At 62.4% G+C, this 56,678-nt stretch carries 55 protein-coding genes (1 of these 55 running past the window's edge); 20 read left to right on the forward strand and 35 right to left on the reverse strand.

Translation table 11 applies throughout. From position 1 onward, the window contains the following. The 4 genes from RT697_RS05570 to RT697_RS05585 all read right to left on the reverse strand — a co-directional run. The coding region (locus tag RT697_RS05570; protein WP_313697353.1) for a filamentous hemagglutinin N-terminal domain-containing protein at nucleotides 1-1,076 on the reverse strand (1,076 nt) is incomplete at its 3' end. 120 nt (nucleotides 1,077-1,196) lie between these two features. Beyond that, a complete protein-coding gene (locus tag RT697_RS05575) occupies nucleotides 1,197-2,141 on the reverse strand; it encodes a DUF4880 domain-containing protein (protein ID WP_313697354.1) in 945 nt (314 codons plus the stop codon). 8 nt (nucleotides 2,142-2,149) lie between these two features. After that, nucleotides 2,150-2,728 carry an RNA polymerase sigma factor gene (locus RT697_RS05580; protein WP_313697355.1) on the reverse strand — a complete coding sequence of 193 codons (579 nt, stop codon included), beginning with the start codon at nucleotides 2,726-2,728 and terminating at the stop codon, nucleotides 2,150-2,152. After that, a complete protein-coding gene (locus RT697_RS05585; protein ID WP_313697356.1) occupies nucleotides 2,718-3,398 on the reverse strand; it encodes an STN domain-containing protein in 681 nt (226 codons plus the stop codon). Before RT697_RS05585 ends, RT697_RS05580 begins: the two co-directional genes overlap by 11 nt. A gap of 237 nt (nucleotides 3,399-3,635) precedes the next feature. Here RT697_RS05585 and RT697_RS05590 point away from each other — a divergent pair, with 237 nt between their 5' ends. Next, a complete protein-coding gene (locus tag RT697_RS05590; protein ID WP_313697357.1) occupies nucleotides 3,636-4,028 on the forward strand; it encodes a hypothetical protein in 393 nt (130 codons plus the stop codon). Nucleotides 4,029-4,035: 7 nt separating this feature from the next. On the opposite strand, the gene RT697_RS05595 is transcribed toward RT697_RS05590, so the two are convergent. From RT697_RS05595 to RT697_RS05615, 5 genes are all read right to left on the reverse strand, one after another. After that, nucleotides 4,036-4,401: a cupin domain-containing protein gene (locus RT697_RS05595; RefSeq protein ID WP_175139299.1), complete on the reverse strand. Its 366-nt coding sequence runs from the start codon at nucleotides 4,399-4,401 to the stop codon at nucleotides 4,036-4,038. Nucleotides 4,402-4,449: 48 nt separating this feature from the next. Beyond that, the gene (locus tag RT697_RS05600) at nucleotides 4,450-5,004 is read right to left on the reverse strand and encodes a helix-turn-helix domain-containing protein (protein WP_056563890.1); all 555 of its coding nucleotides are present in this window, start codon (nucleotides 5,002-5,004) and stop codon (nucleotides 4,450-4,452) included. 78 nt (nucleotides 5,005-5,082) lie between these two features. Beyond that, complete coding sequence (locus tag RT697_RS05605; protein ID WP_105239914.1) at nucleotides 5,083-5,865, reverse strand: aldolase; 783 nt, start codon at nucleotides 5,863-5,865, stop codon at nucleotides 5,083-5,085. A gap of 10 nt (nucleotides 5,866-5,875) precedes the next feature. Further along, nucleotides 5,876-6,520, reverse strand: coding sequence for a glutathione S-transferase family protein (locus RT697_RS05610; RefSeq protein ID WP_313697358.1), 645 nt, complete (start codon nucleotides 6,518-6,520; stop codon nucleotides 5,876-5,878). 28 nt (nucleotides 6,521-6,548) lie between these two features. Then, entirely contained in the window at nucleotides 6,549-7,511 is a 963-nt protein-coding gene (locus RT697_RS05615) for a tripartite tricarboxylate transporter substrate binding protein (RefSeq protein ID WP_313697359.1), read from the reverse strand. Between the two features lie 242 nt (nucleotides 7,512-7,753). Between RT697_RS05615 and RT697_RS05620 the strand changes: the two genes are divergently transcribed. Further along, entirely contained in the window at nucleotides 7,754-8,587 is an 834-nt protein-coding gene (locus RT697_RS05620; protein WP_313697360.1) for a PhzF family phenazine biosynthesis protein, read from the forward strand. 58 nt (nucleotides 8,588-8,645) lie between these two features. Here the strand turns inward: RT697_RS05620 and RT697_RS05625 are convergent, their stop codons facing one another. After that, nucleotides 8,646-9,875, reverse strand: a complete 1,230-nt coding sequence (locus RT697_RS05625; protein WP_313697361.1) for an MFS transporter — start codon at nucleotides 9,873-9,875, stop codon at nucleotides 8,646-8,648. Nucleotides 9,876-10,180: 305 nt separating this feature from the next. On the opposite strand from RT697_RS05625, the gene RT697_RS05630 reads away from it, so the two are divergent. The 6 genes from RT697_RS05630 to RT697_RS05655 all read left to right on the forward strand — a co-directional run bounded on the left by RT697_RS05630 (nucleotide 10,181) and on the right by RT697_RS05655 (nucleotide 16,559). Then, nucleotides 10,181-10,942, forward strand: a complete 762-nt coding sequence (locus tag RT697_RS05630; protein WP_313697362.1) for a peptidoglycan-binding domain-containing protein — start codon at nucleotides 10,181-10,183, stop codon at nucleotides 10,940-10,942. Between the two features lie 55 nt (nucleotides 10,943-10,997). Further along, entirely contained in the window at nucleotides 10,998-11,870 is an 873-nt protein-coding gene (locus RT697_RS05635) for a lipase family protein (protein ID WP_313697363.1), read from the forward strand. 9 nt (nucleotides 11,871-11,879) lie between these two features. Next, the gene (locus RT697_RS05640; RefSeq protein WP_313697364.1) at nucleotides 11,880-13,361 is read left to right on the forward strand and encodes an alkaline phosphatase D family protein; all 1,482 of its coding nucleotides are present in this window, start codon (nucleotides 11,880-11,882) and stop codon (nucleotides 13,359-13,361) included. A 25-nt stretch (nucleotides 13,362-13,386) separates the two neighbouring features. Beyond that, the gene (locus RT697_RS05645; RefSeq protein ID WP_313697365.1) at nucleotides 13,387-14,148 is read left to right on the forward strand and encodes a hypothetical protein; all 762 of its coding nucleotides are present in this window, start codon (nucleotides 13,387-13,389) and stop codon (nucleotides 14,146-14,148) included. A 186-nt stretch (nucleotides 14,149-14,334) separates the two neighbouring features. Beyond that, entirely contained in the window at nucleotides 14,335-14,811 is a 477-nt protein-coding gene (locus RT697_RS05650; RefSeq protein WP_313697366.1) for a hypothetical protein, read from the forward strand. Nucleotides 14,812-15,146: 335 nt separating this feature from the next. Next, the gene (locus RT697_RS05655) at nucleotides 15,147-16,559 is read left to right on the forward strand and encodes a DUF2252 domain-containing protein (protein ID WP_313697367.1); all 1,413 of its coding nucleotides are present in this window, start codon (nucleotides 15,147-15,149) and stop codon (nucleotides 16,557-16,559) included. Nucleotides 16,560-16,638: 79 nt separating this feature from the next. On the opposite strand, the gene RT697_RS05660 is transcribed toward RT697_RS05655, so the two are convergent. The 3 genes from RT697_RS05660 to RT697_RS05670 form a co-directional block, all read right to left on the reverse strand. Further along, nucleotides 16,639-17,328 carry a lysozyme inhibitor LprI family protein gene (locus tag RT697_RS05660; RefSeq protein ID WP_313697368.1) on the reverse strand — a complete coding sequence of 230 codons (690 nt, stop codon included), beginning with the start codon at nucleotides 17,326-17,328 and terminating at the stop codon, nucleotides 16,639-16,641. Between the two features lie 432 nt (nucleotides 17,329-17,760). Then, nucleotides 17,761-17,958 (reverse strand): hypothetical protein, encoded by a 198-nt coding sequence (locus RT697_RS05665; protein WP_313697369.1) that lies wholly within the window; start codon nucleotides 17,956-17,958, stop codon nucleotides 17,761-17,763. Between the two features lie 86 nt (nucleotides 17,959-18,044). Beyond that, complete coding sequence (locus RT697_RS05670) at nucleotides 18,045-18,488, reverse strand: rhodanese-like domain-containing protein (RefSeq protein WP_313697370.1); 444 nt, start codon at nucleotides 18,486-18,488, stop codon at nucleotides 18,045-18,047. 128 nt (nucleotides 18,489-18,616) lie between these two features. Between RT697_RS05670 and ftrA the strand changes: the two genes are divergently transcribed. Continuing rightward, on the forward strand, nucleotides 18,617-19,576 hold the full coding sequence (ftrA, locus tag RT697_RS05675) for a transcriptional regulator FtrA (protein WP_313697371.1): 960 nt from the start codon (nucleotides 18,617-18,619) through the stop codon (nucleotides 19,574-19,576). A 42-nt stretch (nucleotides 19,577-19,618) separates the two neighbouring features. Here the strand turns inward: ftrA and RT697_RS05680 are convergent, their stop codons facing one another. The 11 genes from RT697_RS05680 to RT697_RS05730 form a co-directional block, all read right to left on the reverse strand. Then, nucleotides 19,619-20,356 carry a hypothetical protein gene (locus RT697_RS05680; RefSeq protein WP_313697372.1) on the reverse strand — a complete coding sequence of 246 codons (738 nt, stop codon included), beginning with the start codon at nucleotides 20,354-20,356 and terminating at the stop codon, nucleotides 19,619-19,621. 174 nt (nucleotides 20,357-20,530) lie between these two features. Then, nucleotides 20,531-21,130 (reverse strand): YSC84-related protein, encoded by a 600-nt coding sequence (locus RT697_RS05685; protein WP_313697373.1) that lies wholly within the window; start codon nucleotides 21,128-21,130, stop codon nucleotides 20,531-20,533. A gap of 68 nt (nucleotides 21,131-21,198) precedes the next feature. Then, complete coding sequence (locus RT697_RS05690) at nucleotides 21,199-21,669, reverse strand: YMGG-like glycine zipper-containing protein (protein WP_313697374.1); 471 nt, start codon at nucleotides 21,667-21,669, stop codon at nucleotides 21,199-21,201. Between the two features lie 137 nt (nucleotides 21,670-21,806). Continuing rightward, nucleotides 21,807-24,548: a decarboxylase gene (locus RT697_RS05695; RefSeq protein WP_313697375.1), complete on the reverse strand. Its 2,742-nt coding sequence runs from the start codon at nucleotides 24,546-24,548 to the stop codon at nucleotides 21,807-21,809. Between the two features lie 60 nt (nucleotides 24,549-24,608). Continuing rightward, nucleotides 24,609-26,297 (reverse strand): aspartate-alanine antiporter, encoded by a 1,689-nt coding sequence (gene aspT, locus RT697_RS05700; RefSeq protein WP_313697376.1) that lies wholly within the window; start codon nucleotides 26,295-26,297, stop codon nucleotides 24,609-24,611. A 493-nt stretch (nucleotides 26,298-26,790) separates the two neighbouring features. Beyond that, nucleotides 26,791-27,516 (reverse strand): amino acid ABC transporter ATP-binding protein, encoded by a 726-nt coding sequence (locus RT697_RS05705; RefSeq protein WP_313697377.1) that lies wholly within the window; start codon nucleotides 27,514-27,516, stop codon nucleotides 26,791-26,793. Then, nucleotides 27,513-28,229 (reverse strand): amino acid ABC transporter permease, encoded by a 717-nt coding sequence (locus tag RT697_RS05710; protein ID WP_313697378.1) that lies wholly within the window; start codon nucleotides 28,227-28,229, stop codon nucleotides 27,513-27,515. The genes RT697_RS05705 and RT697_RS05710 overlap by 4 nt, the downstream gene beginning before the upstream one ends. A 2-nt stretch (nucleotides 28,230-28,231) precedes the next feature. Then, nucleotides 28,232-28,933: an amino acid ABC transporter permease gene (locus tag RT697_RS05715; protein ID WP_313697379.1), complete on the reverse strand. Its 702-nt coding sequence runs from the start codon at nucleotides 28,931-28,933 to the stop codon at nucleotides 28,232-28,234. Between the two features lie 28 nt (nucleotides 28,934-28,961). Further along, on the reverse strand, nucleotides 28,962-29,789 hold the full coding sequence (locus RT697_RS05720) for an ABC transporter substrate-binding protein (protein WP_312430110.1): 828 nt from the start codon (nucleotides 29,787-29,789) through the stop codon (nucleotides 28,962-28,964). Nucleotides 29,790-29,833: 44 nt separating this feature from the next. Next, nucleotides 29,834-31,051, reverse strand: a complete 1,218-nt coding sequence (locus tag RT697_RS05725) for an aminotransferase class I/II-fold pyridoxal phosphate-dependent enzyme (RefSeq protein ID WP_313697380.1) — start codon at nucleotides 31,049-31,051, stop codon at nucleotides 29,834-29,836. After that, nucleotides 31,048-31,722, reverse strand: coding sequence for an RraA family protein (locus tag RT697_RS05730; protein WP_313697381.1), 675 nt, complete (start codon nucleotides 31,720-31,722; stop codon nucleotides 31,048-31,050). The genes RT697_RS05725 and RT697_RS05730 overlap by 4 nt, the downstream gene beginning before the upstream one ends. A 214-nt stretch (nucleotides 31,723-31,936) precedes the next feature. Between RT697_RS05730 and RT697_RS05735 the strand changes: the two genes are divergently transcribed. Next, nucleotides 31,937-32,836 carry a LysR family transcriptional regulator gene (locus RT697_RS05735; protein ID WP_313697382.1) on the forward strand — a complete coding sequence of 300 codons (900 nt, stop codon included), beginning with the start codon at nucleotides 31,937-31,939 and terminating at the stop codon, nucleotides 32,834-32,836. Between the two features lie 173 nt (nucleotides 32,837-33,009). Here the strand turns inward: RT697_RS05735 and RT697_RS05740 are convergent, their stop codons facing one another. Beyond that, the gene (locus RT697_RS05740) at nucleotides 33,010-33,363 is read right to left on the reverse strand and encodes a LysR substrate-binding domain-containing protein (RefSeq protein ID WP_313697383.1); all 354 of its coding nucleotides are present in this window, start codon (nucleotides 33,361-33,363) and stop codon (nucleotides 33,010-33,012) included. Between the two features lie 406 nt (nucleotides 33,364-33,769). On the opposite strand from RT697_RS05740, the gene RT697_RS05745 reads away from it, so the two are divergent. The 8 genes from RT697_RS05745 (at nucleotide 33,770) to RT697_RS05780 (ending at nucleotide 45,954) form a co-directional block, all read left to right on the forward strand. Beyond that, complete coding sequence (locus RT697_RS05745; protein ID WP_313697384.1) at nucleotides 33,770-34,648, forward strand: GTPase; 879 nt, start codon at nucleotides 33,770-33,772, stop codon at nucleotides 34,646-34,648. Between the two features lie 56 nt (nucleotides 34,649-34,704). Further along, the gene (locus tag RT697_RS05750; protein ID WP_313697385.1) at nucleotides 34,705-35,247 is read left to right on the forward strand and encodes a hypothetical protein; all 543 of its coding nucleotides are present in this window, start codon (nucleotides 34,705-34,707) and stop codon (nucleotides 35,245-35,247) included. Next, nucleotides 35,244-37,124: a dynamin family protein gene (locus RT697_RS05755; protein WP_313697386.1), complete on the forward strand. Its 1,881-nt coding sequence runs from the start codon at nucleotides 35,244-35,246 to the stop codon at nucleotides 37,122-37,124. The genes RT697_RS05750 and RT697_RS05755 overlap by 4 nt, the downstream gene beginning before the upstream one ends. A 60-nt stretch (nucleotides 37,125-37,184) precedes the next feature. Continuing rightward, the gene (locus RT697_RS05760; RefSeq protein ID WP_313697387.1) at nucleotides 37,185-38,834 is read left to right on the forward strand and encodes a dynamin family protein; all 1,650 of its coding nucleotides are present in this window, start codon (nucleotides 37,185-37,187) and stop codon (nucleotides 38,832-38,834) included. Between the two features lie 244 nt (nucleotides 38,835-39,078). Continuing rightward, nucleotides 39,079-40,332, forward strand: a complete 1,254-nt coding sequence (locus tag RT697_RS05765; protein WP_313697388.1) for a hypothetical protein — start codon at nucleotides 39,079-39,081, stop codon at nucleotides 40,330-40,332. Next, nucleotides 40,329-42,320 carry a hypothetical protein gene (locus RT697_RS05770; protein WP_313697389.1) on the forward strand — a complete coding sequence of 664 codons (1,992 nt, stop codon included), beginning with the start codon at nucleotides 40,329-40,331 and terminating at the stop codon, nucleotides 42,318-42,320. Before RT697_RS05765 ends, RT697_RS05770 begins: the two co-directional genes overlap by 4 nt. Beyond that, complete coding sequence (locus RT697_RS05775; protein WP_313697390.1) at nucleotides 42,320-44,911, forward strand: helicase-related protein; 2,592 nt, start codon at nucleotides 42,320-42,322, stop codon at nucleotides 44,909-44,911. Before RT697_RS05770 ends, RT697_RS05775 begins: the two co-directional genes overlap by 1 nt. A 74-nt stretch (nucleotides 44,912-44,985) precedes the next feature. Beyond that, nucleotides 44,986-45,954, forward strand: coding sequence for a type I restriction enzyme HsdR N-terminal domain-containing protein (locus tag RT697_RS05780; protein ID WP_313697391.1), 969 nt, complete (start codon nucleotides 44,986-44,988; stop codon nucleotides 45,952-45,954). Nucleotides 45,955-46,010: 56 nt separating this feature from the next. Here the strand turns inward: RT697_RS05780 and RT697_RS05785 are convergent, their stop codons facing one another. Next, nucleotides 46,011-47,696: a tetratricopeptide repeat protein gene (locus RT697_RS05785; RefSeq protein ID WP_313697392.1), complete on the reverse strand. Its 1,686-nt coding sequence runs from the start codon at nucleotides 47,694-47,696 to the stop codon at nucleotides 46,011-46,013. On the opposite strand from RT697_RS05785, the gene RT697_RS05790 reads away from it, so the two are divergent. Beyond that, on the forward strand, nucleotides 47,696-48,139 hold the full coding sequence (locus RT697_RS05790; protein WP_313697393.1) for a DUF695 domain-containing protein: 444 nt from the start codon (nucleotides 47,696-47,698) through the stop codon (nucleotides 48,137-48,139). The two genes, RT697_RS05785 and RT697_RS05790, sit on opposite strands and share 1 nt — an antisense overlap. A 226-nt stretch (nucleotides 48,140-48,365) precedes the next feature. Here RT697_RS05790 and RT697_RS05795 read toward each other — a convergent pair whose 3' ends face one another. The 4 genes from RT697_RS05795 to RT697_RS05810 form a co-directional block, all read right to left on the reverse strand. Then, nucleotides 48,366-49,757: an FAD-binding oxidoreductase gene (locus tag RT697_RS05795; protein WP_313697394.1), complete on the reverse strand. Its 1,392-nt coding sequence runs from the start codon at nucleotides 49,755-49,757 to the stop codon at nucleotides 48,366-48,368. Nucleotides 49,758-49,983: 226 nt separating this feature from the next. Further along, nucleotides 49,984-50,223 carry a hypothetical protein gene (locus RT697_RS05800; protein ID WP_409517403.1) on the reverse strand — a complete coding sequence of 80 codons (240 nt, stop codon included), beginning with the start codon at nucleotides 50,221-50,223 and terminating at the stop codon, nucleotides 49,984-49,986. 34 nt (nucleotides 50,224-50,257) lie between these two features. Further along, a complete protein-coding gene (locus RT697_RS05805) occupies nucleotides 50,258-50,455 on the reverse strand; it encodes a hypothetical protein (RefSeq protein WP_313697395.1) in 198 nt (65 codons plus the stop codon). Nucleotides 50,456-50,502: 47 nt separating this feature from the next. After that, the gene (locus RT697_RS05810; RefSeq protein WP_313697396.1) at nucleotides 50,503-51,246 is read right to left on the reverse strand and encodes a BON domain-containing protein; all 744 of its coding nucleotides are present in this window, start codon (nucleotides 51,244-51,246) and stop codon (nucleotides 50,503-50,505) included. Nucleotides 51,247-51,805: 559 nt separating this feature from the next. On the opposite strand from RT697_RS05810, the gene RT697_RS05815 reads away from it, so the two are divergent. Further along, entirely contained in the window at nucleotides 51,806-52,330 is a 525-nt protein-coding gene (locus RT697_RS05815; RefSeq protein ID WP_313697397.1) for a CinA family protein, read from the forward strand. On the opposite strand, the gene RT697_RS05820 is transcribed toward RT697_RS05815, so the two are convergent. The 5 genes from RT697_RS05820 to RT697_RS05840 form a co-directional block, all read right to left on the reverse strand. Then, entirely contained in the window at nucleotides 52,279-53,010 is a 732-nt protein-coding gene (locus RT697_RS05820; protein WP_313697398.1) for a glycosyltransferase family A protein, read from the reverse strand. The two genes, RT697_RS05815 and RT697_RS05820, sit on opposite strands and share 52 nt — an antisense overlap. Then, nucleotides 53,007-53,612 carry a class I SAM-dependent methyltransferase gene (locus RT697_RS05825; RefSeq protein WP_313697399.1) on the reverse strand — a complete coding sequence of 202 codons (606 nt, stop codon included), beginning with the start codon at nucleotides 53,610-53,612 and terminating at the stop codon, nucleotides 53,007-53,009. Before RT697_RS05825 ends, RT697_RS05820 begins: the two co-directional genes overlap by 4 nt. Beyond that, a complete protein-coding gene (locus RT697_RS05830; protein WP_409517404.1) occupies nucleotides 53,600-54,451 on the reverse strand; it encodes an acyl-CoA dehydrogenase in 852 nt (283 codons plus the stop codon). The genes RT697_RS05825 and RT697_RS05830 overlap by 13 nt, the downstream gene beginning before the upstream one ends. Before the next feature lie 246 nt (nucleotides 54,452-54,697). Continuing rightward, entirely contained in the window at nucleotides 54,698-55,369 is a 672-nt protein-coding gene (pdeM, locus tag RT697_RS05835) for a ligase-associated DNA damage response endonuclease PdeM (RefSeq protein ID WP_313697401.1), read from the reverse strand. Then, nucleotides 55,353-56,678, reverse strand: the 3' portion of a protein-coding gene (locus tag RT697_RS05840) for a ligase-associated DNA damage response DEXH box helicase (protein ID WP_313697402.1). Its footprint extends 1,149 nt past the window's final position; 1,326 of the gene's 2,475 nt are visible here — the last part of the coding sequence; its start codon lies off the right edge, out of view; it ends in the stop codon at nucleotides 55,353-55,355. Before RT697_RS05840 ends, pdeM begins: the two co-directional genes overlap by 17 nt.

Below are 56,678 nucleotides of genomic sequence, written 5' to 3' on the forward strand. Positions count from 1 at the left end.
GTACCCGCGGGCGTTACCTCGTTGCCCTTGGTCGTGGACGCCAGATTGCCGGACGTGCCTTGCCCGCGCTTGATCACGAAGCTGTCGCCGGCTGCCAGCAGCGCTTGCCCGCCCGGCGTGTCGATCGTGCCCGCGTTGGTGGTTTCCTTGCCCAGCAGCAGCACATACCCGCCGCCCGCCGTGGACGTCTTTGTCGGCGCGGTCTGGATCACGGCGCCCGGCTGCACGTCGATGCGGCCCAGCGCGTCCTTGAACGTGGGCGCCTCGCCGTTGTCCGCATACAGCCCCTTGTCGAGGAACTGCTGGTCGCCGATGTCGGCCGCCGCCGCCACCAGGTTGCGCACATTGACCTGGCTGGTGCCGGTGAAGACCACGCCGTTCTGGTTCACCACCAGCACGGTCCCATCCGCCTTGATCGCGCCGTGGATCTGGCTGGGCTTGGCCGACGCACCCACCACGCGGTTCAGCACGGCGTCGTCCGCGCCCTGCTTGAACTGCACCGTGGTGTTGCGGCCGACGTTGAACGTATCCCAGTTCAGGATTGCACGCGATTGCGTCTGTTCGATGGAGACGACCTGACGGCCATCCTGAACCGCCTGCGTGGCGGCTTTCGCGCCTTCCCATTTCGCCAGGTCGCCGTTTGCCGCCCAGAGGCCGCCTTCGACTAGCCCCTCCGGCACGCCGCCGCCATTGCCCGCAGCGGCCGCCGCGCGCGCCGCCGCCTGCGCGGCCTGCTGCGCCGCCACTGCCGCCGCGCTGCGGTTCAGGTTATCCAGGGATTTCTGCAACGCCTGGCGTGCCTGCTGCTGCTGGCGCGCGATGGCGCCGATGCCAGCCGCGTTGCCGTCCGGCAGGCGTCCGGTGCGCTGGGCGGTGGACTGCACCGCGTTCTTGTCCGAGAACCAGCCCGGACTGAAGGCCCGCGTCTGCGCCTGCGCGGCGCTCGCCGCACTGCCGGCGATCAGCAGGGCGGTCACGGCCTGCGACAGCGGCGTCGGCCGCCAGTTCATGCGCCCGCGCCGCGCCTTGCGCGCCATGTTCCCATTTCCGCCCGTCTCCGACATCCGTGCCTGCATGATCGCCTTTCCTTGTTCCAATCTCGGGTGCTCGTCACCTGGAACAAGACAGACGGTTGGAAAAATGCCGACCAGAACGCTGTCACAAATAATTCATGAAAACAGCTGGAGGTTTTTCGTTCACGACAGCAGCACGACACCCGCGGGCAGATGGGTGACGCGCGCCCCGTAGGCATCGCCGATCAGGCGCTCGGCATCGGCCACCTGCGCCAGGGAAAAGCGCGCCTGCACCAGCCGCTTGCCGAGCTGTTCATTCATCAGCACCAGCCGTCCGCGCCGGTAGCGGTTCAGTTCGTCGACCACCTGCGCCAGCGGCTGCTGATCAAAGACCAGCCACCCTTGGCGCCAGGCCGTCACGAGGTTCGGGTCCACCTTGACCGGCGGCTGCACCCGCACGTCGTCATAGCGCAGTTCACGGTCAGGCCCGACATCGAAGACGCCTTGCGCATGCACCAGCCGCGCCGTGCCCGACAGGCAGCACAGCCGCGCCTCGCCTCCGATGTAGCGCAGGTTGAACACGGCGTCGCGCCCAGTGATCCGGCCCTTGCCCGCCACCACTTCGGCATCCTTGGGTCCCAGGCGGATCTCGGCCTCGCCGTCGGCCAGTTCAACGACGGGCATTCCGTCCGCCGTGGCCGCGACATTGATGCGTGTCTGCGTGTTCATCTCCACTTCCAGCGCATCGCCCAGGGCCAGCCGCCGCTGTTCCCCAGCCGCCGTCCGGTAGTCAGCACCCAGGTCGTCCAGCGCCGGCCACAGGCCCAGCGGCGGACGAAACGCCAGATAGGCCGCCGACGCCGCCAGCGCCCCGCCCAGGAATGCGCGCCGGCCATGGCGCGCGGCCTTCGCGCGGCGCGCCTGCGCGCCCGCCGCCAGCTCCTCTTGCACCGCGGCGCCCACGCCTTGCCACACGCGCTTCTGGTCGGCGAACGCCGCCTCATGCTCGGGGCTGGCGCGCAGCCAGGCGCGAAAGGCATCGGCGTCGGCCTCGGTTGCCCTGCCCGAGGTCAGCGTCAGCAACCACGCGCGCGCCTCTGCGGCTTTGTCATTGTGTTTTGCGGGCATGATCATCGTCAGCGCCATGGTCCTTCGTCCTGATTCGGTGCATGCCGGCGGGACCGGTCTTGGGAGAGCTTGGCGCTATCCGGGGATTCCAGCACCCGTGCGCAATGTTCCAGCGCCCGCTTGAGTTCCTTGGACACGATGCGTTCGGACACCCCATAGCGCCGCGCGATCTCCGCATGCGGCAATTCCTGCACACGCGCCGCCAGCAGCATTTGCTGCGTGCGTTCGGGCAAGCCGCGCAAGGCGCGCCGGAACGCATCGATCTGGCTGCGCCCCTGCGCGATGCGCGCGGGGTCGGCCGCCTCGTCCGTCATATTGATGAGTTCGCTGATTTCCACCCCCGTCAGCAGACGGGAATCCCGGCGCCGCTGGTCTTCGGCAATGTTCAGGGCCACGCGGAACAGATAGGCCGCCGGCTGCTGGATCGAGCCGCTTGCGGGCAGATCGCTTACCTTCAGATAGGCTTCCTGCATGGCGTCGTGCGCCAGGTCATCCGATCCCAGCCGGCGTCTGAGCTGGCTGCGAAAGTCGTTGTAGCGCTCAAGAAAGAGAGACAGCAGCGACCCGTCCGGCTTGCTATCGTGCACGGCTGGCTCCCGGCAGGCCTGCACAGTCGCCGACGCCTTTGGGCTCGAGCAGCACCGTGACCGGCTGCGGCATGCCTGCCGGCAGCGGTCCGACGGCCACACCGCGCAGCGCCGCCTCCAGTTGTCCATCCAAGCGCGGGGATCCTGTCGACGCCACCCAGCTCACGCGGCTGACCCGCCACGCCTTGTCGAACCATAGCTGCATCAGCGCACGGTAATGCCCCGGGGCCGTCGCATCTGCGGCGCACAGCGCCCGCTTGACCGCGCCTTGAAGCACCGCCGCGTATTGCGTGTCCCGCAGACGACGCCCCTGTTGCGCATGCCGGGCGCCGGATGCAACCGGCTCGGCTACCAACGTGAACGACTGCGCGCTCGCATAGCGGATGGCAAGCGACGATCCTTCCAGCAGCTTGCGCAACGCGACGTCCGGCGCGTAGTTTCCCACCACCGCGGGCGCCTGCCGCCCCTCCGTCAGCACGCTATCGACCAGCACGGTCATGCCGCTGGCAAGGCTGTACTCGGCCAGCGCCTGCGCCAGCGGTTGCGCGGCAATCGCGAAGGCAACAGGCCGCGGCGGCGGTTCGGTTCTGCCGGGCGCCGCCAGGGCGCACAGCCCTAGCGCCAGACAGGCGCGCACCGCTACGCCAAGGCGCTGGAAGGCGGCAGTCATGAACGCGCACGCATGTGGAAAGCGCCTGGCATGGCAGTGGTAATGGGCGGCAGCCCCGACAAAAGCCGCAATGCTAGAGCCGCCGAATGACGCATTCGTGACACGCCGGACGAACGCCGTTCGCCGTCGCCACGCAATCGTCACCTGCGCGATTTCGGGCGTCCCTATACTGGCGGGATCGCGCCGCTGCACGAATCACCCGGTAGCGCTGCGGCGGAAAAACCTCAAGGAATGCGTATGCGCAAGATGTGTTTCTACGCGGGGCGTGCGGGCCTGCTGTGCCTGGCGGCGATGGCGTGGATGCCGCAGGCGGCGGCGCAGGCGAAGGCCGAAGGCGGCAATGGAACCGATGCTTCTTCGGCGGCTTCGGCGGCTTCGGCCGGCAAACCCGCTGCGCCGAGCGGCGCGTGCATCGAGACCGAAGTGAATGGCTACCGGGCCTTGTCCTATGACTGCCTGAACCAGAAGATGGCGCCCACAACCGCGCCCAAGCCGCCCGCCGTGCTGGGGTCCGAAGCGATCACGCAGGGACCGCCAAATCAGATGGGCCTGTCCACGCCGGCCACCATCGGCAACCGCATGGGCAATACGTTCGGCACATCGGCCTATCCGCAGCGCCCGGCCCCCTGATCTGGCTTCAGGCCATGCGGGTGATGAAGTAGATCTTCTTGACGAACTGGTCCACTTCCCAGCGGCCCGTATAGCCTTCGGGCATGACGAAGGCCTCGCCAACCGTCAGCTCATGCACCGTGCCGTCCGGGTCCACGAGGCGCGCCGCGCCTTCGACGATGTAGCCAAATTCGATGTAGCCGGTGGTGTTGGACTGGAAGGATCCCGCCGTGCTTTCCCACACGCCGGCTTCGGCCTTGCCCGCATTGCCTTCAAAGGCGGTCACGGTGCGAAAGGCCGCATCGCCGGAAATCGGGCGGCGCGGCTTGCCAGGCACCGGATTCTTCATCGGGCCGGCATCGATGCGGACGAGCCGCGATTGATCGTTCTTCATGGTGGTTCCTGTGTCTTTCTTTAGCGTATCGATGCGCCGGCCGCGCACTCAGTGCGCCGCCACCACCAGCACTTCGGCCATCGCCCGGCTGACAGTGCGCATGCGGTGCGGCAATTCGGAGTCGAAATAAACGGAGTCGCCGGTTTCCAGGCGGAACTGGCGTTCGCCCACGTGGACCTCGATGGCGCCCTTGAGCACCAGCAGGAATTCCTCGCCCGGGTGGGGGAACACGGCCGCGGCGTCCGGAAACTCGCGCGGGGGATGGACCACGAAAGGTTCCATCGCCTTGACCTTGCGCCGCCCGGCCAGCGACTCGTAATGATATTCGCTGCCCAGCCCGCGGCGCTGCAGGGCCTCGCGGTCGGCAACCCGGACCACGCTGACCACTTCATCCTGCGCCGCGTCGTCCGCGCCGACCAATTGCGACACGCCCACGCCATAGGCTTCGGCCAGGCGCAGCACCGTCGAGATCGAGGGCTCGCTCAAGCCCCGCTCCAGCTTCGAGAGGTAGCTCTTGGTCAATCCCGTGCGCTGCGCAAGCTGTTCCAGGGACAAGCTTTGCTGGCGGCGCAAGGTGCGAAGGCGGTGCGGCAGGTCGATCATGGGGCGGAAAGGCGCAAATACAACCGGCAAGAATGCCCCAAAAGGGCGTCGCCGTCGAGCGTCCCCGCCCCGCCCGCGTCAGCTCAGGACATCGGCGTGCGTCCGCAACGCCCGGCGCGCGTAGTACGAAAACCCCACCTGCGACCGCTTCGGCGTCAGGATCCAGTCGTGGGCCTCGTGCCCCAGTTCGGGCGGAATCGGCTGGATCTTGCCGGCGGCCATGGCCAGCAACTGCATGCGCGCCGCGCGCTCGAACTGCAGCGCCAGCACGCAGGCCTCTTCCACCGTTCCGGCCGCGATCAGCATGCCGTGATGCGACAGCAGGATGGCGCGCTTGTCGCCCAGCGCCTTGGAAATGATCACGCCTTCCTCGTTGCCCACCGGCACGCCGGGCCAGTCCTTCAGGAACGCCACGTCGCCGTAAAGCGGACAGTTGTCCATGTGCGAGACCTCCAGCGGAACCTCCAGCATCGACAGCGACGCCACGTGCAGCGGGTGCGTGTGGATGATGCAATTCACGTCCGGCCGCGCGCGGTAGATCCAGGAATGGAAGCGGTTCGCCGGATTGGGCATGCCGCCGCCTTCCTGCACCACCAGGTCCTCGTCGACCAGCAGCAGATTGCTTGCCGTGATCTCGTCAAAGCCCAGGCCCAGCCGCTGCGTGAAGTATCGGTTGGGTTCGGGCGCGCGCGCGGTGATCTGGCCCGCCAGGCCCGAATCATGCCCGCCGTCGAACAGGATGCGGCAGGTCAACGCCAGCCGCTCGCGCAACGTCCATTGCGGGGTCTCGAACTGGCGCTGCATTTCCGCCTGCGCGCGCGCGATCAGTTCGTCTTTTCCCAAGTGCATCGTATCGGCCATCATGTCTCCGTCATGCCGTTTCGATCAACGGCGTAAATCCCGGCAGGCCGCGCATGCGCGCCAGCCAGGCAGTGATGTGCGCAAAGCCGGACAGGTCATAACCGCCCTCGTCCGCCATGCTCGTGTAAGGGTACAGCGCGATATCCGCGATGGTCGGAACCGCGCCCACCAGGTAGTCGCGGCCCGCCAGGTGAGCGTCCATCAGCGCGGCGGCCTTCATGCCAGTGGCGCGCCACGCCACCATCTCCGGATCGTCTGCTTTTGCCGTCTGGCGCAGGTGGATCAAGAGGCGCGGCTGCGCGAAGGCGTGCATGTGCTGGGTCTGCTCGAAGCTCAGCCAGCTCGACACCTGCGCCTGCGCCAGCCGGTCTTCGGGAAGCCAGGACGTCCCCTTGCCCAGATACCAGAGAATGGCCTGCGACTCCGCCAGCCATTGCCCCTCCGGCGTCAACAACGCGGGCACCTGCCGCCAAGGATTGATGCTCGCGAAGGCATCGGTCTCCAGGTCACCCTGGACGATGTCGAACGTGCGCCGCTTGACCGGCAGGCCCATCAGCCCGCAGGCCAGCCGGATCTTCCAGGCGTTGCCCGATCGCAGCGTATCCGCCAGTTCCAGCGGCTTGCCCGCCAGCGGGTGAGTCACCTGAGTGTTCATGCGTGGCTCCTTGTCATGTGCGCGTTTGCTAATCCATTTTGATGTTGGCGCGCTTCACGATCTCGGCCCACTTGGCCTTTTCACCGCCGATGAAGCGCTGGTACTCGTCGGGCGTGCCCGTGTAGAGCTGCGTGCCCTGCGCGGCCAGCTTTTCCTTCAGCTCGGGCGACGCGAGGGTCTTTTGCAGCGCCGCATTCAACGCGGCCATGACCTCGGGCGGCGTGCCCGCCGGCGCAAAGAAGGCATTCCACGAACTGATCTGCAGGCCCGCATCGCCCGCCTCGGTGCTGGCCGGCACGGCCGGCGCGGACGGCAATCGCTTGTCGGACGCGACCGCCAGCGCGCGCAATTTGCCCGACGTCACATGCGGCATGATGACCGGACTGGCGTCCATCACCACATCCACCTGCTCGCCGATCGCCGCATTCACGGCCTCGCTGCCGCTCTTGAACGGCACGTGCACGATGTCAACGCCAGCAGTCAGCTTCAGCAGTTCCAACCCCAGATGCGGCGAACTGGCGTTGCCCGCCGAACCGAAGTTCAGCTTGGCCGGATTGGCCTTGGCATATTTGACGAACTCGGCGAATGACGCCGCGGGCACGCCCGCCCGCACGGCCAGCAGATACGGAGAACCGGACACCATGCCCACCGGCGCAAACTTGTCCGCGTCGTAGCTGAGCTTGGCGTAGATCAGCGGGTTCACAACCTGCGTGCCTACCGTCCCCATGAAGATCGTGTACCCATCGGCCGGCGCCGTGGCCGCCACCTGCGCCGCGATCACGCCGCCCGCGCCGGGCCGGTTCTCGATCACGATGCCCTGCCCCAGCACGTCACCCATTCCCTTGCCCACCTGCCGGGCGACGATATCCGTGATGCCGCCGGCGCCAAACGGCACCACCAACCGGATCGGCCGGTCAGGATATGCCGCCTGCGCGCCTCCTGACGTAGCTGCTGTTATTGCCACCGCGGCCACCAAGCTCAAGACCTTCATGCCATTCCCCTTGTGCGCGCCGTCGCGGCGCTATGACACAAAGTGTCCTATAGAGCATTGATTTTCCGCAAGGGGAATTTGATTAGGGAAATCCTTGAGCAGCAGGAATAGGCATTGGTGAAGTCCACCATCATCGTGCTTGGCGGCCTGTCCACCTGCTCGCCTGGCGCCTGCACGCGGCGCATTGCCTTATTCTTAACCCCTATACGCAATCGCCACATCAGGACAAAAGAGAACTCCTCATGCACATTCACCGGATCGCTGCATTCACCAGCCAGGGTCAAGGCGGAAATCCCGCCGGCGTCGTTCTTGCGGATCAACTCCCTTCGCCCGAGGAAATGCAAAGGGTGGCAGCCGAGGTCGGCTATTCGGAAACGGTCTTCTCTTGTCCGAACGGCGATGGCTCGTGGCGCACCCGGTACTACTCACCTGAAGCCGAAGTCGCGTTTTGCGGGCATGCGACCATCGCGCTAGGCGCGGTGCTGGGGCAAACCTTGGGGCCGGCCCGGTATCCCCTGGCCCTGGCGAACGCCCATATCGAAGTCTCGGCTGAAATCCAGGATGGCGAATGGGTAAGCGTGCTGCGCTCGCCGCCGACCCACAGCGCACACGCCAACCCCGGGCTATTAACCGAGGCGCTCGAACTCTTCGGCTACTCACCGAACGACCTGGATCCCACGCTCGCGCCCAGCATGGCCAACGCGGGGATCGACCACTTGATTGTCCCGCTCGTTTCACGCGCCGCGCTGGCGCGCATGAACTACGACCTCGACCAAGGACGGCGCTTCATGCAAGCCCATCGCATCGGAACCATCGCGTTCGTGTTCAGCGAGAGCGATACCGTCTTCCACGCGCGCAACGCGTTTGCCATTGGCGGCGTCCTGGAGGACCCCGCAACCGGCGCGGCCGCCGCGGCCTTTGCCGGAATGCTGCGCGACCTGGGCCGGAAAGCGCATGGCGAAATCGTCATCCTGCAAGGCGAAGACATGGGCATGCCCTGCCGAATTGAAGTGGAATTTACGAGCGAATTGGGATCCCCGGTGAATGTGCGCGGCAAGTCATCTGTAATCGGCTAGACGCGCGGGCTGACTGGCGCGGGGCGGTGAGAATCCGCCACCGCGTTCATCACGATGTTCAAGAAGGCTCGGGGGAAACACGCCCATCCCGGGGCAAGAAAAACAGCACCAACAACGAGCATGCGCCGGCGCAAAGGAACGCGATATCGTACCTGCCGCTAATCGCCACCGTCGCCGCGAAAGCAGCCGGCGCCACGATATTCACCAAACTGACCAATATCGAGGCGCCTGCAGCAGTTTCCGAGATTTGGTGGGCAGGCGAGCGCCGGGCGACCTCCGCAATTTGCACACCGTTCCAACTTGCCGCGGAACAGCCAGCGACAAGGGCTAGAACCATGAGAGACCACAGCGGCCATTGCGGGGTGGTAAATCCCAAGAGGATCGTCGTGCCTGCAGAGAACAGGGCAGCAATCGACAAACTTCCAGTGGCCGAACCTAAGCGGTCCGACAGCCAACCCAACGCAATTCTGCCGACTACCCCTCCTACCTGCATCACGGCAAATATCGCACCCGCCAAGCTCAAGGAAAATCCCAGCCTGTCCACCAGGTAAACCACGGTGAATGCGAACCAGCAGCTTTGGGATACGGCAAACAGGCTGCCCACAATCGACATCTTCAACAAGCCGGCATTATTTCCTAGCGACGCCAACGGCACGCTGAGCATGCGTAACGAGTGCAGCGTAGGCACGATGGATGTCCGCCGCCGCTTCGCCGAACCCCTCACATCCAGTATCTCGCTCAATCGCCAGGTCAGCGCGGTTGGCACCAACACAATCACCGCACACACAATGAGGGCCAGCCGCCAACCGACAAGGGCGATCACTACGGGAATACACAGCCCCGCGATCATTCCTCCGAGTGGCACACCCGCCTGCTTGACCGAGAACATGAGATTGCGCATCTCCGGCGGCGAGAATCTCTGCAGCACCTCACTTCCCGCCGGGTTCGCGGCCCCGTTGCTCATACCCATGGCAAAGCAAGCCACCAGGGCCACGGCCATGCTCGGATAATAGAAAAGCCCCATGCTTGCCGTTCCCACGACCAGCGCAAGCTGCAAGCTGCGCGTTCCGCCAATTTGCCGAAGCATGGACGAGCCAACCACGAGAATCATCAAGCCGCCCAAAGCGTTGCTCGCAGTCAGGTAGCCGATGGAACTCCCGCTCCATCCGAACTCTTCGGACATCGCAGTAGCAACGATCGGGATGAGGCGTGAAAGAAACGCGGAGACAGTCTGTAGCGTGAAAATGGCTACTACAGGCACGACCCACGCGGTCGAGGTGATCTTCATGGCGGCGGAACCCAAGATGGTGACGAGGGTGATCCCTCGTTAAGGCCAGGCGAAATGATACCTACTGTGCGGCGCCTGATTCATCCATGGGAACGGTATTGGGCCTGCCTTTGGTTTGAAGGCGCTAAAACCGCCCGGAACCGCTTGCCGGCAAACTGCTTCCATACTCCATATGAAGTATGCGTGTCCTTATGCCACGATTTAGGATCCCGAGTGTATTGGCCGTGCCGCATCAATTCGCGGAACTGACAGGAGGCCTTCAGAACATCGTTAAGAAGCCTCTAGTGAACAGTGTGGAGACTACGATGAGCGACTATGGCACGAGGCTTCTATCGAAGGGCATGCAAGGCGCTGATGTCGAGGAGCTGCAAATACGTCTGGCGGGGTTTCGTGGGACTCTGCCAGACGGCGAATTTGGGCCTGGCACCGAATTGCAAGTCACCAAATTCCAAATCGACGTGATGGGCAAGGGAGCTGCCAGCGGCATCGCGGACAGCTCGACTTTCAAAGCCATTGATGTGTTCGCGGATAAGTTCCCATTCGACTTTTCCCAATTGAAGTGCTCCTGCGGCAAGTGCGATGGATTCGGACAGGGCAAGTTCAGGGGAAAGTACCTGGGCAATCAAAAGACCGAGGCCTTCCACCTTTACGAATATCCAGGAATTCACCGCATGCTTCTTTGGGCCGTGCGAGCCGCTTATTTCTACATGCCGGAGCATCGATTCAGCTTCAGTTCCGGCTATCGCTGTTCTGTCGACAATCAAAAACATCGTCGCAACACGACAAATCACTGCGGTAAGGCGGTTGATCTCGATGTCGCGCTTAAGCGCGGTGAAACCAAGCAAGATGACGCCTCAAAGTGTCGAGAAATTCGAGGAAGGCTGGTGGAACTGTCGAATGCCCAAATCGGATGGACAGCCAGGAATCGAAAGTCCCTGGAACCAGACAACATAGCTCCGACATGGGTTCATTACGACGTGCGATCCTATGACGAAAAATATCTTGCCGATCAGTACTTCTGCAAGGACTTAGATGCGCTCAATGCACGTGTGCCGATCCTATTCTGAGGCTACCTAACTCATAGATCGACCGCCGAGAAGACTTACGTGCAGGAAACCGACGATGCTGAAGATCGCTTACAGCGCACGCAATACTGCGCTGTACCACCCGGAGCTGAGCGGTACCGTCTTGCAAAGCGCCAAGTGGCCCAGCGAGGTGGCGTTGGCCGCCGAGTTATCGCGCCTGGCGTACGTGCGCGCCGAGGAGCCCGCCCGGGACCAATTTGCACGTTTGGAAAGAGCGCTGGACAACGGCGGTTTTGCATCGCCCACTCTCCTGGTGAATACGACAGAGGATGCCTACGGCTACGCGACCATTAACGAAGATGGGTTCTGCATCTTGGCTTTTCGCGGCACCCAGGCCGACCACGTTGAGGACTTCCTGACGAATATCCAGGTTATGTCCACACACTGGCCAACGGCCGGAGAGGCGGGCAGCGTTCATAAGGGATTTCGAGATAGCGCGGCCGGGTTGCTCCAGCAGACCAGCACCTGGCTGCGAGACGTCGCGACCCGACGCAAGCGTTTGCTGATATGCGGCCATAGTCTGGGTGGCGCAATCGCCACTCTCCTTGCCATTCCCTTCAATGCCGATGCGCTGATCACCTTCGGCTGCCCACGTGTGGGAGATGACGACTTCGTTTACGCCCTCGAGTCACGCGCAAAGCTGCGGATGATTCGGGTAGTCGACTGTTGCGACGTTGTGCCGACGGTGCCTCCGCCTTACATGGGCTACCACCACGCAGGCGAGGCGCTGCATATCGATCACCAGGGCCAGATCCTTGATAGCCCAAGTTATTCAGAACTGCGGCTTGATCGTCGTGCCGGCCGCAGGGCCTACTCATCGCTCTGGCTGAAAGATCCTGCAAGAAGCGTTCCTTTCCGTGAACTCGCTGACCATGCTCCCATCAACTACATCCGCGCCTTTTGGCGCTAGGAAGACACGATGTCTTACCTGATGGCTCGTCCGTTGATTGCCGACCAAGGAAAAATCAGGCTTTGGGTTGGCCTGTTCGACGTAGCAACGGTTCCAGATATCACCTTCAGCCTTGGTGGAAAAGACTGGCGACCGATAGATTCCGAGGGGTTGTTTCCCATTCGGGATGACACGAACCTGGCCGGGGCGCCTCGCAATTATCAAGGCGTCTACACGTTCGCTGCGGCGAACCACAATCAAGAGCATTACATTACCGTGGCCGCAGGCGGGACGGCCACCCCGTTTGAAATCCGGGTTAAATCCCTGCCGGCGAAGGTTTCATCGGAGCCACGGGATTCATTCAAGATCTTGCTGGCATCGTGTTATTGCGTCAGCACCGACAAGACCGACGTGGGCGACTTCGTAGACCGGTTGAAAATCAAACCCGATATCGCTCTGTTCGCTGGCGACCAGGTCTATCTCGACCAGCCGCCGGCACAGACGATGCCATCGGCGCCCGATGCCCTGCGTGGCGAAATCTCCATCAAGTACCGGCGAAACTGGCTCTCCCGGTGGACGGGTCAAAGCGGTTTGCAGAAGGCCTTGGCCAAAGCACCTGCCATCTGCCTTCCAGACGATCATGAATACTGGAACAACTATCCCTGGGAGCAATTCTGGAAAAGAGGAACTCAGCATAAGCCGACGGCCACAGGGTGGAACGATTGGGACGACGCCGCAGGGGAGCTTTTCCAGGATTACCAGCTAGGCGGAAAGCCGGGCGCACAGCAAGCCTGGACGACGTTGGATATTGACCCACTGTGTCTGCTATTTATCGACACCCGCAGCCATCGTCTGCTTGACTTTGGCAGTCCGGTCGGGCTGATGCCGGCAGCGGCGAACCAGGCGCTGGTGGACTGGAAAGACAAGTTAATCGCTCATCAACGCAATGGCACTCCGCATATAGGCGTCCTCGCCACGGGCCAGAGCTTGCTGAGCGAGCCGTCGCGGTTTCCCAAACTAAAGGACGCAGAGCTTGCGAACTACGAGGAACATTACTCGATGATCCTCGGCGTGCTTGAGGAGCTTGCCGTGAACCGGATTCAGGTAGTGCTCCTGACGGGAGACGTGCATTGGAACCGCGTCGCCCAGGCCCACAGCAGGCGCACGTTCAGAACCTGCCTTACGGAAGTGATCTGTTCACCGAGCAGTCTCTGCGAAATTCCCGTGCTTGACCAATGGGCCAGCATCAAGAACAAGTTCAAGAAATTCTTCGGCGCCGACGAAACCTGGTTTCGCCATTTCGAGCCGAAGGCCTTCACACATCCCGTCGGCAAGGCCAGGCAGTTCTTACCCGATGGCGACCGCATGACTCGCTGGAAGGGCAATCACATCGCGATCATCGAGTTCATCAAACTCGGCGGTGGCGCAAAGATGAAAGTCACCTATCACCCCCTGACCTCGCCGCCCTCGCTCTCGGCTTCCACCGGTTTCTACAGCTTGCTCAATACCTGAACGGACTTCACTAGGAGATTGACACATGGCCATGAAATTCACACCGGTATCCGTTTCGAACCCCGCCTTCGTCAAGCAGAAGCGCCGAGCCGCGCAGGGCAACCTGGACTGGCTGTCCCGGGCACTCGCGGATTTCGGAGACAAGGAACCTTTGAACTTGTCCTATATTCTTCTGGTTGGCGGCAACGACACCCTCTCATGGAGGCTGCGCACGGCCCAGTCGCACCTGCGCTTTGACTTGTTGCCGTCCTACTGGACTTCGGCGGTGCTGCTTAAGCTGCACAAGCAGGGGCTGGAAAAATCCACCGTGATTCATGTGCCGCTGATACAGCCTGGCGAAGGCTTGTTTGCCACCGAGCGCAACGGCGTGGTGGAATCGCGCCTGGCCGATTTCGACGATGCTGGTGTCTGGAAAAATATCGCCCTTATCGCCCTGCCGGTCCCTCAAAAAGACGTGCTGGCGCAGCTCGAGCAATTCGAAAGAGGCCGCGGCTACGTCGACGCACTTGAGCACGTCCTGCGCTGGCTGGCCTTTGCCTGGGGCGTAGCGCGAACGCCAAATCCCATTCATGACGGCATTGGACTTCCGTCAGCATGCATGCTGGAAGCGCTGTTTGCCGCAGCCGGGATGGATATCACGCCGGGGCTGGAAACCCGTGCATCCAGCCCCGAGGCAATCTGGGCAACAGCGCTGTATTGGTACAACTACTATGAGATCAATCAGCGAACTCCTCCCAAAGGCCGCTTTTTCACTCCGCACGACTATGACATCACCGACGGCAAATAAGTGCGAGCGTCCTGCTGGATAGCCCAATGAATGCTGCGGAAGCGAACGGGCGGAAAGCGCTTCCGCGCCCGATACTTCGGGCCGAAAGCGCTTCACGTGAGATATGACGTCGTCACGCAGCGTCGCCAGTTCCATTTGGGCAACCATCTTGCAGGTCGGCTTGGGCAGGATGTCCACGCAGCGGTCATGGACGTTGGACGAAAGGTCTACCGCGCGGGCTTGCTGGAACCCTTGCTGGTGCTTGCCTTTCTATTCCAAGCCGTCAGCGGTCTTTATCTGGCCTGGCGCTGGAGTCACGCGCGGCAAGATGCGTTTCGTACCTTTCAGATTGCGTCCGGCGTATTCCTTTCGGTCTTCATCCTCGGCCACATGAACTCCGTGTTCGTGTACGCCAGGACCTACCTGGGGATTCCGACCGACTGGCGTTTGCGACGGGCGCACCGACAGGCCTCATACACGACCCATGGAATATCCCCCCTGGTGCCGCATTACGCACTTGGCGTCTTCTTCGTGCTTGGCCATCTATTCGCGGGTTTGAGGGGCGTGCTCAACGCACACGGATATCGCCCGAAAGCGGCCAGACGCGTCATGCAGGGTGGCCTCATGCTCAGCGCAGCCGTGGCTGCAGCCATCATCGCCGCCATGTGCGGCGCAAGAATCTAAGCGATCCGAGATCATCCGCATCCGGGTTTTATCCCTCATGCCGGCACTGCCGGCGACACACCCACGACGTCAAGGAGTAAGCACGAATGCTCGTTTCCATTCATTCCATGCTGGAGAGCCGATGGTTTTGGCAGAACTTAGGTCGCAATTGGCGAGACTCGAGAAATCCACCATTGATTTCGTCTCGAATTTGTGTAGCCTTTTGAACCAGCAATCCCGTCGCACCGCTTTGACAGATCGGCAGCCAGCGCTCACTGCTCTTCTTGCTGGATGCACACTGGTTGGCATGTCCGCATTTCACTCGTAAGTATTTCCTCAAATACCAGAGGGCGAAAATGGCTGAACCACAGACGCTGGCGGAGCGGAAAACGGTAGGTCGGCAGGCGCGGCGCCGAGCGAAGCGATCTCAACATGCGCAGATCGGCAACACGGCGCGTGATCCCATCGAGCTTCTCAAAAAAAATAGTGCCGGCCGCGTCGAGGCGCTGATTCCATTACGTTATGGGCGCATGGCGGTGTCGCCGTTCACGTTCTTTCGAGGCAGCGCGATACTCCAGGCGCACGACCTTGCGGGGACCGTCGATTCCGGCATCGTCTTTCCGATCTGCGGGGACGCCCATCTGATGAACTTCGGCGGCTTTGCTACGCCGGAACGACAGCTTGTCTTCGATCTGAATGACTTCGACGAAGCCGCGACGGGTCCATGGGAATGGGACGTGAAGCGTCTTGCGGCGAGCCTGGCAATCGCCGGTCAACATGCCGGCGCTAAAAAAGGCACGATCAGCGACTTCATACACACGGCCGTCCTCGAATACGCCGCGCGCATGCGCGAGTACTCCGGCTTCAGCGCCCTCGAAATGTGGCACGAAATGCTTTCCTTCGAACGGCTGCGGGACAGTGCGGCAACGGACGAGGGGCGCAAACTTATCGACAAGACGATTGCAAAGGCCGGCACCCGCACCCACGAAAGCGTATTGAGCAAAATGGCCGTGCAGCGCGACGGCGCCTGGACAATCCAGGATGCCCCGCCCGCGTTGTTCCATCCGGCCGGCCCCGCCTCGTTGCTGGGACCCACCAGCAACTGGAGCGATACACATGCCTGGCGAGGCAAGCTGGCCAAGGCATTCGAGGCTTATACCGAGACGCTATCTGCGGACCAACGCACCTTGCTCCGGCACTACACGCTGAACGACATCGCCTTCAAGGTCGTCGGTGTGGGCAGCGTAGGCACCTTCTGCCTGGTAATGCTGTTCATCGATGGACATGGGAAACCCTTGTTCCTGCAAGTCAAGGAAGCGCGCAATTCGGTGATCGCCGACTACTACCCCGCGCCAGGCGAGAAGCACCAGGGCGAACGCGTGGTGGTCGGACAGCGGCTGCTGCAAGGAGCAAGTGATGCCTTCCTTGGCTGGACGTCCGGGCCTGCTGGCCGGAACTTCTATTTCCGGCAGTTGCGTGACATGAAGGTGTCGGCGGAGATCGAGCGTATGAGCAATACCTTGCTGCTGGGCTATTCCCGCTTTTGTGGCTGGGCAATGGCGCGAGCCCACGCCAAGGCCGGCGGGAAGGCCGTCGAGATTTCTGCCTATCTCGGGCGTGGTGAGGCCTTTTCCGACGCGCTGAACAAATACGCATTGGCCTACGCGGATCAGAACGAGGCGGACTACACCGCCTTCATTCGTGCGTGCCGCTCTGGAAAGCTGGAAGCCCGTAGCGACGAAGACATGGCGGCGGACTTCCGTATCTGAAAGCGCCGCGTGTTGGCGATGACCTTGTGCGGGTATGGCGCTTGCGCCACTACCCGCAGGTACGCATTCCAGCTATCGCTCAGCGTATCGGGAAGAACGTGCCGGCCAAGGATCCATTCGCGCCGCAGTAAGGCGGATTCGATGCCCCCGCGCGGGGCGGCTGTTCCTCGACGACCAAGGCATCACCCTGGCGTTTCAGGTTCAGTACCCAGCCCTTGGTGTCGACGCTCTTGACCTGCAGGCGCTCGCCCTTGGCCTTGCCGGACGCCTCCGCGTTGCACGACCAGCTTCCGGTGCGCGGCTTTTCGGCCGAACCTTCGTACAGGATGTCGCCGTCGGGCTTCTTCCAGAGCGTGATCTCGCCGGAGATGTTGCGCCATCTGCCGGTAAAGCCCTTGCGTTCGGCCAAGTCCAGGGAGGCGAGGAACGCGTCCCGGTGTTTCATGCGGGTCGCGATTTCCTCGACCGGCTTGTTTTTGTCGAAAGGCTTCTCGAAGGCCTCGTCGCGCACCTGGGTGAAATCGCGCTGGTCGCGCAACAACGCCTCGGCCGTGACGGCGTCCAGGGATTTGCGCGCTTCGTTGTAGCGCTTGGCGATGCTCGAATCGAGCGCCGCGAGCTGCGGGTTCGCGCAGATGGCCTTTTCGGCGCCCGTGCGCGCCTTGGCGCAGTCGAACGAAGGCGAGGCCTCTGGCGCCGCCGTAGCGGTCAGGGAGAGTGCGCACAGCGCAGCGGCGCAGGCGGCGGGGAGCAGGGTTTTGGTCAGCATGGTGCCGTGGATGATAGCGAGAAATTGCGAGGCGCAGAAGTGAACACATCTTGCGTTCACCAATCAGGATACGAACGCTGGCCGGGGCCACTAGAACTTATCGAACACGACGGCCATCCTGTGGCCCAATACTTTTCCCAGCTCGAGGGCCAATGCGTCGCCTACGCCCGGTCCATCGAATCCAAATGCGAGGTTTCCCAATCCCCATGCGAGCGGTAAAAATCGCCATTGATTGATACTGTCCGATTGTCGACAGCTTGGGCACTCAAGCTCGCCTCGTTCCCCGTCATACCAGGCGGAAATCAATTCGTCCCACGGGACGGAGCCGGCATCATGCGCGGCGGAGCAACACGGGCAGCGCAGCGCCTCGACCTCCTGCGGACCGGCGTTGTAGACACGCCGCCCCACGATTGCTCCTATCCCGTTAGTGCCCTACTCGTTTACCCATTCGGCCCACCGAGCGATATCGGGGCCAGGCGCGTGGCTGACAGGAGAACAAGCGACCTCGGCGTCGGAGGAGGGAACAGCGATGCCCATTGCCTCCATCCAACGCATGCCGCGCTCGGCGAAAACGGGCGCGTCTTCCAAGGAGACATCGAGATCGACGATATAGGTGGGTGAATCGCTCATGGGATACCGAAATGCGATACGTGGTTTCGTAGAAAAAGCCGCACCAGTATATTCATTGGATCGCTCCCCGCACCGCGATCAGGATTTCAAGGCCCCTTGCGCTCGGGGCCTTCACCGCCCTGCCCGTCTTCGCTTCCCGCAAGCGGCAGGCTCTCGTCGAGCCATCCCGTGATCCCGCCGCGCATCACCTTTACCGGCCGCCCCAGTTGAGCCAGCCGGATAGCGCCTCGTGTCGCGCCATTGCAATGCGGACCTGCGCAGTACGTCACGAACAGCGTGTCCGCGGGATAGCTCGCCAATTTCGACTCGACTAGCTTCCCGTGCGGCAGATTCACGGCGCCAGGCACATGGCCCTGTGCGAACAGTGCTGGACTACGCACGTCCAGCAGCACAAAGCCGGGTGTGCCGCTGGCGAACGCGCTGGCGACATCGGAACAATCGGTCTCGAATTGAAGTTCCGCGCGAAAGTGGGCGAGCGCGGATTCGCTGTCGGCGGCGGGGATGGCGGTGACGGGATTGGGGGTCGGCATGAGAGAACCTTGAACAATAGGCCTGAGGAAGATATTCGCCCGGAAAGACTGATCCAGGAGCCTCATTCTGACGTCGGATCGCGATCTGGATAAGTGGCGTAAATGCCATTAACCGGTAACATCACGCCATGGACAAACATCTCGTCGTCACGCTGGCCTACGACCGGCTCTGCACTTTCGAATTCGGCTGCGTGACCGAACTGTTTGCGCTCGAACGTCCGGAGCTCGGCGTCGATTGGTATCGCTTCGCGGTCTGCGCAAGCGAGCCCGGCCCGCTGCGCGCGGCTGGCGGCATCACGGTTGCCGCGCCCTACACCCTCAAGCTGCTCGATCAGGCGGACACGATCGTGGTCCCCGGCTGGCGCGATGCCGACGAAATGCCGCCAGCGCCCTTGCTGAAGAAGCTCCGCAAGGCGTACGAGCGTGGCGCACGGCTTTGCTCGATTTGCTCCGGTGTGTTCGTGCTGGCGGCGGCGGGTGTCCTCGATGGAAAGACCGTGACCACCCACTGGCAATACGCCGCCAAGTTGCAGCAGCGCTACCCGCAAGTGCGCGTTGAGCCGGACGCCCTGTATGTGGATGAAGGACGGATCATCACGTCAGCGGGCTCGGCAGCCGGTCTGGACATGTTGCTCCACCTGGTGCGACGCGACTACGGAGGCGCCGTGGCAAATCGGGTCGCGCAAAGACTCGTGGTCGCTCCGCATCGCGAGGGTGGACAGGCGCAGTTCGTGCCGCGCCCCATGCCGCACGATGAGAGCGGGCGCCTGGCCAAGCTGATGGATTGGATGCGCCTTCATTCCGCGTTGCCGCACACCTTGCGCTCGCTGGCCGAGCGCGCAGCCATGAGCCCGCGCACGTTGCAACGGCAGTTTCATGACGCCACGGGCATGGCGCCGTATGAATGGCTGGTCCGGGAACGGGTAGCGGCCGCGCGCGACATGCTCGAAGCCAAAACGCCTTTGCCGATTGGCCGCATTGCCGAGCTGGCCGGGTTCGGCTCGGAGGAGTCGATGCGCCGCCACTTTCGGCGCATCGTGCTGACGAGTCCGGCCGCTTACCGGGAAAAGTTCGGCAACGCCGCGTAGGTGTTTTAAAGAGACCTGCTCAAGTCGTGGCAGCCGTCTGCCTCACCAGCGGATCGTATACGGATCATCCCCCAGCCCCCATACGCCGTCTTTCCGTTCCAGCATGATGTGCCGGGTCTGCCACTCGTCGGGCTGATCCTTCGAGGGAAAGCCGCTTATCTGGGGGTAAAACGCGGGGTCCGCCGCCCAATCCGCGGTGGCGCGATCCAGCCGCCATTCAAATTTCACCGCCGACACCGCGTTGGGGTTGTCGTCGAACGGATTCTTGCCCGGCTTGGAGTAGTCCAGGATCTTGCCGACCTGCAGGCCAGGAGCGCAGAATTTCGCGGTGTAGACCAGTTTGGAAGCGAGGCGGGCCTCGCCATCGGTGTAGTAAGCACGGCCCTTTTCGGTCAGCGCCATGTGGCTGGTGGCGTCGTCGGGATCCTCATCCGGTTTTGGCGGTGAACCGTCTCCGTCAGCACTGACGCGCTTGACCGTGATGAGTCCGTGTTTGATCAGCCCTTGCACGACCTTGTCCTGTTCTTCCAGGAAGACCGTGTAGACATCGGTCGGCAAGGGCCGCACACCCACCACATTGACGCAGGCGCTGCCTGGGGCATTGGTGGGCGTTTCCATGGCGGTGACCAGGATCTTGTGTATCTTGCTTTCGGTCAGGCCTGGACCCAGTGGGGATTCCTTCCAGACATAAAACCCCACGGCTGCGGCGATCGCCAGACCCAAGGCCCAGGCCTTGCGCGGAATCCGGCGGCGTTTGGTCGTGCGCTGCTGCTGATTCATTCCCTTCCTTGCGGCTGGTGGACTCGCGATAGTAACGCGGAGCGCAAGGGGCCTGCGAGGCGCGGGTGGCGACCTCACGCGACTGCCGGGCCAGGGCATCTGCCATAAAAGCCATAGACCCGCGAGCGCCACCGTCATCCAGAAAGTGACCCCGCGGGCCGTCCACTTCCGCTATCAGGGCTCGTATTTCGAGATCTTCGTTCCCTCGATCGAGACGCCGGCCATCAGGCCTCCGTTGTTCATCACGAAGCCAACAATCGGCTGCTTCGCGGTGTTCGTATCGATGCGTCCGTTGGCGCCGATATTGACGATCGCCACCGTGGCGTCGGCGCCGACAGTCCAGCCGCTGCTGTTGCGAAACTTGTTCAAGGCGTCATCCGTCATGAACAGCAGGACCATGGCCTTTGATTGCGCGCCCGCCTGAAAGCCGATCGACCCGGACGTGGTGCGGTAGTAGCCTACCGCCGACTGACCCACGCGCAGCACACCTTTGCCGTGCTCGGCGCCGACGATGAAACTTCCGCTGAGCACATCTGGAAACACCAGCACGCCCCTGGCACGAGCGACCAGTTCCCTGGACGACGGTGCGGCTTCGTAAAGCTTGGATAAGGTTGCATTGGCTGCGCTGTCCAACGCTTCCCGCGTATCGGTCTTCGGCGCGGCCGACGGTTTGGACGGTGGCGTCGTGGTACAGCCGCCAAAAAGGAGGCCAGCAGCACTGATGATTAAGAGGGCCATACCGGTCCGGCAGACGGCGGAATGCTTGTGAAACATGACGTTCTCCTTTTGTGGTGTGTCGCACGGAAAGTTTGGTAACGCATGAAAAGGCAGGCCCTGCGCGTTCAAGGCCCGACCTGATAGCCGCGCTGCTGCATGCAAGCGGCATAGGCCGACGATGTATTCGCACTCTGCTGCGCCTGGTCCGCGCGATCCTGACGCCGGTCCTGGCGTTGACGCGACCCGCCCACCACCATGCCCGCTGCGGCGGCGTCCTTCGCCTGGTTCTGTCGGTACGCCTGCTTGGTATCGTCATCCACACGGTCATACACCTCTTCGTGCTGGCGCCCACGCGCGCCCGCGACAACAGCGCCCGCCGCGGCGCCCGCTGCGGCGCCGCGGGCTCGTCCGCCGGCCGACGGCGTCTCGGCGGGCGCCGCGCTCGTCGTGTTGGCCGACTGCGCCTGGCATGCGGCGATGTCCTGCTGGGTCAGTTCAGGAGTCTGACCTTTGAGCGGCGTAACGGTCTGGGCGGTCGTCGACAGGCAAACGCCTGAGAGCAGGATCGCCATATAAGGGAAAATCGACTTGTTCATGAAAAGCTCCCTGAATATCAAGGTCCGGGATTCTCGGAGCGCGGCATCCCTCGTCCGAGCAATTAGGCGTGGCGCGCCGGCGCCTTCCAGCATTCCGGCCGCGCCGACGATGTTCGCGGCGCTCGGCACGCTGGCGTTCATGTCCCGATCACGGAAGGCTTGATCAGTTTTATGCCTCGCGACGCGTTGTAGCCGTGGATCTCCTTGACATCGAGCTTGCGCATGAACCCGACGGTGTGGGCATCAATGATCTGTCCCGGCACCATGATGGGAAACCCCGGCGGGTACGGAATGACGAAATTGGCGGACACCAGCGCGGGCCCGGCTTCCAGGCGTTTATCCAGTTCCGCGCTCGCTAACGGGAGATACTCGCAGTCCTCTTCGTTGTAGGCGGCAAAGAATGCCGCGCGGACGTTGCCTTCCGGCGTGATGCTGCCCGGATCGTCGCGGTATCCATCGTGGAATTGGCTGAAATTCGGCAGGTCCGGCACATCCTCCATCAGACTCCGGACCCTTTCCGCGAAGGCGGTCCGCCCGGCTTCGCCCGATTCCCTCAACCGCCTTTCGATCTCTTCCGAAATCTCGAGCAGCACCTTGATAAGCGACGCGACGTCACTGCGGGTGTTGTTGATATTGCTCTGCAACAGCACGCTATTGCGCGAGGTCTTGTTGAGCTGGATGTTGTAGCGCGACGCCAGCAGATTCTTGAACGCGGTGCCGTCATACCCTGCCGTGCCACACACTAGGGTGAGGCGCGTGGGGTCCAGACAGAATTCATCGTCCTTGAGCGCCTTGGCGGCGGTCAGCCAGTTCGTGCCGGGAGCCAGAAAATCAACAAAGCCCGAAGCCCGAAACTCCTCGGGGATCATCTTGTCGGCTCCCAGGACACTGAAGTATTTGGAAATCAGCGGATGCTTGGAAACCTCGCGCCGAATGGCCAAAGCGACCTCAATGGCGCGCATGACGAGTTCGTAGCCTTCCAGCTCCATCTGCCGGCGAGCGACGTCCAGCGACGCAATGATCTGGGCATTGGGCGACGTGGACGCGTGAATGAAAACCGCCTCGCGGAATGCCGACACATGATGTTCGTAGTCTTCGTCGCGCACCGCCACGATCGACCCCTGCCGCAGACTGGACATGGACTTGTGCACGGAGTCCGTCTCGTAGACCCGTATCCGCATGGTCCGCGGGTTCGGCGTCAGCTCCCGGTCCAGCACGCGCGGATCCTTGGGATCCAGGTCTTCGCCCAGTTCGCTGCACTGCGCCTCCCAGGCTTCCTGCGCCTTGGGATCGTCCCGCCACTCGTGCAAGGCTGCTGCAGCGCCCATGGCGGTGCGCATGCGCAGGAACGGAGACCAGCGCGCAAACCCAAACCAGGCTTCATCCCATAGGAAGATCAGATCCGGTTTGATGGCCAGGCATTCGGCCATGACGCGGCGGGTATTGTAGATATGGCCGTCAAAGGTGCAGTTGGTCAGCGTCACCATGGCTGCCTTGTCCAGGCGCCCCGCCGCTTTCAGGTCCAACAGCGCCTGCTTGACGGTGCGTAGGGGCACGGCCCCGTACATCGAGTACTCCGTCATCGGGAACGCTTCCACGTATAGCGGCTGCGCGCCGGAGAGCACCATGCCGTAGTGGTGCGATTTGTGACAATTGCGGTCCACGATGACGATATCGCCTGGCTTGGTCACCGCCTGATAGACCATCTTGTTTGACGTCGAGGTGCCGTTCGTGACGAAGAATACGTGATCCGCGCCGACTGCCCGCGCGAACTTCTCCTGAGCGACCTTGATGTTGCCGGTCGGCTCCAGCATGCTGTCCAGGCCGCCTGTCGTGGCGGAAGTTTCTGCCAGGAACAGATTCAAGCCATAGAATTCGCCGAAATCGCGGATCCAGTTCGACTTGATGATCGACTTGCCACGTGCGATGGGCAGTGCATGGAAGGTGCTGATCGGCTTGGCGGCATATTGCTTTAGGTTGTCGAAGTGTGGTGTGGATTGCCGGTCTCTCACCCCTTCCAGAATATTCAGGTGCACCTCCATGGGCTCCTCGACCTCATAGAACACGCGGCGTATGGCCGACGCGCTGGGGTCTCCGGCAAGCTGCTCCACCTTCCGGTCGGTGAGCAGATAGATGTCCAGCTCGGGCCTTATGTTGGCAATCAGGCGGGCCAGCTTCACGCCAATCTCTCTCGGCGAATCCACCGTGGTGTCCAGATGCTGATAGACGGACAGGTAGTCGCGCAGCAGCGAAGCATCGTGCTTGGACGGCACGGGAATGCCGTCGTAGATGACCACTGCCTCGAGCTTGCCATTGAGAATGGTCGCCAGCAACGCATCCTCGACGCTACCCACCATGACGGGCTCGTAGATCAATGTGTCGTCGTGACGCCGAAGCTCGCGTATTTCGCGGCACATGGCGGCGACGCGCGCCGGCGGCGCCGGGCTGACGAAAAGCGCCTCAAAGTAGGGCCGCCGCGCAAGGCTTCCGGCCATCCCGGGTGGCGTGCGGTCCGGCCCCTCCCCAGCCGACTCCTCGGCCGCCTCCCTCTCCCCTTCGTCGTAGCGGTAGCTACCCGACAGCAGTGCGTTGCTCATGCGCAGCACCAGCCGCGCGGCGCCCATCGCATCGCCATCGGCGATTCGGTCGTCCAGCGTGCGCAGCAATTGCACGCCGGGGTATGCAAAGTAGCTCTCCATCGGCCGCAGATCGCTCAACGCGTCCTGCACGGCGCCGGACCCGCCCGCCCCCTTGCCGCTGCGTACTTCGGCGGCCCACGTCTGCGCCTTGGCGTTCAGGTCGCGCCATCGGTCCAGCCGAGCAGCGGAGATGGAGAACAAATGGTCGAGTTGTTGCCCTTCGTGTATCTCGGTCGACATGGCAGTCCCCAATTGGTTTGCGAAAGCCCACTGGCCACGCTGGCGGGGCTCGCAGTGCCTCTACGAAAGAATCATGATCACCACCATTCCCCAGATCGTCAGCAAGGTATTGCCCACGGCGTAGGTCACCGTGTACCCGAGTCCCGGCACCTGGCTCTTGGCCGCTTCGCACACCATGCCCAACGCGGCCGTAGTGGTGCGCGAGCCTGCGCAAATTCCAAGAATCAACGCCGGGTCGAAGCGGAAGACGAACTTGGCAATGAACATGCCCAGCACGAGCGGCACAGTCGTCGCGAAGATGCCCCACAGGAACAGGCTGATGCCGAGCTTCTGCAAGCCCGCGACGAAGCCCGGCCCTGCGGAAATACCGACTACCGCAATAAACACGTTCAAACCCACGGAGTTCATGAACCACAGCGTGGGTTCGGGAATCCGGCCAAAGGTGGGATGGATGGCGCGGAACCAGCCAAACACGATGCCGGCGATCAACGCGCCACCCGCTGTCGAAATCGTGAGCGGGATACCGCTGACGTTGATCACGATCGCGCCGATCAGCGCGCCGATGGTGATCGCCAACGACACGAAGGCGACGTCCGTCACAGTCGTGGGCCGGTCGACGTAGCCCAGATTCTTGGCCGCGGCATTGATGTCCTGGGTCCGCCCGACCACGGTGATCACGTCGCCGCGGAACAGTTCCGTCTTCGGCAGGATGGGGATCACCGTCTCGGTCGGCCCGCGCCGGATCTTCTTCAGAAACACGCCGCGCGCGCCGGGCCAGTGCGCCAGTTCCTCCAGCCGCTTGCCGTCCACGCTCTTGTTCGAGACGTAGATATCGACACCCTCGGTCTTGATGTCCAGCAGTTCGGCGTCCTCGACCTCCCGGCCGCTCGGGCCTAACCGGGCGATCATCTGGTCGCGCTTGCCGCCTACCGCGACGATGTCGCCGGCTTCGATGACGGTCGCCTGGTCCACCTCGATGATCTTGCCGCCCCGCCGTATCCGCTCGACAAAGGCCCGGAAGCCGGCCTGCGTGCCCGCTTCAACCTCACCGACCGTCTTGCCGATGAAGGGGCTGTTCTCAGCGATGGCGTAGGCGCGCACTTCGAACTCGTACCAATGGGTAGCATCCGCCGCGCCTTGCCCCGCGCCCAGCTTCTGCTCATAGGCCTTGCATGCCGCCACCAGGTCGATGCCAAGCAATTTCGGGCCGATCTGCGCCAGGATGATCGCCGATCCCACGGTGCCGAAGATGTACGTGACCGCGTACGCGATCGGCATGGCGTCCAGCAACGCCTGCGTTTCCTCCGGCGTGCGGCCCAGCCGGTTGATCGCATCGGTCGCCAGGCCCATGGAGGCGGAAATGGTCTGCGAGCCCGCAAACAGCCCGGCCGCGGAACCCAGGTCGTAGCCCGCGAGCATCGCCGCGACGACTGCAGCCCCTAACGAGAGCAAGGCCATGATCACGGCGAAGATCGCCTGCGGCAGCCCATCCTTCGCGATGCCACGCACGAACTGTGGACCCACGCCGTAGCCCACGGCAAACAGGAACATCAGGAAGAAGACCGACTTCACGTTGGGGGATATCTTGACCCCGAGAATGCCGATGACGATCGCGACCAGCAGGGTCGAGGTCACCGCCCCAAGGCTGAAGCCCTTGAAGCTCTTACCGCCTATCCAGTAACCGATACCAAGCGCCAGAAAGATGGCGATTTCAGGATAGGCCTTCAGCGTAGCAACAAACCAGTCCATGACTCTCTCCTTGCCGATCCAAAGATGGAAAGCTCCGTGTCATGCAGTGCGGCGGGTGCTAGTCCGAATAGACGTGGGCGAGCAGCGTGTTTCGCGGCCGCAGCGCGAAGCGCGAAACTGATTCGAACGGGGAAAGGCTGGCTGGATGAGACGTATCGCGAACATTCATTGCGGCCTCCGATGCATAAGACAACGGTCAATGAAGACTCTTGCGCGGCTCGAGAGAGCGGCAAGCGCCGAAATGCGATTTGTCACATGGGACTTGTTCTGGTCAGGCGCCAGCTGTAGCGCACCATGCTTGATGCGAAATCCACCCGTTGCGGGCGGTGGTCTTAATGGTCCCAAAAATGCTGCTTCTGCGGATGAATATACTGCGCCGAAAAGAAAACAGCACCATCGTTTTTACAGTGACGTATGGCGCCATGGCGGGTTGCCAGTCGCCTTGCGGCTGGCGGTCGCGCGATAGTAGGGCTGCCGCGCGGCAGCCCCGGTTTCAATGCCGGATCTCCGCCAGAAACTTCTGCGCGCGGGCCGTCTGCGGCCGGTTGAAGAAGGCATCCGGCGTTCCGGTTTCCACAATCCGCCCGGCGTCCATGAACCACACGCGATCCGCGACTTCCCGGGCAAAACCCATCTCGTGTGTGACGCACACCATGGTCATGCCGTCCTTAGCCAGCCCCTTCATGACCTGGAGCACTTCGCCGACCATTTCCGGGTCCAGCGCGCTGGTCGGCTCGTCGAACAGCATAACGGGCGGACTCATTGCCAGGGCTCGGGCAATGGCCACGCGCTGCTGCTGACCGCCCGACAATTGCGCGGGAAAGGCATCCGCCTTGTGGGCAAGCCCCACCCGTTCCAACAGTTGCATGGCGCGCTCGCGCGCTTCGGGGCGGCGGGCGCGCTTGAGCTGCAGCGGCGCCAGCATCAGGTTTTCCATCACGGACAGATGCGGAAAGAGATTGAACTGCTGGAACACAAAGCCGATATGGCTGCGCAGCGCGTCCAGGTGAACGTCCTTGCCGTAGATGTCCTTGCCGTCGACTTCAATGACGCCCTTCTGGATGGGTTCCAGCCGGTTGACGGTGCGGATGAGCGTGGACTTGCCCGAGCCGGAAGGCCCGCACACCACGACCACCTCACCCCGGTCGACCTGCGCCGTCACATCGGCCAGCGCCTGATACTCGCCATACCACTTCTGCACTTCGGAAAATCGGATCATGTGGGCACCACTTTCTGGGCAGGCGCAAGTCCGGCGCGCCGTCGGCCTATGCGGCGTTCGGTCAGGTGCACCAGGGAACTCAGGCCAAAATTCAGGACGAAATAAGTCAGCGCAAGCAGCCCGAAGACTTCGAACGGCTTGGTCAGCAATACGCTGTTGATCTGGTTGGCTGCGTACGTCAGCTCCTGGACACTGATCACATAGGCCAGCGAGGTTTCCTTCACCGTGGACACGAACTGGCTCAGCATGCTGGGCAGCATGTTGTAGAGCGCCTGCGGCAGGATGACGCGCCGCATGGTCTGCATGTACGACAGGCCCAACGCGCGGCTGGCTTCCTGCTGCCCGGGCGGCAACGCCTGGATGCCGGCGCGGATGATCTCGGCCAGATAGGCGCTTTCGTAGCAGACCAGCGCCACCACCATCGTGGTCGTGCCCGCGACGGGACGGCCGATGATGATGGGCACGAAGAAGTATGCCCAGAAGATGAACATCAGCAGCGGCAGGCCGCGCACCAGGTAGACCACGGCCGACGAGGGCCAATAGAAGATGCGGTACGGGCTGATGCGGCCCAGCGCCAGCAGCACGCCGCAGGGCAGCGCCAGGGCGAGGCTGACGGCAGCCAGACCCAGGGTCGCGGCCAGGCCGCCGATCGGACCGTGCGGATATTGGCCGATCAGGAGCAGCAGCCAATTGTCTTTGAGAATGTCCCACATGGTCAGCGCACTCCCAACGGACGATAGCGTCGTTGCAGCATCGCGCCGCCGCCCATGATCAGGAAGGACAGCACGAGATAGATCACCGTCACCACCGCATAGGCCTCGAACGTGCGGAACGTGTTGTTCTCGATCTCTCGCCCGGCCGCCGTCAGCTCGGTGACGCCGATGGCCATCGCCAGGCTGGTGTTCTTGAGCAGCAGCAAGGTCTGGTTCAGCAACGGCGGGATTGCAATGCGGAAGGCCTGCGGAAGCACCACCTTGCGCATTGTCTTCAGGAAGCTCAAGCCTAGCGCGCGGGCCGCCTCGACCTGCCCGGGCGGAATGCCGCGCACCGCGCTGCGCAGGTCTTCGCAGACGTAGGCAGACATCACCAGCCCGATCGCAATGCAGGAAAGGATGAATTCGCTGCCATGACTGTTGAGCCAGTCGGTGACAGGGGCCGGCAGCAGCGCGGGCACGCCGAAGTACCAGAACATGATGTGCACCAACATGGGCACATTGCGGTGGAACGCGACATACGTCGCGATCAATCCATTGGCGACAGGCGAGCCCGTCAGGCGGATCACCGCCAGCAGGCTGCCCACGAAGAACGCCAGAATCCAGGAAAGCCCGGCCAGCGCCAGGGTGGTGATCAACCCCCTGAGCAGCCAGTCCGGATACTCGCCCTGGAAAATGGCGCTGAAGTCGAAGATGTAATGCATCGAACCAGGCTCCAGCGCGCGCAGCGCATCAACCCTTGATTTCTTCGATGCGGAAGTCGCGCTTGATGTTGAACTGGGTGCCGGCGCCAAACCACTTGTCAAAGGTCTTGGTGGCCTGTCCGGACGCTTCCATGCCGTCCAGCACCTTGTTCACCTGATTCAGCATCGCAGTGTCGCCCTTGCGCACGCCGACGCCCCACGGTTCGATGAACAGCGCAGGCTCCAGGATCTTGACCGGCACGGCGCTCGAGGCGGCCTGGTGCTGCAGCTTGACCAGCATCAGTTCCGAACCGACGAAGCCGCTGACCTTGCCCTGCTGCAACGCCAGGAACGCGCCGCTGGGATCCTTGAACGTGACCGGATCGACGTTCGGGATGTTCTTGCGCGCGCCCTGCTCCGACGACGAACCGCGCACGGCGCTGACGCGCTTGCCGGCAAGGTCGGCGGGCGCCTTCAGATCCTTGTCCGATTCGCGCGACAGTATTTTTTGCGGGCTGACGAAATGCTGGTGCGAATAATCGATCTGCTTGGCGCGCTCGGGCGTCCAGCCCAGGTTGGCGGCCACCACGTCGACGCGGCCGGCGATCAGTTCGGGGATGCGCGCCTCGACGGCGATCAGCTTGAGCTCGAGCGGCACGCCCAGGCTGTCGGCCAGCGCCTGGCACACGTCGACTTCATAGCCGACGATGCCGCGGGTCTTCGGGTCCTGGAAGCTGAACGGCTCGGCCGTGCCCATGGTGCCGCAGATGAACTTGCCGCGCGCCTTGATGTCCTGCAGCGTGTCGGCATTGGCCGCGGGGGCCAGCGTTGCGGCCAGGCCAACGATGGCGACGAAAGAGGAGATGAACGTCTTCATGGAATTCCCTTGGTATGTAGGTATGGGTGCTGCAAAAAACGGCTTCAGGCCAGGCGCGCGCATGCTTCGCGAATGCGGCGGCAGCCCTCTTCGATGTTTTCCATTGAGGTCGCGAAGCTCAGCCGCAGATACGGCGACAGGCCATAGGCCGCGCCGTCCAGACAAGCCACGCCCGCCTCGTCCAGCAGATACATCACGACGTCGAGGTCGCTGCCCAGCTTTTGGCCGGCCGGCGTGGTTCTGCCCAGCAGCCCTTCGACCGACGGATACACGTAGAACGCGCCTTCCGGGACCGGGCAACGAATGCCGGGCACCTCGTTCAGCAACGACACGATGCGGTCGCGCCGGGCGTGGAACAGCGCATTGGCGTCCCGCACGCACTGCTGATCGGCAGTCAGTGCGACGCGCGCGGCCGACTGGCTGATCGCGCTTACGCAACTGGTGCTTTGCGAGATCAGCGTGGCCATGGCCTTGATCAGCGCCTTGGGACCGCCGGCGTAACCCAGGCGCCAGCCCGTCATCGCGTAGGCCTTCGACACGCCATTGATGGTCAGCGTGCGCGCAGCCAGTTCGGGCGCCACCGCAGCGGGGGACTGATGCCGCGCTTCGCCATAAGCCAGATGCTCGTAGATCTCGTCAGTCAGCAACCAGACGTGCGGATAGCGTGCCAGCACGGCTGCCAACGCACGCAACTCGTCCGCGCCGTACATCGCGCCAGTGGGATTGCTGGGCGTGTTCAGCAGGACCCACTTCGTGCGCGGCGTGATGGCGCGTTCCAAGGCGTCCGGGGTCAGTTTGAAGCCGTCCGACTCGGGGCAGACCACCACGACCGGCGTGCCGTCATTGACCAGCACCATGTCGGGGTACGAGACCCAGTACGGCGCCGGGATGATGACCTCGTCGCCTGCCTGCACGGTGGCGGCCAGCGCGGTGAAGATCAGCTGCTTGGCGCCCACGCCGACGATGAGTTCGTCCGTGCCATATTCCAACCCGTTCTCATGCTGGAATTTGGCGCGCACCGCTTCGAGCAGCGGCTTGGCGCCGACGGACGACGTATAGCGGATGTCGCCGCTGTTGAGCGTGTCGATGCCTGCCTGGACGATATGCCCCGGCGTGGGCAGGTCGGGTTCGCCGACCGTGAAGTCGACGATGTCGCGGCCCTGGGCGCGCAGTTGGTCGACCCGGCTCTTGGCCATCATGCTGGGCGACGGTTTGATGGCGCGGGTGCGTTCGGCCAGGAAATCTGCGGTGACGGCGTTCATGCGAGCCCCTTCGCGGCAAACGCGGCCTGCATCCAGCTCTGGCTTTTCTCGCCCGTGGCGATTTCCGCCATGATGCGCGCTTCCTTGTCGGCATGCGCACGGGCCGCGGCGATCAGGGCCTCGGCTTCCGACGCCGCGAAGCTGACCAGTCCGTCTTCGTCGCCCACAAGAATGTCGCCCGGGTTGATGACCTGCCCGCCGATCGACACCGGCACGTTGACCTCGCCGGGGCCGTCCTTGTAGGGGCCGCGGTGGATATGGCCGCGCGCATAGCAGGGGAAGCTGTCGGCTTCGAAGGCCGCAACGTCGCGGATGGCGCCGTCCACGACAACGCCCGCGCAGCCATGGATCTGAAGATAGCGCTTCATGATTTCGCCAAGCACGGCATTGGACAGATCGCCGCCGGCATCCACCACCAGCACGTGACCCTGCTGGATCTGCATCATGGCCTTGTAGATCAGCAGGTTGTCGCCGGGCCGGGTCTTGACCGTCAGCGCGGTGCCGACCAATTTGCCGCTTCCGTTGTAGCGGCGCAGTCCGGTGATGCCCTCGCGGCGCGCGAGGTTGTCGCTGAGGTGCGGGGTGACGATGCCTGCCAGCGCTTGCAGTACGGAGGCGGGCGCAACGGGAGAGGCGGGCAAGATGCGCGCGCCGGTGGAGATGGAAGCCATGTCGGTCTGCTTGTCCTGAGTCGAAGGACGCTCCGTTTCTCGCGCTGTCGCTGGCAAAACGGGGCGGCCGGTAATGAATCAGACCGAATGGTGCGAGCTTTTGCGATTCCGAAAAAGGGATTAAATTTCAGCGAACTTCATCACTTTTCAGAATATAGGGGTTACCCCCTATCGGAACTTTCGGAATGAACCTCAAGATCTGCCGGGCACGCGCATGCTGACTTTCAAACAGATCGAAGCGCTTTATTGGACGGTCCGGCTGGGGACATTTTCTGCGTCGGCGCAGAAGCTGCACACGACGCAATCGGCCATCACCAAGCGCATCCAGGAACTGGAAGCCGACTTCGACATCGCCCTTTTTGACCGGTCGGGCCACCGGGCCGAGCTGACGGCCCGGGGGCATGAGATCTATGCCCTGGCCGAACAGATGCTGGGCCACCGCGACCGTCTGCTGGCGCGCTTGAAGGGGCAGCACACGCTGACGGGCACCTTCCGGTTCGGCATCACGGAGATCACCGCGATGACCTGGCTGCCCGCCCTGATCCGGCTGCTGCGCGCGCACTATCCGCGCATCACGCTGGAACCGCATATCGATCTGGGCGCCGACCTGCTCAAGCGTCTGCAGGCCGGGCAACTGGACATGGCATTTCTACACGGCGAGTTCGCCGAACCGAATCTGCAGGTCGTCGCGCTGCAGCGCCTTGAATTTGCCTGGATGGGCAGCCCCGACCTGATCGACGCCAGCCACATCTACACCCCGGCCGACATTGCCAAGTTGCCGCTGCTGCGGCAGAGCCGCGAGTCCGGGCTGAACATGATCTACGACGGCTGGCTGCGCCCGCACACGGCGGCGAGCAACATCTTCACCATCAACAGCCTCATCGCGATGGCCGGATTGACCGCCGCCGGGTTTGGCGTGAGCTGCCTGCCACGCGATTATTTCGCGGACATGGTGAGCACGCGGCAACTCGTCATCGCCCGAACCAGCGTCGCGCCGCCGCAGTCGGTGTACAGCGCAATGTTCCGCAGGGACGCGGACGTGGCGTTTTGCGAGAGCGTGGCGGAATTGGCGGAGAGTTGCTGCGAATTTTCAACGGGGTGGCGTTTGCGTTGACGCGCGAAACGAAGTTCAGAACATATTTCGCGGTCGCCCCGTCATCGCACAGGCAGCATCGTCCTGCATCAAACAATCGATCACCGCCCGCACTGCGGGAAGCCGCCCGTGTTTGTGCGGCGTCAGGATGGTCGTGGAGACGCGGCCGGCAGTCCATCCTGGCAGCACCTGCACTAGCCGTCCCCGACGGCCTGCGCGGAAAACACTTTAGGCAGACAGACAATGTCAAGCCCCATTTCCGCCGCCGGGAATAACGACACGGATTCGTCGGCATAAAACACCGGTTTCGGCGCGGCCTGCGCGATGTTGGACGGCGCGGACACCAGTGTGATCGGCTCGTCACGCATGCGCCGCCGCACGAGATCGGAGTCAGTAAGCGCTGCGTAGTGCCTTCGGACCGCGACGTCGAAGCCCTCCCGAACCAGATCGACAAAGCGGTCGGTGACGTGCAACTGGATGCGCAGCTCCGGGAACTGCCGCGCCAGCGTGGGCAAGCGATCGGCAAGCTGGAACTGCGCGATCAGCACCGACGCCCGCCATGTCGGTGCTTCGCATCCCAACGTCACACCGGCGTTGGGAATATTCCTCAGCGCGACGACGGGAATAACTCGCTGGATTAAATATTAAAGATATTGTCCTGCGCGTCCGTTATTAGCAAAAAAAGACCTTCAAGAAGCCGCCGCTAGCCGGACGCAGCCGGGAGAATCTGACGACAGAACGAATTAATAACTCAGGACAGGATTTGTCCCGAGTGGAGACTAGTCTCCCTTGGCAGCTGTGATTCACGCACCCGATTCGCATCTCAAGGAGGCTGACATGTACTCTCAGACCGCTTCGCCTACGAAACGTCGTAATTTCACAAACGTGTGGTATTGTTTCAATACTATTCAAATAGTAATGCTGACTCCCCTAGTAGTTTGATGACGAATCGCCATGGACTTTGAGATTCCCTCTTGCCTGACTGATCAGCCCGCCCTCTCAGAAGCGTATCTGGCATATCAATCAAGTAGACAAACGTTGAACGAATCGGGCCTGAAAGTGGCAGCGTGCGGTGTCTACAACGCAGGAAAAAGTTCATTATTGAATACGTTGGTGGACCGTTTCGACGCCGAAACGGAGGCTTTCAGGACCGGGGACGTGCGAGTTACCACGGAAGTTTCCGAGCTGAAATTCAATCAGCTGACGTTCGTCGACATGCCCGGCGTCGACGGTTCCTCGGAAGATGATGAAACCGCCTGGCAAGGCATTCTTCGCAGCGATTACTTCCTGTATGTCCACCGCCTTCGCGCCGTCGAGTTTGAGCAATCCGAGCTTGATTTCCTTAAGCGTCTGAAAGATGAGGTGGATGACATCGATTCACGGCTGGTACTCGTTATCAGCCAGATCGACGACGTCAGCAGCGACGAAGATGTGATTCGCAACACCGCCACCATCCGCGACACGTTTATCAAGGCGGCCGGTTTCGAGCCTGAACAGACTTTTTCCGTGTCGGTAACTCGATACGTAAAAGGGATGCGTGAAGGCAAGCAGGGGCTGACCACTCGCAGCGGGATCCCGCCGCTAAAGCAATGGATTGACGTAATCAGCAGTCCTCCCGCGCAGGTCCAGTGGGAGCGTCTCCGCACCGATCGCCTAAATAGTCAGAGAGAAGCCTTGGCGGCGCAAATTCTTGCGCTCGCCGAGCAAGTGGACAGCGACATCCATGACGCAATGGAGAAGCGCCAATCGCGCCTGCGTTCGTTGGAAGAGGATATGCGAGGTCTGCTTCAAACAATCAAGGGCGCGTTGGCGCGCATTGATTCCCTAGCCTGACAAGGCACCTGCTCAGCGCCTTCCTCTCCTCAGGATCTTCCCAAAAGGAAAGTTTTATGTTGCCCTTGCTTTTTGCCGGAGGTCTCGTGGCAGGCCTCGGAAAACTGATTTACGACGCAGTAACTTCCGATAGCGATTCTTCGCCTAGCTCTCCTTCGGTTGACGAGCAGGCAAAGTCGGCCCAGTCGCAACGAAAAAAAGAACTGCGAACTGAAGCCAGTAGACGACTGCTGGCCGATACCGAGACGGCGGTAACGTTCCTGCTTGAGAAGCACGCAGTTCTCCTGACGGGTCGCGCAAAAACACCTGCAGCGCAAGTAACAGACGAACCCGCACGCACACTAAATCCTGCAGCGAGCTGGCCTATGCCCACGGGAGTGTCGGGCTCCACCACAGGTTCCTCGACTGACGAGGACGTCCTCTCCATGCGCAACTTGCGTGACTTGAGCGGAGCCCGGCCGAGCAAAAAGGGATTCGACGCGCTGAAACCCTTAACCGATGAGTTGACTTACACGCAGGAATACCTGCAAGAGCGTAAGACCATCGCGAAAATGCGCAAACAGCGCGACGCACTTAGAACCCTTGCCGAGGCGCTATGAAAAACAACCCCATGACGCGCAGACCCGACCTTGCTGCCGACGACGAAAAGCGCGCAATGACCCGCGATGAATTTCTGCAGGTGTTTCGAAACCTCGCGGGCCGGTTTGAGGAGAATCAACAGAAAGCCTCTCAGACCGAACACTCCTTCTTTTCCGGTTTGAACACCTGCCGCGACCTCGCAGGCATCAACCCGTTTGAGTCCAGCAGACTTGACGACGACCACCCATTGCGTCAGCACCTCCATGGCGCAGTTGATCGGATCAAGGACGTGTTTGTAGCGTGGGATGAGACCATCGACAAACTCGAGACACACGCGACCTTCAAAAAGCAGATTGAAGATTCGCTGTTGGTTTTCGTATATGGCAAGGTCAAGGCCGGCAAGTCTTCGCTCGGCAACTACATTGCCCGGGGATGCACCAAACCTGTACCGATGGCGGCCGGTGAGGCTGGCGCGCCCGTGTTTTTTGTGCAGGAAGGCCGCGAACTCACGGAAAAGGTGAGCGCCGAATCCATTCGTCGAGCGGGTGCCTTTAAGGTTGGAGAAGGTGAGACGACCAGCGCAATTCAGGGCTTTCAGTTACCCGGACTAACCTGGGTTGATTCTCCTGGTCTGCATTCCAAGCATGCGGAAAATGGCGAATTAGCGCAGAAGTATGTGGACGCTGCTGACCTGATCCTCTACCTCACAAATTCCATGGCGCCTTGTAAGCGCAGCGATCTGGAAGAGCTGAAGACGTTGGGGAGCAAAGAGCACAATCTGGCGGTCTTGATCACTGGTAGCGACCAGTGGATTGAGGATGAAGACGAGAATGGCGACCCGCTCAAAGAGCTGGCAATGAAGACGCAGACCGTTCGCGAACAACAGATCCATTATGTCCGCGACTCATTGCGAAAGCAGCACTGCGATGTCCAAAGCAAGTCAACCGGAGTCATGGACAAGACCTTGCAGCGCGCAAAAGTGCATTCGGTTTCGGTCGTCTACGCCGAAGAGCACCCTGATAGCGTCGGCATGCAGTCCAGCGGCATGGGAGCCATGTTGTACGACGTAGCGATGCTTGCCCAGAGCGCAGGCGTACGCGACAAGCTGGTCCGCCCGCTCAAAAATCTACGTCATTTCTTGAATGTTATGCGGACTGCGCATTTGCCAAAGATTCAGTCCGCCCTCAACGGACTGACTGCGTCCATCGCCACGACGAAGAGCAAGGCTGAAACCGATGCGCGTCAACGAATCCAAGGGATTGCACTGCGCATCGCTCCGGCCATCGATGCTTTGATCGAACAGCACGCAAGCGCCAAAGACAGCCGGGCATTCAAGACCGCGCTGGCGCAGGCGTATTCACGCTGGTTGGGCGAGGCCCGGGATTCCATAGCGGATGCATATGCAAATTCCCTCGGCGAACGTCTGACGCGCGCGATGGATTCCGCTATTGACCTACTTCCCGACTTCGAGGACGTCAAAAAATCAATCCCGCGTCGCTCGACCGTGAACGCAAAGCGAGGCGCCGCATTGGGCGGCGCGCTGTCCGCACTGGCAGCGCTGGCCGTACCGGGTGGCGTACTGCTAGCTGCTGGAGCGGCGGTCTTATCCTCCGCCCTGGGCGGGTTCGCAGGCAAAAAGATTGGCGCCACGTTGGATGACACCGAGATTGCCGAAATGGTCATTGGCAACAACGCGAATGAGGTGGGTGCAAAAGCTCGCGCGGTGTTAAGCGAAAAATTCAGACGCGAAAGCGAAACCACGCTCACCAACTTGCAGTTGAGTTGCTATTCCGAGTTGGAAGCGTGGCTTTCCGGCCTGAACCGGGAGGTGAATCAGGTGACCGCAAGAACCGAAGCGTTGTTGTCCGAATTGGACGCGCAACTAACCAACGCCTGATATTCAATCGGGCGACACCGTGACGTCGGCTGCCCTTAGTTATTCCAAGACATTACCATTATGAAGACCGAAAACCCGCTAGTTCGCTTGCTCGATGACTTCTCTGAGATCCGTCCCGTCCTGGACTCCGTTTTTGAGGGGGACGCCAACGCGTTGGCGCGAGTAGCGCAGACCGCAGAAAAGTTGTCCAAAGACGCAAGGGAGGGACAACTCCAAACGCTGGTGTTCGGTCATTACAACGCGGGCAAATCAACGTTCATCAATGCGTTGATGGGCGAGGAAGTTGCGCCCACGGGAGACGTACCGTTAACCGCACGCATCAATCCTTACGACTGGCATGGCCATCTACTCTTTGACTCACCAGGCATCGATGCACCGATCGATCATGAAATGATCACGGACGATTTCCTGCAACATCGGTGCAACGCCATCATCTTCGTGATTTCGACAGGTGGAGCGGTCGAGGAAGCGTCAACGTGGGAACGCCTGTGTTCATTCGTCAAGGACAAGAAGGCGGTACTTATCGTCATCAACGACAAGTCGGGCCTGGATCTCAACGGAACCGAATTCGTGCGGATCCGGACGACGGTCTATCAGAATATGCAGTTGGCGGCAGCTAAGTTGGGCATGGAAGACCCAGCCGAGCATATCAATGTAATTCACGTCAAGGCACAGACCGCACTCAAGGCACGACTGGAGAACAAGCCGACGCTGTTGGCGCGAACAGGTATCCAGGACGCTGAGGATGTATTGCGGAGATTCTTCAGTACGGCCACGGAGAAGATGCTGCGCTCGGACAGCGAGCGGGCGCGCAAACTGGTCAACGAAGCCATCGAGCGACTGGCGAAGCAATCCGGTGACAGCGGCAGTATCGCGCTGACCGAATGCCGCAACAGGGTCGAGCAGGAGCGTACGCGCCTCGAACTCGCGCTTGTTGATGCAGTGCGAAGACTCGTCGCGCGTGAAGTGCAAGAGACCCAAAACGCTTTGGCCCGTTTCGAAATGAACGATGCCGAACAGGTGAAGCAACGCCTCATTGAACACTTGGAGCACTCGCAGGCGCGGATCCGGCAAGGGATTGAAAGGCAACTGCAAATCGAGTTTGAGAGCACCGATATCGTGGTCCACGACGCGGCCAAGTTGCTGTCCCAGTTGGTCACCAAGGGCAGCATGGGGTTCGACGATGTGGAGATGCGTGCTTCCGGATTTTCATATGACGGCGAATCCAGCAAATCCGGTGAAGCATCGAGTTCGGCTTGGTTCGATGCTTTCAAGTCGATTAATACCGAAAAATGGACAGAGGCGGGCATCAAGGAACTGCTGAAACAAGGCAAGGGCTGGTTCCCCAGCCTGTTTAAGGGAATTGGCCCCAAGACCATGGGGAAATGGGCGAGCACGGCCGGTCGGGCGGTCGGCCCCCTCCTGGCGATCGGCCAGGGAGCCTGGGAGCTGTATCAAGCCAGCCAGGAGGAAGCAGAGCACCGCGAGCGGCACCGCAAGTTTGTCGAACAGGTGATGGCAAGTGTTCGCCAGTCCTTCAGCGACGCGGTCACCGAATACGAAGTGAAGATCAACGAAATCTCTAAAGGCGCCCTGACTCCCATCCTGGAAGCGTTGGACCAACGAGCGATTGAACTGCAATCGCGGAACGAAGCCCAGCAAGCGATGCAGGAACGTTTGGCAACTTGGACGCGAAAGCTCAACTATTGATCGATAGCGCCATTCGCCCCGATCCCCCTATAGCAAGGCGCGGTCATCGGGGTTTACGCAGACGGATTCGCGTCGACGTCCCACTTCGGCAAGCTGCCAGAAAGGGCGTCGGGCGGACACATTGTCAGCGCAGTGCCGGACGCCCGTGCGTGCCGGTGTGATGAATCCATGAACAGAGCAGATGACTATGCAGTGGGGTTTGTTGGGACCGGCGGCGCTGTCCGGAGAAAGGCGGACGAGGACCTTGGGCATCGGGCGCGCTGTCCGGCGCTTTAATGAACTGGCCGTGCCGGGTACGGGTGGTGTCTGGTTCGGCAAGCAGGTCTTCCTTGCAATCCTGGGAGTCCGCGTGGCCGAACTGGCTCGCGACGCAAGAATGCCCGTTGGCAATATCGAATGCGCCAATGCGATCGAGGCGTTGGCATGCTGGCTTGGCTACAACGAGAGCAAATGGGCGCCGCACCCGCGCTTGCGCGGCATCAACACATTACCTCGTGAACACGCCCTGGATTTTCGTACGTTGCGCCGCCCGGGCTTTTACGTTTCACAACCCACGCGCATGGCGGTTGGGCAAAGTCTGATGCCTCTGGGGTTGGCGGAGGGGCCTCGCCGGCGCTTCAACGCCCTAGCAACCACCGAGGCCGGCAGAAACTTGATCGCTTTGGCATGTGGCGACGGCGGGCGGCACGACATCGTGACGCAACTGCTGAACTGGGTGCAGGGAAAATCTGTCAGCTGGCCACCGCGTTTCGTGAAGCTGCTCTCTCCTTGCGTGCCGCTCACACTCGCCGCCCGGGGACTGCTCCACTCTCAGTTTATTCTGGGGTCAGATAAAGAAGACGGCACACACAAGGATCGACGGCGCGCTGCGTTGCGATGGGTTGACGACCTGCGCAGTCACCCCCCTTCAGGGCCGCTGGGCTGGGAGGATCGGCCTGCAGCCATCGTCGATGACGCGCATTGGAAGGATTTACAGGCAGGCGCGCAACTCATGGCTTGTCGCGCGCAAGCCATAGTCGTGCTCGATGAGCTTGAGCGCAAACTCGCCCTGTCTCCCAAAGAAATGCTACGCGTCGAAGAAGCGGCAGGAATGCTAGGCGACGAGCTTGCCGATCTAAAGGTGGCCGCTGATCGTTATCTATCGTTTTCGCATCCCGATGCGGACGCCATGGCTTTTGGTCGCGAATGCGCCCTGCCTTCTACTTCCGATCGGCTCGAGCATCTGTTGCGCCGAGACGATCGGGTACTGCGGCTTGTTGCGCGCGAAGTCAAACCTGGACCAGCATTCCGCCGTGCGATGCGCAACGAAATCGCATCAGATCCGGCGCTGTCCGCGGATCCTGAAGACGCCGGCGTATCCGACGGCATCATCGACTGGCCCGCGAACCTATCGTTCCGAGTTCGCAACCTTTATGTGCTTAACCGAGATTTGCTCGAAGAACCGAACGCGATGCGTAACGAGACCACAAACCAGATCTTCGTGGACGCCGAACTATGAAGGCGCCCTCCTTGTTGCACTTGTTCGACGCGCCGGACGACTACAACGGCCTGTTTGGCTGGGTATGCGGCTATTCTGGCGACGATCTGTTTCTCAACGAGGCGGCTGAGCGATTTACCCGTCGCACGCATGCGCAGCGCGCGAAGGCGGGCGAGATCTCATTGGGATTGATCCTGGATCCGCAGCATGAACCTCTATCGCTGCTCGATGTGCCAGGCGTCGCCCACCTTCCCTTGCGCGACGCGAATCTCCAGCCGTTCAAGCTGATGCACGCCAAGGTCGCCCTACTGGGCTTCCGCAACGCAGACGCCGATCAATGGCGGCTGCGCTTGATCGTCTCGACCGGCAACTGGACCCGACAGACCGTTGAGGAAAGCCTGGACCTTGCGTGGACGATCGAAGTGTCTTCTGCGGACCTGAACGCGGAGGCGCGTGACCTGTCATTGCGATGCGCCGACGTAAACGCTGCCTCTGAATTTTTGAACTGGCTCGCCTCGCATTTCGATACCCGCATCCTTGAAGCCATGACGGAAAACCCGTGCGCGGCGGATCGTATCAGCCGGTTCAACGGGTGGGTCAGCCAATGCGCATCTCGGTCGCAGGGGCATACCCCCCGGTTTTTCGACAATCGCTCGCACGGCCTTCTTGAACAGCTTCCCGCCTTGATCGAGAAGCACGCCGGCAAGGTTCGCCGCAACTATCTGGCCATGGCATCGGGCTTCTTCGAGGATTCGCCTCAAGCTGGAGCGGACAGCCCGGCCGAGCAGGTTCCCACTGTGCTGGCCAGTATTGAAGATGCATTACGCGCACAAGACATGCTGACACGCAGCGCTCTGGTCGAGATCTACGTCAACCCGGATGGTTGCCAAGCGGTAGCCCGCTGTCTGGATGCGATGACGAAGCGCCAGTGGAGGGTCGTGGAGCCGGGACAACCCGAACAAGTGTTTCGCGCGGACGTCCGACGCACGCTGCACGCGAAATTTCTCCTGGGCGGCAACGATGTCGGCGATGCCTGCAGTAGCGGCTGGCTCTATCTGGGATCGGGGAATCTTACCCGTCCCGGCTTCGTCGAGCGTGCGCGTCGGGCGCGCGGCAACCTCGAAGCGGGGGTTGTTTTTTCCTTGCCAAGAACGCTGTGGTTGCCGTCCAAGGATCCCTCGGTACCGGCAATGACCGTATTATTGCCAATCCAGTCTGATGGCGTTCCCATAACGGTCACTGACCATCTCAAGGCAGGCGACCCCATGCCGGAGCTCAACGGATCTTTTGTTGCCGGCCCGATAGCCTATTTGCAATGGATCCCAACGGAAGACGCAGGGCTATTACGCGCACCTGGCCGCAGCAACTTGGACTTTGACGTGCTGGGTCCGGATGGGCAAACCTGCCCCAGGCTCGGACTGGACTGGCTGTGGCCAGGGGGGGCGCCTCGCCAGGCGAGGTTGCGTTGGGGAGTGCACGGGAATCACCAGCAGCAAGTGCCGGTGGTCGACCAATATGGCCGGATCGCAGGCGCGGAACTACCCGGACTGGCACTGCAGGATCTCGCAGCCCAATTGCTCAATTTTCCTGCGATTGACGATGGCGATGACGACAATGGCGACGGCGACGCCGATCAAGATCCGTCAAACCAGCGCCACCCCGACGCGCGCAACTCGGCCAGTCCTCCCCCCACGGCAGCGATACGGACGATGATGACGCAATTAGAACTCATCGCTCAGAAGCAGGTTCAAGTGGCAGTCGCCGACTGGTCGGCATGGTGCCACCGACTTGAGCAGATCCTGTGCCAGGCGCGGGAGAGCACCGCGCTGGCCGATTTTCGTCGTCTGAAGATCAATCCGCTCAGTTGCCTGCTGCAAGCGGCCTTCCGCCCCGTCTACGCGAACGATGCCCGCACACCAAGCGGTCGGCGCTACGAAGAAGCATTGGAACGCGTCGCGGAATCGTGGGGCGTGCGGAGTGGATACCTGGCCTTTGGAGAGGATGAATAATGGATTGGAACGCAGTCGCGTCGACACTGATCGAGTCTGCCGAGAAAGCCGAGGGATCCGCAGGTGGCGCATGGTCATTGAATGATGGCCAACGCCGCAGCGTGATGGCGCTAGCCCGTCGCATAACGAAAAATGGCGTGGTTATTGCCGACGAGGTCGGCATGGGAAAAACCCGCATCGCCGTGACCCTGGCCCGCGCCGTCATCGAACAAGGTGGGCGGGTTGCTGTGCTCGTACCCCCTGGCCTGGGATTTCAATGGCAGCAGGAAATGCACGAGGGCGGCGTGGAATGTCCACCCTTGCTAAGAAGCCTGGAACAGTATTTCAAGCCCTGGGACATCAGCCAGGGCGTCTCGCCGTCATGGTCAACGCAGGATGTCGTACTACTGTCACATCAAATCGCAAACTGGCGTATTGGCGAAGGTACCCGCGCCCCATACTGGTCCTTGCTGCCGCTGTTGTACGCCACATGGCGCAAGGTCTGCGATGGCCGCTATCCCAGACATTTCCACGCAGCGCCCGAACTATCCGATCCGCGGATTCGTGCTGCGGCCGAAGACATCGTGGCTTGGGCAGAGCGAGAAGGAGGTATTCCCGTCGATTTCCTGAATAGGCTCGTGACAGAGGCGCCGTGGCCAGCGGCGATGAACTCTGGCGAGTACCGCTCGGGTACCGATCTTCGTATAGCGCTGGAACGAGCCGTGGGTATCGGCTTAGGATTTTTCGATCTCATCATCATCGACGAGGCGCACAAGAGCCGGGGCGACGCGACGGGGCTATCGCGAGTACTGAATAATGTCGCTCTGACTCCCGCCGACGGTCGCAAGCTCGCCATGACGGCCACGCCCGTTGAACTTGATGCCGAGCAATGGCAGGACGTGCTGGACCGCATTGCCATTGAGACAGCAGACGGCCGGTTCTTGCCCGATCATGAGCAAACGTCGCTTGCTATAAGCAGCTATGAAAAGGCAGTCGACGCCGTCAAAGCGCAGCCGAACGACGCCGAAAAGAGGGCGAACTTTCGGGTCGCGGCGCGCGAGTTCGAAAAGACGCTGGCTCCGTATCTGGTTCGGCGCGACAAGCGCGAATCCCAATCTGTGCAGACATTCGCGCTTCACTCGGGCTTGTCACCTCATGCGTATCGTCGAGAACGTCAGCTCATCATTGATCCAACGACGCTTTCACCCGCTTGGCAGCAAGCGATATGCGCGGCGGAAGCGCTATCCGTCGCCGCTTCGCAAGGAACCTTACCAGCAGCGCAACGGTTACGGCTGACGGTGGGCAGCGGCCACGGCATCGCCAAAGTCATTGATCAGCTTCAGCAGGATGACATTGAAGATTCCGAGCAAATGGCGGCTGACCGTTCGGCCGAGAATGTGACGAATTCCGAGTCGTCGAGATCCCAGCGCGTGGATTGGTGGCTCAGCGTGTTGCGTCAGACCTTGACGAACAAGAACGCACTTCTCGACCACCCCGCCATACAAATCGCGGTTCAAGAAATTGAGAATGCCGATGCCAGGGGTGAAAAGGTTCTGGTTTTTGGCCGCTACACCGCTCCCATGAAAATGCTGGTCGACTTGTTGAATGCTCGTCAGATGCTCAGGGCCTTGCGGGACAACCGCCCGTGGCCTCAAAGCGGCGTGCGTGAGAGCGAACACGACGCGGTGAAAGCGGCGCAGCGTCAGTTGAAAATTCTGTCGGATGAGTCGATCGACAGTATCAATGCCCAATTACAGATTCAGTACGAGGGCTTAGAGGCCCGTCGCCAGACGGCCCGCGACCACCTGTTCAATAACCTTCGCGCCGGGCTTGAAGCGCATCCCGACAACAGCGCCGCAAAGCTCCTGTTTGGCGCATTCGTGAGCAATCCCGTTGGACAGGCTGCCGTTACGCGGGCGGTGATGGAGTTACTTGCCCGCGATGAAGCGAGTCCGCAGGAATGGGCCGACGCCTTCGTGAACCTCGTCGACGCGGCCATGGACCGCGAGGACATTGACGAGCGCGGCGAAGCCGGTCTGAATGAGGCGGGAGCGGCCGCTTTGTGGCCGAAACTGGCGGAACGCTTTGACGACGAATATCGCAACCCGCAGGGTGGATTTGCGCGATTGATGTACGGCGAAACAAAGCATGTGACCCGCCGATTGCTGCAGCTGGCTTTCAATCGTCAGGATAGCTTTCCCAGGGTGCTGGTGGCGCAATCTGTTGTTGGACGCGAAGGGCTGAATCTGCATAAGGCGTGCCGCACAGTTCTGCTGCTGCACCCTGAATGGAATCCAGCGGTGGTTGAACAACAGATTGGGCGGGTGGACCGGCTGGGCAGCCGATGGGAACAGTTGCTTGACGCGGCGATCGCAAAGGGCGTTCGAGGCACAGATCTACCGCGCATCGAAATCCTGCCCATCGTTTTCCAGGGCACATATGACGAGCATAACTGGATGGTTCTGAAATCGCGATGGGATGCGTTGAGGGCGCAACTTCACGGCACCGTGCTTCATGTACCTGATGTTAATGAGGATCCCCTGCTGCGTGAGCTCGCAAATGAAATCAATGGCGCGGCACCAAATTTTTCCCCTAAACCGCCCCCTATTTGATACGCGAGGCGCCGCGCAAAGCCTGATTCCACCCCTCGCGCGGCAAAATTCTTTTGCGCAAACTGGAACATACGATGACGCGTCTCGAGTTGGTCGACCATCTTGCAATACAGTTTGCCCACGCGCAGAAATCAGAACGCTGGGCGATGTACCGTCTGATTGCGCCAGTGGTTGACCATGCCAACGCCAGCATGGGATTACGCGATTATTTTGAGTTCAATCAGACCAGCCTGCACGGCACGTCGCAATCAGTCGATATCGCGCTGCTTGACAACTCGGGCTTGCCCCGAGTCATGATTGAGGCCAAGCGCCTTGATCGCGCCATCGCCGCAGAACAGATTGCGAAGTATCTGCCCGCAGATACGCGCGGCATCGTCACAAACGGGCTGCATTGGGTCTTGTGTCTGAACGGAAGAGACAAGCTGGTCACATTGTGCGATGCCAAGAGCCGTGAAATGCGCCCCCATGCGTTGGATGAAATCGTCGCATTCATTCGCGGCGAGTCGCTATTGCCTCAGGAATGGCGAAGCCAACAGGATGGCTACGTCGCATCGTTCATTAGACCGGAACGGCTAACCAAAACGGCATCTGCGCAGCGGGCCGTCAACGCCGTGACAGTTGTGCGCGAGATGCGCGGCTTTCGCGCTGAACTGGACCGGCTTCCCGGAATCTCCCCGCTGGACCGAGTCCTGCTCACAGCGATGGCGCAAGCGTTTGAGGAACTGGGGCAGATATCTTCTACGCTGCGAATCGAATTTCGCAAGACGAGGGTCAGCATTTTCGGCGAGTGCCTGGACGGCAGGCGCATTGCGCGTCTTGAGTTAGGCAAGCGCCAGCCAGACGTCCTGATCCTTACGGAGCTTGTTCAGGGTGACGAGATTCTCTGCGGCCTGGCACAACCCGCGCCGCATGACAAAGGGCCGCACATGCGAAGGTACCGGTTGAGTCATGACATACAAGCTGCTTCGTTCGGTCGTGCGATGGCGGCATTGCTGAACGTTTGTGACAAACCTAATAAAAATCGCGCTGTGATGTCGGCATAGGAAATGGCCAGAGAATCTCATCGTTGTGCTGACACGACTTCGACCTGAGTTTGGCGCTACTTCCTGGCTACCCGTTCGACCTTCAAGTCCACATTCCGCCCGTTAATCAGTGCAGTGGCTTCCTTGATCTGATAATCGGCCTCGAACTCGCAGAACTCCTTGGTCTTCATCGGCACCAGGGTGCTCGAACTGAACGAATCCCATGCCCGGCCATCCAGGCCTTCGTTCATCGTATTCATGCCAAACGGACTGAAAGCCAACGTGCGCTGCGTCGTCGCGCCCTGGTCGTTCTTCAATTCGACCGTGACGCGCAGATTGGCGATTTCACTGAGTTTGTCGGTGGTGACGACAAAATGCGGTTCGCAGGCCAAGGCGCCGTCGTTGCCGCCGTGGTACGTCGACTTATGCAGCAGGCGCAGCGTGGGCGCCGCTTTGCCAGCCTGTTTGCGCTGGTCCAGATCGCTTTTGCAATGGGCCAGGAATTTGGCGTCGTCCTGCGCATCCGGCTGATGGTTGCGGCGCTCCTGACGATATTGCAGGGCCTTCTTGCAATCGGTCTTCACCGACTGGCCGTTGTAGTAGATCCAGCTCAGGAATCTTGGTGCACGGGCTGAACCCTGCTCAATCGCCTCTTCAAACAGAGTACGCGCGCGGGCGTAATCGACCGGAACGATTTCGCCCAGGTAGTAGATTTCGCCCAGATTGACCAAGGCATCCCGGTCGCTTTGCGCCGCCGCGCGCTCGAACCATGACACGGCGACTGCCGGGTCGCGATCCACGCCCCACTTGCCTTCTACGTAGGCAAGGCCTAGAAGATTCTGCGAGTGCGGCTCGCCGGCCTCCGCCGCGCGTTGCCACCACTTGAAGGCTTCGGCGTCCTTTTTCTCGACCTGCGAATAGCCGAAGTTGTAGAGGCTACCGACCTGAAAGAGCATCCCGGGTTCTTTATCCCGCTCGGCCCAAACCCGCGCCAAGCGCAGCGTGTCCAGTTTGGTGAAGCCGATGCGCGCCATCATCGTGCGGGCGTCGGAGGAGGCAGACCCGACATGACGTCGCAGGTATTCGATGACCGGCAGCCGCATTTCGACGTCGGTTTCGGCTTTGGCCTTGCCCTCGTAGACGATGTGGCGCTGGCGCTCCATCTCCTTGACGTCGTCGAGGTTGTCGAAGTCGTCCTTGGCGATGAGGCCGATGTAGCGTTCAGCGATGCTGGCGTCCTTGTCGATGCCGATGCCGTACTCGAAGAAATAGGCGGCGTTGGCGCACCCGTATTGGCCGCCCTGATGGCACGCCAGCGCGTAGTTGGCGATGGCCAGTTTGACGTCGCGGGCGACGCCCACGCCGTGTTCGTACATGAAACCTAGCGCCATGAGCGCGTCAAGCTCCTTGTCTTTGGCGAGGTCTTGAAGCGCTTTCAACGCTGAGGCGTCTTGCTGGACGGCGCGGTCATAGAGGCGTTCGGCCAGATGGTCTTGCTGGGCGGCGGCCGAGAAGGTGGATCCCACCAGCACTGCGGCGGCGAACTTCAAATATTTGGACATCGACTGCTTTCCTGTGAACAACGGCGGTCGCTGTGGCGCAAACGACCGGGGCGATTGTATCTGCGCCATCTGTCTTGCCGGTTTCGCGCAGATCAAGGAGACCGCATTGGTCCTGGATTCAGGCTGGCCGCGCGGCGGCGCACCATTTGGTGCGATAGACTCCCGGCTTGTTTGGGATTGAATCAGCAGGAGTTCACGCAATGAGCAGCATTTTTCCAGACGATCTGTGGGCGGTGGGCGAAGCCCGCATCAACGGTCTGCCGGTCGTCATTCGCTTTCGCACCGGGCTGCCGCCCGAGTCCGATCGCCAGGTCAACGACAACCTGATCATCATCACCTGGGCGTATCAGGGCATCGAGACCGGCATGCCGAACGACGAAGACAAGCTGCGCACCAATGCGTTTGAAGAAGCCATCGAACAGGGTTTCGAGAATTCGGACGCCGGCGTGCAGGTGGCATGCCTGACCGGTAATCATCAGAAAGAGTGGCGCTACTTCACGCCGAATGTCGAAGCCTTCCTGGATGCGTTCAACACGTGCCTGGCGGGACATCCGGTCTATCCGATTGAACTGCGCATGTTCAAGGACCCTGACTGGAATGCCTTGTCGGGATTGCAGCCCGAAGGATCTGAGCAGCTGCATTGATGGACGTCAAGCGGCGGGCTGTGGCTGCGGACCGTCGCGATTATCAACAACAAGGGGCGCCTAAGCGCCACATTTCTCCCATCCCTCATCAGTGGCGATAGGGACTGACGTGCCGTTTTCAGCTAGTTTTGCGACTGCAATAGCGGCGCATCGAAGAGCGGGCGCGGAAGATCCTGCCGAGGGCATGGACCGGCGGCGCGCCCGATCCATGCCATGCGCAAACACTTCAAGGCGCGGCCGGTTTGATGTTCTGGTTATGCCGGAACAGGTTGTGCGGGTCGTAGCGGGTCTTTACCTGGACCAACCGGTCGAAGTTCTCGCCATAGGCCGCGCCCACCCGTGCAGTCTCGTCCTGCGTGAGGAAGTTCACGTAGACGCCGCCTTGCGACCAGGGCTCGGTGGCCTTGAAGATGTCGCGTGCCCAGGCGATGCACCGTTCATCGTCTTTCGGATCGTCCCAGCGTCCGTGCACGTTCATGGCGAATTGCGCGGACCGGTGCGGATACGCGGTGGCGGGCACCGGCACCTGCATCGCCGCGCCGGCGATGTGGCCAAAGAAGATCTCGCACTGTGGCGACGGCACGTTCTGGACTGCTGACACGACGGCGTCGATCAGGCCGTCGTCCAACTCCCCGATGTTGTGGGACTTCCAGTAGTTGCGCGCGCCGGGCGTGAGCAACGGATCGAACGCCTTCTGCCAGGCCGCGTAGGGCATCGGCCCAAGGTGTTCGCCGTAGGGTTCGCCCAGACCGCGCACCACTTGCAGGGCGTCCGGCCCCTTGTCCACGCCGCCCGTGTAGCACGACGCGAAGGCCACGATGGGCTTGCCGTGCACGGCTTCTGGCAAGAAAGGCAGCGGCGGCGCCTGGCGCAGCACGGCCCACACGGTGAGTTCCGGCGGCATGGTCTTTAGCGCGTCGCGGTATCGCGCCAGCGCCTCGCGGCCCTGTTCCAGCGGCACCACCACCAATCCGCCATAGACCTCGGGACCCACGGGATGCAGCCGGAATTCGAACATCGTGACCACGCCGAAATTGCCGCCGCCCCCGCGCAGCGCCCAGAACAGGTCCGGGTTTTCGGAGTCACTGGCGTGCAGCAGTTGGCCGTCCGCCGTGACGACATCGGCAGACACCAGATTGTCGATGGTCATGCCGAACCGGCGCGTCAGCCAGCCGAAACCGCCTCCCAACGTCAGGCCGGCCACGCCGGTCGTGGAATTGATGCCCAAGGGAACGGCCAGGCCAAACGCCTGCGCTTCGTGGTCGAAATCGGACAGGGTGGCGCCGGGCTCCACGAACGCCCTGGCGCGCGCGGGGTCGATGCGCACCGATTTCATGGGTGACAGGTCGATCATCATGCCGTCATCGCATACGGCGGTGCCTGCGATGTTGTGGCCGCCGCCGCGCACGGAAATGACCAACTGATTCTCACGCGCGTAATCCACGGCGCGGCGCACGTCGGCGGGACCCGCGCATCGCGCGATGACGGCGGGCCGCCGGTCTACCGTGGCGTTCCAGATCTTGCGGGCCTCGTCGTAACCGGCGTCGCCCGCAGTCAGGATATGGCCCCGGGCAGAGGCGCGCAGATTTTCCAAGGTGCTGCTGGACAGTTTGTTCATCACACATCTCCTCGAAGGCGATGCATTTACAAACAGCGTCTAAAGCAAGCCGTCTATCTGCTTGAGCGCGACATGGGATTTGTCTCCTTGAAAAAGGGGCCATGACCCTGTGCACATGAATGCCCGGCGAACGCCGCGCGGGGGGAAGGCGGCAGACGCCCTGTGCCGTGCGCCGGAGCGTGCGTGATGGGGAAAAGTATAGGCCTTTGACCGCGCGGGCAGGGGTCTACGGATCGTTTTTAAGGACGCCGCGTATGTTGAGGACCGCCAGGCCCAGTTGCAGCGCAATAAGCGCCCAGGCGTCATCGTGCAAGCCCCACGCCACCCACAGCACGTTGCTGGCGAGGAAAACCCAGAAACCCGCGTTGCGGCGCCCGGCGCTGCGCGACGCGACCAGCCAGGCGGCGGCAAGCGACGCCGCCATGGCCGGCCACTGCAGGAAGTCCCACAACGCATCCAGCGTCATCGGCTACCGTCCCCGCTCAATCCGCGCGTCGGGGTCACGGTTTGGACCGCGCGCCCTGACCGCGATTGCGCTGGCTCTGCTGGTCCTGGCCAGTGCCGATCTGCGTCGTATGGCCCTCCTTCTTCGTGCGGTTCTGCGTGTCGCCGTGACTCGCCTGCGACTCGCGGGGCGTGTCGTCCTGGCTGCGGTCGGGCGCGTCCGTTTTGTGCGTGCTGTCCTTGTGTTTAGTCATGATCTGCTCCTTTGGTCAGGGTCATCGTGGTTCGTGTCGGGGACCGGTCATTCCTTCGCAGTGCCGACGTTTCCGACATTGCCGGCGCTGCCGGGGCCCGAGCTGCTCGCGCCTGAACTCGAGCCCCCTCCGCCTCCAACGCGGATCCGGTTCTCGACATCGTTCACGCCCGCGCACTCGACCGTGCAATCCTCGACGTGGTATTTGGTGCGCCGATTGGGCACGGTGCCTTCCAGCACGACATGGCCGTCCAGGACCGCGACCGAAACGTCGCTCACGTCCAGGCCGCTATGGGCCAGCGCTTCGCACACGTTCTCGCGGATGCGATCGTCCGAACGGATGTAGCCCTTGGGATCGGTCCGGCGCGATGCGCGATCCCGCCAGGCTGTCGGGCCGCGGTTATAGCCGCCCCGTTCGGCGGTTTCGAATGACATGGATTCCTCGCGCCACGCGGGGCGGTCGCCGTAGTAACCGCCTTCGTCATCGCCAAAGGACGTGGGACCGTCGTAGGCCTGGTCCCGGCCGCCGTAGGCGCGGTCGCGGTCGCCATATGCACGGCCGCGCCCCTGGCCTTCATAAACCTGTTGCCGCTGGTACGAAGGATTTTCATTGGAAAACCCGCCGTAGCTGCTTTGGCCCGGATCGGCACTGCGGCTGCGCACCGGTTCCCGGGTCTCGCGCGTGCCGCCCTGTCGCGTGCCTTCGCCCTGGTAACCGTAAGACGGTGCGGGGTCCTGCCACGGTTCCCGGTCGCCGCGATAGTTCGACGAGTTCCTCGGGTCTCTGCTCATATCGTCTCTCCCGTTGCAAGTTGCGAAACAGGCAGGCCGGACTCGCGTTGAAACTTTGAAACTTTGAAACGCGTGCCCGTGCCCGCCCGCTTCATGCTGGCAGCAAGTGCTGTGCCGGGCGGAGGCCGGGCGACCGGCGGCGACGGGTCCACGCTTTATGGCCGATAGGCCAACGTCGGCTGCGGTGCTAAGAATGGGCCATGCGGGCAGAACGCCGTGGCAAGGCCCAACAACCGCATCCGGCAACATGACACGACATTCAGGAGATGAATATGGCTTCAGGATCCAGGCTGTCCGATGTAATCGTAAAACTCCCCGATCGCTCCACATGCCGCGTAGAACGGCGTTTGATCGCAAGGAGAAGCAAGGAAGCATCCGGCGTCCCCATCTACGTCTGCACCCTGCCCACCGGCGAGCCGGTGACATGGCTGGGAGGGGGCAAGTACCGCCTGCCATGCGGCTCGGTAGGCGTGGCGGTGGCGCACAAACCACCTGATAGATGAGGCGGCAGGCGGCACGCGGCTTGCTGGCGGCCCGGGTGTTCAAAGGAGGGATGGACATGAACGCCATCGAACGGGTCGCCGCTTACATGCACGAACATTCACTGAAGCTGGTGACGGCCGAGTCGTGCACGGCGGGGCTGATCGCCGCCACGCTTGCGGACATCCCGGGCGCGGGCGCGCTGCTTGACTGTGCATTCGTCGCCTACTCGCCGCAGGCCAAGCAGAAATGCCTGGGCGTAGCCCCACGCACGCTGCAACATCACAACCTCACAAGCGAAGCCGTGGCGCGGGAAATGGCGCTGGGCGCGGCCCGCAACAGCCCGGCGAATGTCGCGATTTCCAATACGGGCGTCACCGACGATACCGACCCGGAGATTCCCGCCGGCACGCAGTGCTACGCGTGGGTGTTCAAGGCGGGACCGGCAGACGCCTCACCCGCGATCTATACCGAGACGGCGCGCTTCGAGGGCGATCGCAATGCCATCCGCCGCGCCAGCGCCGAACACGCCCTGGCGCAGCTGATCGCGTATCACAAGCAGTGGCAGGATGGCGCCCGCCCCTCCTCGTCCCGATCAGCCTGAGCACCGGCGCCGTCCGGCCCGGTGTCCCACCCCATGCGCAGCGCGGTCGCGAATCCGCCTTCGACGCGCGAGTATGGCCGAGCGCTTGTACTGACGCGCGGCAGGCAGGACCATGCGATGTGCGCCCCGCCGGCTTCCAGCTTGTCGACCAGGGCCTGGTCCTCGCTACACGTGAGCGCCGCAAATCCGCCGATGCGCCGGTACGTGTGCGCGGCGATGCCCAGGTTTGCGCCATGCACGTGCCGGTGACCGTCGCGGTCGTGGTAGTGCGCGGCGAACACCTGGCGGGCGCGCTGCGCAAACTCGCCATGCGCATCCCAGCCCGTGACCGATACCGTGCCGCACACCACTTCCGCATTCAGTGAAAGCTGGTCGGCCAGCCAGCCGGGCGACACGCTGGTGTCGGCGTCGGTGAAGGCAAGCCAGCGCGCGCCGGCATTGAGCAGATGTTGCGCGCCCGCCCCGCGCGCCACGCCGACGTTGCGCGCCTGGACCATCAGAAGATCCACCGGCCAGCCCGTCGCAAGGCGCGCCGTCTCATCCTCGCAGTGATCCAGCACCACGACGATACGAACCGATTCCCGGCCAAGACGCGGATGGCGGGATGCGCGCATGACGGCTCGCAGGCACTCTTTGATGTGGCGCTCCTCGTTGTGCGCCGGAATGCATACGCCGATCATGAAGGGCTTCCTTGTTGGGGTTGTCTGCGCCAGACGTCCAGGCGGAACTCGTCTTCTACGTGATGCACGCGGCGCGATAGCCCGGGCAACGCGCCGATGGCCGCGTGCAGCGCGTCCGTGTTCTGGAGACGGTCATCGAAATCCGGCCGCCAATGGCAGGCCACGATCTCGCCATCCTGCGCAAGCGATGCATCGACGGCGCTCAGAAACCTGCACAGCGCGACGCCATCCAGGTAATACGCCACCTCCGACAGCACGATGAGGTCAAAGCCGCCCGCCGGGGTCTCGGGCCACTGCCGTGGCAGGTCCAGCGACAGGACTTGCACGTGGTCCATGCCTTCGCCGGCGACGCGGGCGCGGCAACGCTCGGCCGCGACCGGCGCGGCGTCAACCGCGCAAACCTGCGCGCAGCGCAGCGCCAGGCACCGGGTCAGCTCCCCCGTGCCGCAACCCGGCTCGAAGGCATGGCGATACTGTTCGCGGCCCAGGGCCGCCAGCAGCAGGCCGCGCTTGCGGCGTTCGTACCAGGCGCTGGCCACGCGCCACGGGTCGGGATCCGCCTGGTACAGCCGTTCGAAATGGTCCGCGGCTACAGAGTCCATGGCGCACCTTCGTCGCTGAGCACCGCTTGCCCATGTGCGGCCTGGTCGCGCTCCGCATGGCTCTGCCGGATGAACACGGGCAGGTCGGCCATCACCTGCGCAAAGTCCGCGTCGCGGCACAACGGCCCCGCGCCCAACGCCCGCGCGGCCCGCTCCAGCACCACGGACGCAGCCGCTTCCACGGCCAGGCGCGCGCGGGCGCAGGCCAACGCGCACGCCTCCCGCGGATGCGCGTCGATCTCGGCGGCAGTCTCGCGCAACACGGCCCGAGCCTGCGCCAGGGCCACGTCGACGGCGCCAAGATGCGCCAGGCGATGGGGGTCGGCGGCATTCCTGGGCAAGGCCCGGTGCAACGCCTGGGCGATGTGCAGCAGCCCGCCGTACCAGCAAGCCGCGATGCCCGCCCCGCCGTGCAGAAAACCGGGGCGATGCACGTACGCGCCCGGCCCGCCCACGAGCGAGCAGGGCACGTCGCGAAAGATCACGTCCACGCTGGCCGACGCGCGCATGCCCACGGCATGCCAGCCGGCATCGGTCACCTGTACGCCCTCCTGATCCATTGCCACCGCAGCCAGACACGCCTCGCCCGCCGGATTCCAGCCGCTCACGATCGCGTGGGTCACGGCCGCCGCGCCGGAACACCACGCCTTGACGCCCTGCAGCACTATCGTGCCGTCGGGCTGCGGCGTGATCTGCACGCGATGGTCCGGCGGCTCCGCGCACCACACCGCCCAGCGGCTGTCGGCGGGTGCGCCGGGCGCATGCAGCTCGGCCAGAATGGCGAGCGCATCGGTGTGTCCTTCATACAGCTTGGCCAGACTCAGGTCTGCCGCAGCCACGCGGGCCAGCGCGCGCCATCGATCCAGAGTTCGGCCGGACGCCGGCAGGGGAAGTTGATCGCATCCCTGCTCTACAAGGACGCGCAGCCATCGCCCGGGATCCAACGGCGCGTGGGTGTGGGATAGCACCTCATTCAATTGCTGGGGCGCGGAATGCCGTTGAGGTGACGGGTCTGGACGTTCGGTCATGGTGTCGCGTACATGCTGCAGTGGGACTTCGACCCCATACAGCAAGCGCCGTGCCCATCACCGCGCGGGCGGCTTCCACCCCAAGGGCAATGCATCGCCCTCCACGCATGCGACCAACGACGCCCCCTGCCCGCCTTGCACCGCATGGCCTCCGGTGAAATCGGAGAACGCCGGCAGCACGGTGATGCCGGCGCGCAGCCAGAACGCGGGCCAGCTACGCGGCACGCCCGGCACGCGCGTTTTCGGATGCACGTGTCCGGCGATGACATGCCGGCCCTGTGTGTCCGGCGTCGGCAGATGGCGAAACAGGAATGGACCGTCGGCCCACGCCTCGCCCAGCTGGCGCATGCCCAGCGCCGGGGCGTCCAGCGCACGGTCGTGGTTGCCGGCCAGCACCGCCACATCCACGTCCGGATTCGCCTCGCGCCACGCGATCCAGGCATCGCGCCACGCGGCCTGCGCGGCGGGGCCGTGCAGGACGTCGCCGACGATCAGCAATTCGGTGGCGGCCGTGGTGGAGATCAGGTCCGACAGGCGCCGCAGGTCGTCCATGGTGGCGCCTCGCGGCACGGCGATGCCCGCCTGGCGAAAGACATGGCTCTTGCCCAGGTGCAAATCCGCGATCACCAGCCGGGACCGCGCCGGCCAGTGCAAGGCGCGCGCGCCCAGCAGGACGACGGGCTCGCCCGCCAGCGCCATCGCAAGCCCCGCCTCAGGCGATTCGCGCATAGCGCTTCTCCAGTTGCTCGGCGGCGCGTTTGACGCGCGCCTGCCAGGTTTCGGTGCTGAGCTGCCCGCGCAGGCTTTCCGTCCATAACGGAAACGACAGCGGCGTCAGCGCGCGCGGCTCGCACAAGGCCAGCTCACGCCGCTGGCAGTCCTGCAGCGCCGCCAGGAGGCGCGGCGCCTCCAGTTGCAGCTCGAAGACTTCACGCTCGGCCTGCGCCAGCAGCAGATGGTCGGGATCGTAGCGGCGCAGCACGTCGTAGAGCAGCCCGCTGGAGGCCTGCACCTGCCGCAGCGAACGCGCCGCCTGACCCGGCAGCGACGGCGTCAGAAGACCGGCGACGCGTGCAATCTCGCGGAACTGGCGGCGCGCCATTTCGCCCAGGTTGACGCCATCGCGCAGGTCGTCGGCCATGTTGTCGGGACTGAGCAGCGCGCGCAGCAACGTGCCGTCCAGCGCGGCCGGTTCGGCCAGCGTCAGCATCAGGCCGTAATCGTTGACGGTATAGGAGATGGTGTTGGGCTGGCGCCGGCCCCAACGCAGCGCGACCATCGCGGCGATGCCTTCGTGCACGGCACGGCCAGCGAACGGAAACAGGAAGAGATGCGAGCCGCGCCGCGTCTTGATGAGTTCGGCGACCAGCCGGCCGTGGTCGGGCAACGCGCTGGCCTGCTCCTGGATGCGCAGCAGCGGCGCGACGGCGCGCATTTCCGGGTGTTCGCCCGGATGGGAATACAGGCTTTCGACCTCGCTCGCCAGTTGCGTGGACAAGGGCATGCGGCCGCCCTGCCACGTGGCAACAGGGCCATCGCCGCCCTTTGCGCGGCGCACGTAGGCGACCATGCCTTCCAGCCGCACCAGTTCCAGCGTGCGGCCCGCAAACTGGAACCGGTCGCCGCGGCGCAAGCGCGCCAGAAAGCCTTCCTCGACCGACCCGAGGCTGCCGCCCCGCAGATACTTCACGGCCACCGCGCCGTCCGACGTGATGGTGCCGATGGACAGCCGATGCCGGAACGCGATGCGCCGGTCGTGCACGCGGTAGCAGCCGTCTTCGTCGCGCACGACGCGGTGATAGTCCGGATACTTTGCGAGCGCGCGTCCGCCCTGCACGATGAAGTCCAGCACGGCCTGCCAGGTTGCGGCGTCGAGCGTGGCGTAGGCGTGCGTGCCGCGCACCTCCTCAAACAGTTCGCCGGCGTCGAACCCGCCGCCCAACGCCAGCGTCACGGCGTGCTGCGCCAGCACGTCCAGGCTGCCGATGGGCGGCGGGCGGGATTCGATCTCGCCCCGCGCGATCGCCTGCCGGGCCGC

The sequence above is a fragment of the Achromobacter sp. genome (genome assembly GCF_032113835.1).
Taxonomy (GTDB): domain Bacteria; phylum Pseudomonadota; class Gammaproteobacteria; order Burkholderiales; family Burkholderiaceae_B; genus Achromobacter.

Coding starts and splice junctions, on each gene's coding strand:
- RT697_RS05575 (WP_313697354.1), bottom strand. CDS start 2,141: ATGCCCGCAAAACACAATGACAAAGCCGCAGAGGCGCGCGCGTGGTTG.
- RT697_RS05585 (WP_313697356.1), bottom strand. CDS start 3,398: ATGACTGCCGCCTTCCAGCGCCTTGGCGTAGCGGTGCGCGCCTGTCTG.
- RT697_RS05590 (WP_313697357.1), top strand. CDS start 3,636: ATGCGCAAGATGTGTTTCTACGCGGGGCGTGCGGGCCTGCTGTGCCTG.
- RT697_RS05595 (WP_175139299.1), bottom strand. CDS start 4,401: ATGAAGAACGATCAATCGCGGCTCGTCCGCATCGATGCCGGCCCGATG.
- RT697_RS05600 (WP_056563890.1), bottom strand. CDS start 5,004: ATGATCGACCTGCCGCACCGCCTTCGCACCTTGCGCCGCCAGCAAAGC.
- RT697_RS05605 (WP_105239914.1), bottom strand. CDS start 5,865: ATGGCCGATACGATGCACTTGGGAAAAGACGAACTGATCGCGCGCGCG.
- RT697_RS05610 (WP_313697358.1), bottom strand. CDS start 6,520: ATGAACACTCAGGTGACTCACCCGCTGGCGGGCAAGCCGCTGGAACTG.
- RT697_RS05615 (WP_313697359.1), bottom strand. CDS start 7,511: ATGAAGGTCTTGAGCTTGGTGGCCGCGGTGGCAATAACAGCAGCTACG.
- RT697_RS05620 (WP_313697360.1), top strand. CDS start 7,754: ATGCACATTCACCGGATCGCTGCATTCACCAGCCAGGGTCAAGGCGGA.
- RT697_RS05625 (WP_313697361.1), bottom strand. CDS start 9,875: ATGAAGATCACCTCGACCGCGTGGGTCGTGCCTGTAGTAGCCATTTTC.
- RT697_RS05630 (WP_313697362.1), top strand. CDS start 10,181: ATGAGCGACTATGGCACGAGGCTTCTATCGAAGGGCATGCAAGGCGCT.
- RT697_RS05635 (WP_313697363.1), top strand. CDS start 10,998: ATGCTGAAGATCGCTTACAGCGCACGCAATACTGCGCTGTACCACCCG.
- RT697_RS05640 (WP_313697364.1), top strand. CDS start 11,880: ATGTCTTACCTGATGGCTCGTCCGTTGATTGCCGACCAAGGAAAAATC.
- RT697_RS05645 (WP_313697365.1), top strand. CDS start 13,387: ATGGCCATGAAATTCACACCGGTATCCGTTTCGAACCCCGCCTTCGTC.
- RT697_RS05650 (WP_313697366.1), top strand. CDS start 14,335: ATGGACGTTGGACGAAAGGTCTACCGCGCGGGCTTGCTGGAACCCTTG.
- RT697_RS05655 (WP_313697367.1), top strand. CDS start 15,147: ATGGCTGAACCACAGACGCTGGCGGAGCGGAAAACGGTAGGTCGGCAG.
- RT697_RS05660 (WP_313697368.1), bottom strand. CDS start 17,328: ATGCTGACCAAAACCCTGCTCCCCGCCGCCTGCGCCGCTGCGCTGTGC.
- RT697_RS05665 (WP_313697369.1), bottom strand. CDS start 17,958: ATGAGCGATTCACCCACCTATATCGTCGATCTCGATGTCTCCTTGGAA.
- RT697_RS05670 (WP_313697370.1), bottom strand. CDS start 18,488: ATGCCGACCCCCAATCCCGTCACCGCCATCCCCGCCGCCGACAGCGAA.
- ftrA (WP_313697371.1), top strand. CDS start 18,617: ATGGACAAACATCTCGTCGTCACGCTGGCCTACGACCGGCTCTGCACT.
- RT697_RS05680 (WP_313697372.1), bottom strand. CDS start 20,356: ATGAATCAGCAGCAGCGCACGACCAAACGCCGCCGGATTCCGCGCAAG.
- RT697_RS05685 (WP_313697373.1), bottom strand. CDS start 21,130: ATGTTTCACAAGCATTCCGCCGTCTGCCGGACCGGTATGGCCCTCTTA.
- RT697_RS05690 (WP_313697374.1), bottom strand. CDS start 21,669: ATGAACAAGTCGATTTTCCCTTATATGGCGATCCTGCTCTCAGGCGTT.
- RT697_RS05695 (WP_313697375.1), bottom strand. CDS start 24,548: ATGTCGACCGAGATACACGAAGGGCAACAACTCGACCATTTGTTCTCC.
- aspT (WP_313697376.1), bottom strand. CDS start 26,297: ATGGACTGGTTTGTTGCTACGCTGAAGGCCTATCCTGAAATCGCCATC.
- RT697_RS05705 (WP_313697377.1), bottom strand. CDS start 27,516: ATGATCCGATTTTCCGAAGTGCAGAAGTGGTATGGCGAGTATCAGGCG.
- RT697_RS05710 (WP_313697378.1), bottom strand. CDS start 28,229: ATGTGGGACATTCTCAAAGACAATTGGCTGCTGCTCCTGATCGGCCAA.
- RT697_RS05715 (WP_313697379.1), bottom strand. CDS start 28,933: ATGCATTACATCTTCGACTTCAGCGCCATTTTCCAGGGCGAGTATCCG.
- RT697_RS05720 (WP_312430110.1), bottom strand. CDS start 29,789: ATGAAGACGTTCATCTCCTCTTTCGTCGCCATCGTTGGCCTGGCCGCA.
- RT697_RS05725 (WP_313697380.1), bottom strand. CDS start 31,051: ATGAACGCCGTCACCGCAGATTTCCTGGCCGAACGCACCCGCGCCATC.
- RT697_RS05730 (WP_313697381.1), bottom strand. CDS start 31,722: ATGGCTTCCATCTCCACCGGCGCGCGCATCTTGCCCGCCTCTCCCGTT.
- RT697_RS05735 (WP_313697382.1), top strand. CDS start 31,937: ATGCTGACTTTCAAACAGATCGAAGCGCTTTATTGGACGGTCCGGCTG.
- RT697_RS05745 (WP_313697384.1), top strand. CDS start 33,770: ATGGACTTTGAGATTCCCTCTTGCCTGACTGATCAGCCCGCCCTCTCA.
- RT697_RS05750 (WP_313697385.1), top strand. CDS start 34,705: ATGTTGCCCTTGCTTTTTGCCGGAGGTCTCGTGGCAGGCCTCGGAAAA.
- RT697_RS05755 (WP_313697386.1), top strand. CDS start 35,244: ATGAAAAACAACCCCATGACGCGCAGACCCGACCTTGCTGCCGACGAC.
- RT697_RS05760 (WP_313697387.1), top strand. CDS start 37,185: ATGAAGACCGAAAACCCGCTAGTTCGCTTGCTCGATGACTTCTCTGAG.
- RT697_RS05770 (WP_313697389.1), top strand. CDS start 40,329: ATGAAGGCGCCCTCCTTGTTGCACTTGTTCGACGCGCCGGACGACTAC.
- RT697_RS05775 (WP_313697390.1), top strand. CDS start 42,320: ATGGATTGGAACGCAGTCGCGTCGACACTGATCGAGTCTGCCGAGAAA.
- RT697_RS05780 (WP_313697391.1), top strand. CDS start 44,986: ATGACGCGTCTCGAGTTGGTCGACCATCTTGCAATACAGTTTGCCCAC.
- RT697_RS05790 (WP_313697393.1), top strand. CDS start 47,696: ATGAGCAGCATTTTTCCAGACGATCTGTGGGCGGTGGGCGAAGCCCGC.
- RT697_RS05795 (WP_313697394.1), bottom strand. CDS start 49,757: ATGAACAAACTGTCCAGCAGCACCTTGGAAAATCTGCGCGCCTCTGCC.
- RT697_RS05800 (WP_409517403.1), bottom strand. CDS start 50,223: ATGACGCTGGATGCGTTGTGGGACTTCCTGCAGTGGCCGGCCATGGCG.
- RT697_RS05805 (WP_313697395.1), bottom strand. CDS start 50,455: ATGACTAAACACAAGGACAGCACGCACAAAACGGACGCGCCCGACCGC.
- RT697_RS05810 (WP_313697396.1), bottom strand. CDS start 51,246: ATGAGCAGAGACCCGAGGAACTCGTCGAACTATCGCGGCGACCGGGAA.
- RT697_RS05815 (WP_313697397.1), top strand. CDS start 51,806: ATGAACGCCATCGAACGGGTCGCCGCTTACATGCACGAACATTCACTG.
- RT697_RS05820 (WP_313697398.1), bottom strand. CDS start 53,010: ATGATCGGCGTATGCATTCCGGCGCACAACGAGGAGCGCCACATCAAA.
- RT697_RS05825 (WP_313697399.1), bottom strand. CDS start 53,612: ATGGACTCTGTAGCCGCGGACCATTTCGAACGGCTGTACCAGGCGGAT.
- pdeM (WP_313697401.1), bottom strand. CDS start 55,369: ATGCGCGAATCGCCTGAGGCGGGGCTTGCGATGGCGCTGGCGGGCGAG.